Annotated in this window: 43 protein-coding genes and 6 pseudogenes (1 of these 49 running past the window's edge); 23 read left to right on the top strand and 26 right to left on the bottom strand. The window is 68.8% G+C overall.

Features of this window, described 5'->3' with window-relative positions:
• The 9 genes from AADR41_RS10935 to AADR41_RS10895 all read left to right on the top strand — a co-directional run.
• Positions 1 to 749: the 3' portion of an MFS transporter gene (locus AADR41_RS10935; protein WP_342281145.1), read on the top strand. Its footprint begins 508 nt before the window's first position; the window shows 749 of its 1,257 coding nt (coding positions 509-1,257); its start codon lies beyond the left edge, outside the window; the stop codon is at positions 747 to 749.
• A 174-nt stretch (positions 750 to 923) separates the two neighbouring features.
• Positions 924 to 1,715 (top strand): serine hydrolase, encoded by a 792-nt coding sequence (locus AADR41_RS10930; protein ID WP_342281144.1) that lies wholly within the window; start codon positions 924 to 926, stop codon positions 1,713 to 1,715.
• A 159-nt stretch (positions 1,716 to 1,874) separates the two neighbouring features.
• Entirely contained in the window at positions 1,875 to 3,350 is a 1,476-nt protein-coding gene (locus tag AADR41_RS10925) for an amidohydrolase family protein (protein WP_446751009.1), read from the top strand.
• On the top strand, positions 3,347 to 4,540 hold the full coding sequence (locus tag AADR41_RS10920) for a M20 family metallopeptidase (protein WP_342281142.1): 1,194 nt from the start codon (positions 3,347 to 3,349) through the stop codon (positions 4,538 to 4,540). The genes AADR41_RS10925 and AADR41_RS10920 overlap by 4 nt, the downstream gene beginning before the upstream one ends.
• On the top strand, positions 4,537 to 5,421 hold the full coding sequence (locus AADR41_RS10915) for a GNAT family N-acetyltransferase (protein WP_342281141.1): 885 nt from the start codon (positions 4,537 to 4,539) through the stop codon (positions 5,419 to 5,421). Before AADR41_RS10920 ends, AADR41_RS10915 begins: the two co-directional genes overlap by 4 nt.
• A complete protein-coding gene (menC, locus tag AADR41_RS10910; protein ID WP_342281140.1) occupies positions 5,418 to 6,524 on the top strand; it encodes an o-succinylbenzoate synthase in 1,107 nt (368 codons plus the stop codon). The genes AADR41_RS10915 and menC overlap by 4 nt, the downstream gene beginning before the upstream one ends.
• A gap of 77 nt (positions 6,525 to 6,601) precedes the next feature.
• Positions 6,602 to 8,260 (top strand): PucR family transcriptional regulator, encoded by a 1,659-nt coding sequence (locus tag AADR41_RS10905; protein ID WP_342281139.1) that lies wholly within the window; start codon positions 6,602 to 6,604, stop codon positions 8,258 to 8,260.
• A 242-nt stretch (positions 8,261 to 8,502) separates the two neighbouring features.
• Positions 8,503 to 9,894: a serine hydrolase gene (locus AADR41_RS10900; RefSeq protein ID WP_342281138.1), complete on the top strand. Its 1,392-nt coding sequence runs from the start codon at positions 8,503 to 8,505 to the stop codon at positions 9,892 to 9,894.
• Positions 9,891 to 10,793, top strand: coding sequence for a serine hydrolase (locus AADR41_RS10895; RefSeq protein WP_342281137.1), 903 nt, complete (start codon positions 9,891 to 9,893; stop codon positions 10,791 to 10,793). The genes AADR41_RS10900 and AADR41_RS10895 overlap by 4 nt, the downstream gene beginning before the upstream one ends.
• Before the next feature lie 11 nt (positions 10,794 to 10,804).
• Here the strand turns inward: AADR41_RS10895 and AADR41_RS10890 are convergent.
• Positions 10,805 to 11,096: pseudogene (locus AADR41_RS10890) on the bottom strand (IS110 family transposase); the annotation flags it as partial.
• 93 nt (positions 11,097 to 11,189) lie between these two features.
• Positions 11,190 to 11,252 (bottom strand): annotated as a pseudogene (locus tag AADR41_RS10885) (hypothetical protein); the annotation flags it as partial.
• 281 nt (positions 11,253 to 11,533) lie between these two features.
• On the opposite strand from AADR41_RS10885, the gene AADR41_RS10880 reads away from it, so the two are divergent.
• The 6 genes from AADR41_RS10880 (at position 11,534) to AADR41_RS10855 (ending at position 21,612) form a co-directional block, all read left to right on the top strand.
• Positions 11,534 to 13,132 (top strand): ABC transporter substrate-binding protein, encoded by a 1,599-nt coding sequence (locus AADR41_RS10880; RefSeq protein ID WP_342281136.1) that lies wholly within the window; start codon positions 11,534 to 11,536, stop codon positions 13,130 to 13,132.
• Positions 13,132 to 14,112 (top strand): ABC transporter permease, encoded by a 981-nt coding sequence (locus tag AADR41_RS10875; RefSeq protein ID WP_342281135.1) that lies wholly within the window; start codon positions 13,132 to 13,134, stop codon positions 14,110 to 14,112. The genes AADR41_RS10880 and AADR41_RS10875 overlap by 1 nt, the downstream gene beginning before the upstream one ends.
• Position 14,113: 1 nt before the next feature.
• A complete protein-coding gene (locus AADR41_RS10870; RefSeq protein WP_342281134.1) occupies positions 14,114 to 16,027 on the top strand; it encodes a dipeptide/oligopeptide/nickel ABC transporter permease/ATP-binding protein in 1,914 nt (637 codons plus the stop codon).
• A complete protein-coding gene (locus AADR41_RS10865) occupies positions 16,024 to 17,001 on the top strand; it encodes an ABC transporter ATP-binding protein (RefSeq protein ID WP_342281133.1) in 978 nt (325 codons plus the stop codon). The genes AADR41_RS10870 and AADR41_RS10865 overlap by 4 nt, the downstream gene beginning before the upstream one ends.
• Positions 16,998 to 20,321 carry a serine hydrolase gene (locus AADR41_RS10860; RefSeq protein ID WP_342281132.1) on the top strand — a complete coding sequence of 1,108 codons (3,324 nt, stop codon included), beginning with the start codon at positions 16,998 to 17,000 and terminating at the stop codon, positions 20,319 to 20,321. Before AADR41_RS10865 ends, AADR41_RS10860 begins: the two co-directional genes overlap by 4 nt.
• 491 nt (positions 20,322 to 20,812) lie before the next feature.
• A protein-coding gene (locus tag AADR41_RS10855; RefSeq protein ID WP_342281162.1) for an IS5 family transposase occupies positions 20,813 to 21,612 on the top strand; the annotation gives its coding sequence in 2 pieces (ribosomal slippage) (positions 20,813 to 21,152 and positions 21,152 to 21,612; 801 coding nt in all).
• Positions 21,613 to 21,643: 31 nt separating this feature from the next.
• Here AADR41_RS10855 and AADR41_RS10850 read toward each other — a convergent pair.
• The 9 genes from AADR41_RS10850 to AADR41_RS10810 all read right to left on the bottom strand — a co-directional run bounded on the left by AADR41_RS10850 (position 21,644) and on the right by AADR41_RS10810 (position 31,143).
• Complete coding sequence (locus AADR41_RS10850) at positions 21,644 to 21,961, bottom strand: ankyrin repeat domain-containing protein (RefSeq protein ID WP_342281161.1); 318 nt, start codon at positions 21,959 to 21,961, stop codon at positions 21,644 to 21,646.
• Between the two features lie 145 nt (positions 21,962 to 22,106).
• Positions 22,107 to 22,601 (bottom strand): hypothetical protein, encoded by a 495-nt coding sequence (locus tag AADR41_RS10845; protein ID WP_342281131.1) that lies wholly within the window; start codon positions 22,599 to 22,601, stop codon positions 22,107 to 22,109.
• Between the two features lie 279 nt (positions 22,602 to 22,880).
• Positions 22,881 to 24,461: an ABC transporter ATP-binding protein gene (locus AADR41_RS10840; RefSeq protein ID WP_342281130.1), complete on the bottom strand. Its 1,581-nt coding sequence runs from the start codon at positions 24,459 to 24,461 to the stop codon at positions 22,881 to 22,883.
• A complete protein-coding gene (locus tag AADR41_RS10835; protein ID WP_342281129.1) occupies positions 24,458 to 26,083 on the bottom strand; it encodes an ABC transporter ATP-binding protein in 1,626 nt (541 codons plus the stop codon). The genes AADR41_RS10840 and AADR41_RS10835 overlap by 4 nt, the downstream gene beginning before the upstream one ends.
• A complete protein-coding gene (locus AADR41_RS10830; RefSeq protein ID WP_342281128.1) occupies positions 26,073 to 26,927 on the bottom strand; it encodes an ABC transporter ATP-binding protein in 855 nt (284 codons plus the stop codon). The genes AADR41_RS10835 and AADR41_RS10830 overlap by 11 nt, the downstream gene beginning before the upstream one ends.
• Positions 26,924 to 28,003 (bottom strand): FecCD family ABC transporter permease, encoded by a 1,080-nt coding sequence (locus AADR41_RS10825; RefSeq protein ID WP_342281126.1) that lies wholly within the window; start codon positions 28,001 to 28,003, stop codon positions 26,924 to 26,926. The genes AADR41_RS10830 and AADR41_RS10825 overlap by 4 nt, the downstream gene beginning before the upstream one ends.
• Positions 28,000 to 29,052 (bottom strand): FecCD family ABC transporter permease, encoded by a 1,053-nt coding sequence (locus tag AADR41_RS10820; protein WP_342281125.1) that lies wholly within the window; start codon positions 29,050 to 29,052, stop codon positions 28,000 to 28,002. Before AADR41_RS10820 ends, AADR41_RS10825 begins: the two co-directional genes overlap by 4 nt.
• A gap of 63 nt (positions 29,053 to 29,115) precedes the next feature.
• Positions 29,116 to 30,183, bottom strand: coding sequence for an ABC transporter substrate-binding protein (locus AADR41_RS10815; RefSeq protein ID WP_342281124.1), 1,068 nt, complete (start codon positions 30,181 to 30,183; stop codon positions 29,116 to 29,118).
• Positions 30,184 to 30,303: 120 nt separating this feature from the next.
• Positions 30,304 to 31,143 (bottom strand): siderophore-interacting protein, encoded by an 840-nt coding sequence (locus AADR41_RS10810; protein ID WP_342281123.1) that lies wholly within the window; start codon positions 31,141 to 31,143, stop codon positions 30,304 to 30,306.
• 133 nt (positions 31,144 to 31,276) lie between these two features.
• Between AADR41_RS10810 and AADR41_RS10805 the strand changes: the two genes are divergently transcribed.
• Together AADR41_RS10805 and AADR41_RS10800 are read left to right on the top strand one after the other, a co-directional pair.
• Entirely contained in the window at positions 31,277 to 32,893 is a 1,617-nt protein-coding gene (locus AADR41_RS10805; protein ID WP_342281122.1) for an AraC family transcriptional regulator, read from the top strand.
• Between the two features lie 219 nt (positions 32,894 to 33,112).
• Positions 33,113 to 33,310, top strand: coding sequence for a hypothetical protein (locus AADR41_RS10800; protein ID WP_342281121.1), 198 nt, complete (start codon positions 33,113 to 33,115; stop codon positions 33,308 to 33,310).
• Positions 33,311 to 33,320: 10 nt separating this feature from the next.
• On the opposite strand, the gene AADR41_RS10795 is transcribed toward AADR41_RS10800, so the two are convergent.
• Both AADR41_RS10795 and AADR41_RS42835 read right to left on the bottom strand, forming a co-directional pair.
• Positions 33,321 to 33,581, bottom strand: coding sequence for a hypothetical protein (locus AADR41_RS10795; protein WP_342281120.1), 261 nt, complete (start codon positions 33,579 to 33,581; stop codon positions 33,321 to 33,323).
• 40 nt (positions 33,582 to 33,621) lie between these two features.
• A pseudogene (locus AADR41_RS42835) lies at positions 33,622 to 34,023 on the bottom strand (cupin domain-containing protein); the annotation flags it as partial.
• Positions 34,024 to 34,277: 254 nt separating this feature from the next.
• On the opposite strand from AADR41_RS42835, the pseudogene ku reads away from it, so the two are divergent.
• Positions 34,278 to 34,957, top strand: a pseudogene (gene ku / locus AADR41_RS10790) (non-homologous end joining protein Ku); the annotation flags it as partial.
• Positions 34,958 to 35,349: 392 nt separating this feature from the next.
• Here ku and AADR41_RS10785 read toward each other — a convergent pair.
• From AADR41_RS10785 to AADR41_RS10745, 9 genes are all read right to left on the bottom strand, one after another.
• The gene (locus AADR41_RS10785; RefSeq protein WP_342281119.1) at positions 35,350 to 36,972 is read right to left on the bottom strand and encodes a serine/threonine-protein kinase; all 1,623 of its coding nucleotides are present in this window, start codon (positions 36,970 to 36,972) and stop codon (positions 35,350 to 35,352) included.
• Between the two features lie 99 nt (positions 36,973 to 37,071).
• Positions 37,072 to 37,221 carry a hypothetical protein gene (locus tag AADR41_RS10780; RefSeq protein ID WP_342281118.1) on the bottom strand — a complete coding sequence of 50 codons (150 nt, stop codon included), beginning with the start codon at positions 37,219 to 37,221 and terminating at the stop codon, positions 37,072 to 37,074.
• A gap of 112 nt (positions 37,222 to 37,333) precedes the next feature.
• The gene (locus AADR41_RS10775) at positions 37,334 to 38,374 is read right to left on the bottom strand and encodes a C-terminal binding protein (protein WP_342281117.1); all 1,041 of its coding nucleotides are present in this window, start codon (positions 38,372 to 38,374) and stop codon (positions 37,334 to 37,336) included.
• Positions 38,361 to 40,334, bottom strand: coding sequence for an IlvD/Edd family dehydratase (locus AADR41_RS10770; protein ID WP_342281116.1), 1,974 nt, complete (start codon positions 40,332 to 40,334; stop codon positions 38,361 to 38,363). Before AADR41_RS10770 ends, AADR41_RS10775 begins: the two co-directional genes overlap by 14 nt.
• Positions 40,335 to 40,832: 498 nt before the next feature.
• Positions 40,833 to 42,251 carry a glucose-6-phosphate dehydrogenase gene (locus tag AADR41_RS10765; RefSeq protein ID WP_342281115.1) on the bottom strand — a complete coding sequence of 473 codons (1,419 nt, stop codon included), beginning with the start codon at positions 42,249 to 42,251 and terminating at the stop codon, positions 40,833 to 40,835.
• Positions 42,248 to 44,077 (bottom strand): glycoside hydrolase family 15 protein, encoded by a 1,830-nt coding sequence (locus AADR41_RS10760; protein WP_342281114.1) that lies wholly within the window; start codon positions 44,075 to 44,077, stop codon positions 42,248 to 42,250. Before AADR41_RS10760 ends, AADR41_RS10765 begins: the two co-directional genes overlap by 4 nt.
• Positions 44,078 to 44,525: 448 nt before the next feature.
• Positions 44,526 to 44,984 (bottom strand): universal stress protein, encoded by a 459-nt coding sequence (locus AADR41_RS10755; protein WP_342281113.1) that lies wholly within the window; start codon positions 44,982 to 44,984, stop codon positions 44,526 to 44,528.
• Between the two features lie 654 nt (positions 44,985 to 45,638).
• A complete protein-coding gene (locus AADR41_RS10750; protein ID WP_342281112.1) occupies positions 45,639 to 46,652 on the bottom strand; it encodes a BtrH N-terminal domain-containing protein in 1,014 nt (337 codons plus the stop codon).
• A complete protein-coding gene (locus tag AADR41_RS10745; RefSeq protein ID WP_342281111.1) occupies positions 46,649 to 47,455 on the bottom strand; it encodes a MerR family transcriptional regulator in 807 nt (268 codons plus the stop codon). Before AADR41_RS10745 ends, AADR41_RS10750 begins: the two co-directional genes overlap by 4 nt.
• A 225-nt stretch (positions 47,456 to 47,680) precedes the next feature.
• On the opposite strand from AADR41_RS10745, the pseudogene AADR41_RS42830 reads away from it, so the two are divergent.
• Positions 47,681 to 48,746: pseudogene (locus AADR41_RS42830) on the top strand (IS630 family transposase).
• 142 nt (positions 48,747 to 48,888) lie between these two features.
• Here the strand turns inward: AADR41_RS42830 and AADR41_RS10725 are convergent.
• The 4 genes from AADR41_RS10725 to AADR41_RS10710 all read right to left on the bottom strand — a co-directional run bounded on the left by AADR41_RS10725 (position 48,889) and on the right by AADR41_RS10710 (position 52,625).
• Complete coding sequence (locus tag AADR41_RS10725; protein WP_342281108.1) at positions 48,889 to 49,551, bottom strand: response regulator transcription factor; 663 nt, start codon at positions 49,549 to 49,551, stop codon at positions 48,889 to 48,891.
• Entirely contained in the window at positions 49,548 to 50,708 is a 1,161-nt protein-coding gene (locus AADR41_RS10720) for a sensor histidine kinase (RefSeq protein WP_342281107.1), read from the bottom strand. Before AADR41_RS10720 ends, AADR41_RS10725 begins: the two co-directional genes overlap by 4 nt.
• A gap of 172 nt (positions 50,709 to 50,880) precedes the next feature.
• On the bottom strand, positions 50,881 to 51,678 hold the full coding sequence (locus AADR41_RS10715) for an ABC transporter permease (protein WP_342281106.1): 798 nt from the start codon (positions 51,676 to 51,678) through the stop codon (positions 50,881 to 50,883).
• The gene (locus AADR41_RS10710) at positions 51,675 to 52,625 is read right to left on the bottom strand and encodes an ATP-binding cassette domain-containing protein (RefSeq protein ID WP_342281105.1); all 951 of its coding nucleotides are present in this window, start codon (positions 52,623 to 52,625) and stop codon (positions 51,675 to 51,677) included. Before AADR41_RS10710 ends, AADR41_RS10715 begins: the two co-directional genes overlap by 4 nt.
• A gap of 462 nt (positions 52,626 to 53,087) precedes the next feature.
• Here AADR41_RS10710 and AADR41_RS10705 point away from each other — a divergent pair, with 462 nt between their 5' ends.
• The 4 genes and pseudogenes from AADR41_RS10705 to AADR41_RS10690 all read left to right on the top strand — a co-directional run bounded on the left by AADR41_RS10705 (position 53,088) and on the right by AADR41_RS10690 (position 57,647).
• Positions 53,088 to 54,650, top strand: coding sequence for an alpha/beta hydrolase (locus AADR41_RS10705; RefSeq protein ID WP_342281104.1), 1,563 nt, complete (start codon positions 53,088 to 53,090; stop codon positions 54,648 to 54,650).
• A gap of 144 nt (positions 54,651 to 54,794) precedes the next feature.
• Positions 54,795 to 55,445, top strand: a pseudogene (locus tag AADR41_RS10700) (type IV secretory system conjugative DNA transfer family protein); the annotation flags it as partial.
• Between the two features lie 143 nt (positions 55,446 to 55,588).
• The gene (locus AADR41_RS10695; RefSeq protein WP_342281103.1) at positions 55,589 to 56,746 is read left to right on the top strand and encodes an oxidoreductase; all 1,158 of its coding nucleotides are present in this window, start codon (positions 55,589 to 55,591) and stop codon (positions 56,744 to 56,746) included.
• 268 nt (positions 56,747 to 57,014) lie between these two features.
• A complete protein-coding gene (locus tag AADR41_RS10690; protein ID WP_342281102.1) occupies positions 57,015 to 57,647 on the top strand; it encodes a hypothetical protein in 633 nt (210 codons plus the stop codon).
• The last annotated feature ends 24 nt before the right edge of the window (positions 57,648 to 57,671 follow it).

The following is a 57,671-nucleotide window of genomic DNA, read 5'->3' as shown; positions in this document are numbered from 1 at the left end:
CCATCGGCTGGCGGCACACCTTCCTCTGGATGGCGGGTTGTGGCGCGGCCATCGGCATCGGGCTGTGGGCGCTCCTGCCCAAGGCGTTGCCGGACCGGCTCAGCCGGCTGCCGCAGGCGACGGTGACGATGCCCGAAGTCTCGCGTGCCCAAGTGCTGAAGTCCCCGAGCGTGTGGAAGTTCGCGGTGCTGTTCTGCGCGATGAACATGCTCAGCTACGGCCTGGTCACCTGGGTGCCCAGCTATCTGCTCGAGGCCAGACACCTGTCGCTGAACGAGACCGGCGTGCTGTCGGCGATCCCGAGTCTGGTGGGATTCGCGACGACCATCTTCGGCGGCTGGCTGTTCGACCGGTACTTCCATGACAAGGCCAGGTGGTACCTGGTGTCCATCGCGACGGTGACCTCGGTCCTGCTCGTCCTGATGGTGTCGGCGGGCAGCGCGGCGACATTCACGGTCTACGAGACATTGGCCGTCGGAGTGTTCGGGATGGCGACGATGTGCGTCTTCGGCCTTCCGCTGCGGGTGCTTCCCACGGCGGTGGCCGGGCTCGGCTCCGGGATGACGAACTTCGGAGGCCAGGTCGCCGGCGTCATCGCACCGCTGGCGATGGGCTGGCTGGCGGACGCGTTCTCCTACACCGCGGCGTTCGGCTTCCTCATCGGCACCACGCTGCTCACCGCGGTGATCGCCTTCTGGGTCCCACAGCGCGCCGAACAGTTCAACTTTCCGTCGACCGGCACCAAGTAGTCGGCCGGCGCACCAGCAGACAGATCCGGTGCGGACAGAAAGTACACACCGGACAGACAGAAGGGATCACTCCATGGTCACCGAACGGAACTGGTCGCGACAATCACCGCCCGGGCGGCGGAAGTCGGCGTCCAGATCTGGCTGCACTCGGCCGATCTGGACGGCCCGCGACAGGTGGGCATCGACGCCGAGGAGCCGGTGGTCACCGCGTCTGCGTTCAAGGTCCCCGTAGCAGTGGAACCTGCCCGGCAGGCGGCCGACGGTGAATTCGACCTCGCCGAGCGGATCGCGGTGGCACCGGGACATCCGACTGCCGGCCCGTACGGCCTTGCGACGTTCCGCCACGACGTCACGATGTCCTGGTACGACCTGGCCGTCCTGATGATCAGCATCAGCGACAACGTCGCCACAGACCTGATCCTCGGGAAGGTGGGAAAGGCCTCGGTCGCCAGGACGCTGCGGCGGCTCGGCCTCCCGCACACGGCCGTCCCGCACGACTGCGGGGAGCTGTTGCGCACGATCGGCGAGGACCTCGGTATCGACTACCAGGACGACGAACGGATCCTGGCCGCGTTGCCGGCCGAACAACTCGCCAGGCTGCGTGCGTTGACACCCGAAGAGACCTGCCGGACCACCGCCGCGGAAAGCACCCGGTTGCTGGGCCTGATCCGGCGTGACGAGGCAGCGCACGCGGCGGCGTGCGCCGACGTCCGGCGCCGGCTGGAACTGCAGGTGTGGCCGCACCGGCTGCGCTCCGGCTTCGCGGACGACGGCCTCAGGGTCAGCGGCAAGACCGGAACGCTGCCCTCGCTGCGCAACGAGATCGGCGTGGTGGAGTACCCGGGCGGCGGCCGGTACGCAGTCGGTGTCTTCACCAGGGCCGTCGATGCCCGATCGAGAGTTCCCGAGCGTGACGCCTTCATCGGGTTCGCCGCCGCCCAGGCGGTGGACTGGCTTCGGCGGTAACCCGTACCGGAGGCCGGGGCCACCGCAGCCGGCGGGCCGGTCGAGGCGTTCAGATTCGTGTACCCGGATGGATCTGCCTCCCCGGATTCGTCGCGTGAGACGAACGGATCGTCCGGCAAAGCTCCTAGGGTCGCCAGCAGCGAGGCTAGGAGGCGAAGCATGCGGACACTATTGCGGGGCGGTCGCGTCATCGACCCGGCTACGGGCTTTGACGGCACGGCTGACGTGCTGGTCTCCGACGACGAGGTCATCGCCGTCGGACCGGGGCTGCCGACTGCCGACGACCAGGTCGACATTGATGTCGCCGGGTACATCGTCGGACCCGGGTTCATCGATCTGCACAGCCACGTGCACTCCATCGCGGGCCAGCGGCTGCAGGCGATGGACGGCGTCACGACGGCGCTCGACCTGGAAGCCGGGATGATGCCCGTCGAACGGGCCTACGCCGAGGCGGCTGCGGCAGGACGCCCGCTGCACTACGGCTTCTCGGCCTCCTGGAGTTCCGCGCGGGCCAAGGTGCTCGCCCGCATCGAACCGGACGCGAACATCAACACCGGGCTCGCCGTGCTCGGCAATCCGGCCTGGCAGCGGACCTCGTCGAAGGCCGAACTCGCCGCCTGGCTGTCCCTTGTGGAGGGTGAGCTGGCGGCGGGCGCGCTGGGCGTCGGCGTGCTGCTCGGGTACGCCCCGGCCAGCGATCCGGCCGAGTTCCTGGCGTTGGCGAAGCTGGCCAAGCAGGCCGAAGCGCCCACGTACACGCACGTCCGCGAGCTGGTCGAGATGGACCCGGCCACGCCGGTCGACGGGTCGCAGGAGATCGCGATCGTCGCGGCCGAGACCGGTGCCGCGATGCACCACTGTCACGTCAACAGCACGTCCGGACGGCACGTCGACCGAGTGCTCGCCACGCTGGAATCGAGCCGTTCCGCCGGGTCGCGGGTGACGGTCGAGGCCTATCCCTACGGTGCGGGCAGCACCGGCATCGGCGCGGCCTTCCTCTCGCCCGAACGGCTCAAGATGAAGGGCCTCGGCCCGACGCGCGTGCTGATGCTGGAGACCGGCGAGCGGATCGCCGACGAGGCCCGGCTGCTGCAGGTCCGCGCCGAGGACCCGGGTGCACCGTGCATCCTCGAGTTCCTCGACGAGGAGAACCCGAAGGACCGGGCCCTGCTGCACCAGACGCTCGCCTTCCCGGATTCGATCGTCGCGAGCGACGCCATGCCGGTGTACTGGCGAAACGCCGGCAACGAATCCACCCAATGGCCGCTGCCCCCTGGGGGTGCGACGCACCCGCGCACGGCGGGCACGTTCTCCAAGTCGCTGCGGCTGATGGTGCGCGAGGCCGGGGTCTGGACCTGGCCGGAGGCGTTCCGGCGCTGCTCCTACTTGCCCGCGCGGGTGCTCGACGAGGTCGCCCCCGGCGCGCGGACCAAGGGCAGGCTGAACGCCGGCGCGGACGCGGACATCGTCGTCCTCGACCCCGCCACCATCACCGACACAGCCACGTACTTCGATTCGACCCGGCCCTCGGTCGGCGTCCGACACCTGTTCGTCGCGGGAACCCCGGTGGTCCGCGACGGGCAGCTGCTCACCGACGCGTACCCTGGCCGGCCGCTGCGGGGGGAGCCACGATGACGGAATTCAGCTTGGACGCTTTGCTCACCGACATCGAAACGTTGGTGTGCTGCGAATCCCCGTCGTCCGACCTCGACGCGGTGGCGCACAGCGCTGAGGTGCTGGCGGACCTCGGCAAGGCGTTGCTCGGCGTGGAGCCGGAGCGGATCGTCCTCGACGGCCGGACGCATCTGCGCTGGCGGTTCGGCGACGGCCCGGCGCGCGTGCTGCTGCTCGGCCACCACGACACCGTCTGGCCGATGGGTTCCCTGGAAACGCACCCGTTTTCCGTGGCAGACGGGGTCTTGCGGGGGCCGGGCTGCTTCGACATGAAGGCGGGCGTCGTGATGGCGCTGCATGCGGCTGCGGCATTGCCGCACCGGGCCGGATTGTCCATCTTGGTCACTGGCGACGAGGAGCTGGGCTCCCCGTCGTCGCGAGCGCTGATCGAGGAAGAGGCGCGCGGCTGCGAGGCGACGTTCGTGCTGGAGGCTTCGGCGGACGGCGGCGCGATCAAGACCCGGCGCAAAGGCGTTTCCCACTACCGGATCGAGGTGACCGGCCGCGCCGCGCACGCCGGGCTCGAACCGGAGAAGGGGATCAATGCCGGGATCGAGATCGCGCACCAGATGCTCGCGGTCGCCGCGCTCGCCGATCCGGAGTGCGGGACCAGCGTGGTGCCGACCGTGCTTTCGGCTGGCACGACGGTCAATACCGTGCCGGCGGCGGCCGCGGTCGACGTCAATGTGCGGGTGTGGGACGAGGAGGAACAGCTCCGCGTCGACCGGGCGGTGCGAGCGTTGCAGCCCGTGTTGGCGGACGCACAGGTGCGGATCAGCGGCGGGATCAACCGTCCGTCGCTGGACGCCGCCTCTTCGGCCGCGTTGTTCGGGCTGGCGCGGGAATTGTCCGCGGAAATGGGTCTGCGGAAACCGACCGAGGCGGCCGTCGGCGGTGCTTCGGACGGCAACTACACCGCGGGGCTGGGAGTGCCGACTCTCGACGGTCTCGGCGCGGTCGGCGGCGGGGCGCACTCGGATCACGAACATGTCCTGATCGAAGAATTGCCGTGGCGGACCACATTGCTGTTCGCGCTGGTGGAAAACGTGTTGGCGAAGGGAAGTCCGTCGATTCCGGTGAATCCGGCGGAAAATTCTGGTCAATCCCGACAGTGTCTCTCCGGGGCGAGCCGGGAAAGGATCGTCCCGTGACGAATCTTGCGATGAACACGGAATGGCCGGTCCCATCGGAGACCTGCGACGAAGCGGTCGCGGCCGGGCGGGCGGCGGCCGCCGCGTCGGGGGTCGAGGTACGGGAGATCACCGAGATCGCCGAACTGACAGCGGTCGGAGTACTCTTCGAGACGATCTGGCGGTCGGCCCGGCCGGTGACCACGGAGCTGCTGCGCGCACTGTCGGCGGCCGGGAATTACGTGGCCGGCGCGTTTTCCGGCGGCGAGCTGCTCGGCGCGTGCGTCGGATTTTTCGGCACTCCCGGAAAGGGCAGTCTGCACAGTCACATCGCCGGAGTCGCCAAGTCCGGTGCGGGCCGTGGAATCGGGTATGCGCTGAAATTGCACCAGCGTGGCTGGGCATTGACGCAGGGCGTCTCGGCGATCAAGTGGACGTTCGATCCACTGGTGCGCCGCAACGCATATTTCAACCTCGGCAAACTCGGTGCGCTCCCGGTGCTGTACCTGCGCGACTTCTACGGCCCGATGGCGGACGGCGTCAACGGTTCGGGCGACACCGACCGGCTGATGGTGTCCTGGGACCTGGCCGGCACGGCAGTGCGGGCCGCCGCGTTCGGCGAGCCCATCCGGACCGACGCGAAAGCCCTGCTTGAGCGGGGCGCTGCCGTGGCGCTCTCGGTGGACGCCAGCGGCGGCCCGGCGACGGGCTCAGCAGATGCCCCGGTGGTGGTCGTCGCCGTCCCGGCCGACATCGAAGGCCTGCGCGGCACCGACCCGGGCAAAGCAGCCGATTGGCGGGCCGCGCTGCGCGAAACGCTCGGCGGACTGATGTCCGCGGGGGGCCGGGTGACCGGCTTCGACCGGGCCGGCTTTTACGTGATCTCCAAGGAGGAGCAGTGAAAATCAGCGGTGTGGAACTGCGCCGGGTGCAGATGCCGCTCGTCGCCCCGTTCCGGACTTCGTTCGGCACCCAGTCCGTGCGCGAACTCCTGCTGCTGCGGGCGGTGACGCCGGCGGGCGAGGGCTGGGGCGAGTGCGTGACGATGGCCGGCCCGCTGTACTCGTCGGAGTACAACGACGGCGCCGAGCACGTGCTGCGCCACTACCTCGTCCCGGCGCTGCTGGCCGCGAAGGACGTGACCGCGGCGAAGGTGACGCCGTTGCTGGCCCAGTTCAAGGGCCACCGAATGGCGAAGGGCGCCCTGGAGATGGCGGTGCTCGACGCCGAACTCCGCGCGAGCGAGCGATCCTTCGCGGCCGAGCTGGGGTCGGTCCGGGACACCGTGCCGTGCGGTGTTTCGGTCGGGATCATGGACACGATCCCGCAGTTGCTCGACGTCGTGGACGGGTACCTGGACGACGGCTACGTGCGGATCAAGCTGAAGATCGAACCGGGCTGGGACGTCGAGCCGGTGCGCGCGGTCCGCGAACGCTTCGGCGAGGACGTGTTGCTGCAGGTGGACGCCAACACCGCCTACACCCTGGGCGATGCGCCACAGCTGGCCCGCCTCGATCCGTTCGGCCTGTTGCTGATCGAGCAGCCACTGGAAGAGGAGGACGTCCTCGGCCACGCCGAACTGGCGCGCCGGATCAAGACGCCGATCTGCCTGGACGAATCGATCGTGTCGGCGCGCGCGGCGGCGGACGCGATCAAGCTGGGCGCAGTCCAGATCGTGAACATCAAGCCGGGTCGGGTCGGCGGTTACCTCGAAGCGCGGCGGGTGCACGACGTGTGCGCGGCGCACGCGGTTCCGGTGTGGTGCGGCGGGATGATCGAGACCGGCCTCGGCCGGGCGGCGAACGTCGCGCTGGCCTCGCTGCCGGGCTTCACGCTTCCCGGGGACACCTCCGCGTCCGACCGGTTCTACCAGACCGACATCACCGAGCCGTTCGTGCTGTCCGACGGTCACCTGCCGGTGCCGACCGGTCCGGGCCTCGGCGTGGCGCCGATTCCGGAGCTGCTCGACGAGGTGACCACCGCGAAGGTGTGGATCGGTTCGTAGCCTGGCACGAATTCCGGGGATAGATTCGGCCGAATCGAACCACCCGGTTCGACCCAGGCCGGATCTACCTTCGGGGAGTGCTGACACCCGTGCCGAGCAAGCCGAACACGAGTCTGGGGCGCGTCCTCGAAGCCCTCGGGGACGTGCTCCTCGAACCGGTCGCCATCGGGCCGGACGCCCGGCGGCAACTCGGCGGCGTGGTGATCCACGATCCGCACGACGACGCCGAGTTCCCCGCCAAGGCGGTCGTCCTCGGGGTCGGCGTGCGCGAACCCGACGAGATCGCGAAGCTGCTGCGCACCGTCGGCGAACGAGGGGCCGCCGCGCTGGTCGTGCGGTCGCCGGTCTCCGCGTCGACAGAACTGGAGCGGGCGGCCGACTCCACCGGGGTCGCGCTGCTCGGGCTGGCCAGCGGTGCGTCGTGGGCGCAGCTCGCCGCGATGCTCCGCACATTGCTCGCCGAGGGCGACGTCGGCGATGTTTCCCCGCAGACGCTCGGCGGGATGCCGTCCGGCGATCTGTTCGCGCTCGCCAACGCGATCGCCGCGCTGCTGAACGCGCCGATCACCATCGAGGACCGCAACTCGCGCGTGCTCGCGTTCTCCGGCCGCCAGGACGAGGCCGATCCTTCCCGCGTCGAAACGATTCTCGGCCGTCAGGTGCCCGAACGGTTCACCCGCGAACTGGAGAAGGAAGGCGTTTTCGAACGCCTTTACCGGGATCACGGGCCGGTTTACGTCTACCCGGACGGCTACGACGAGAACATCGCCATGCCTCGGGTCGCGGTCGCGGTCCGAGCCGGCGACGAGGTCCTCGGCTCGATCTGGGCCGCAGTCGACAACGAGCTCAGCGAAGAACGTACCGCGGCGATGGTCGACACCTCGAAGATCGTTGCACTGCATATGCTTCGGCTGCGCGCGGGTGCCGATGTCGAGCGCCGGTTGCGGGCCGATCTGGTGAGCACCGCGCTCGAAGGCGGCTCCGGCGCGCCGGAAGCCATCGCGCGTCTCGGGTTGCTGGGGCAGCCCACCATCGTGCTCGCCATGGGACTCCTTGAGGTCCCCGATGACGACCTCCGGCTCGTCGCGGAACGCCAGCGAGTCGCCGACGCGTTCGCCATGCACCTCAGCGCCGTCCAGCCCCGGTCGGCGGTAGCGCTTGTCGGTGATGTCGCGTACGGCATCGTCCCGATGCCCGGGAACCACGGCGATTGCCGCGAACGCTCGGTGCGCGTCGCGTCGACCTTCCTGGAACGCACCGGCCGCCGGGGCGCCGCCGTAATCGGCGTCGGACCGCTCGCGCTCGACGGCTCGGGCCTGCGTGCCTCCCGCGACGGTGCCGACCGCGCGTTGCGCGTGTTGCTCACCAACGGCGGCACAAAGCGAGTGATCACCGCCGAGGACGCGCACATCGAAGCGTTGATGCTCGAATTGGCGGACCTTTGCGCGGCACGCGGCGATGGCGCGACCGGGCCGATCGCGCGGCTGCTGGCCTACGACACGAAACACCAATCGCAGCTCGTGCACACGCTGCGGTGCTGGCTCGACTCTTTCGGCGACATCGGCGCCGCGTCGGCCGCCGCGTACGTGCATCCGAGCACATTCCGGTACCGGTTGCGCCGGCTCGCCGAGGTCGGCGGAATCGATCTCGACGACCCGGGAGACCGGTTCGCGGCGATGGTGCAGCTGCAGTTGCTGCCGCGGGAGGGGAAAGCCGTTCCGGCTGAAGAGGCCTGACCGCCGTTCGGGTTGAAGTGGTTGACCGCCGTCCCGGCTGCTCCCCGGACGCGTTCCCGGGTCCCCGGGCGCAACGCATTCATCGGTTTCGCCGCGGCGATGGCAGTGGAGTCGCTGCGCACGGCCTGATTCGTCCGGGCGGAGGAACTTTCCCCGCGCTCTCCTCGGTCCGGACGAACAAGTGACGCAGGCCACGCACCTAGCATTCCGGAAACGCCATCCCCACCCGGCAGAAGGTGCACATGTCGAAAATTTCTGAAATCGAGACTTGGCTCCAGGAGAACTTCGCCTCCCTGCTGGCCGAGCATCAGGTTCCCGGCGCCGCGATCGCGGTGCTCGCCGACGGCGAGGTGATCGACCACGCGGCGGGCGTCCTGAACAAGGCCACCGGGGTGCAGTCCACTGTGGACTCGCTGTTCCAGATCGGGTCGATCACCAAGGTGTGGACGACCACCCTGATCATGCAGCTGGTCGACGAGGGCCGCCTCGACCTCGACCGGCCGGTGCGCGACTACCTGCCGGAGTTCGCGCTCGGCGACGACAAGGTCGCGGCCGCGATCACCGTCCGGCAGCTGACCTGCCACACCGCCGGCTTCGAGGGCGACATCTTCACCGACACCGGGCCTGGCGACGACGCGGTGGAGAAGCTCATCGCGACACTGTCCGACGCACCGCAGCTCTTCCCGCCGGGCGAGCGGTTCTCCTACAACAACGCCGGCTACTGCGTACTCGGCCGCATCATCGAGGTGCTGCGCGGCAAGTGCTGGGACGACTGCGTGCGCGACCATCTCTTCGTGCCGCTCGGCCTGACCCACGCCGCATCTGGTCCCTACGACGCGATCCGCTACCGCGTCGCGATCGGCCACATCGCCCCGAAGCCGGGCGAGGAACCGGTGCCCGCGCCGATCTGGGCGCTCACCCGCTCGAACTCCCCGGCCGGTTCGACGCTCGCGATGCGCCCGCGGGACCTGCTGACCTTCGTCCGAATGCACCTGAACGACGGCAAGGCCGACGACGGCACCCGGCTGCTGTCGCCGGAGTCGCTGGCCGCGATGCGCGAGCCGCAGGTGGAGGTGCCCGCGCTCGGCATCATGGCCGCCCACTGGGGTCTCGGTTGGATGCTCTTCGGCTGGGAGGGCGACGAGGTGATCGGCCACGACGGCGGCACCATCGGCCAGTCGGCTTTCCTGCGCGTGGTGCCGGAGCGCAACGTCGCGGTCGCGTTGCTGACCAACGGCGGGCAGCCGCTGCACGTCTACCAACAGGTCCTCGGCAAGCTGCTTGACGAACTCGCCGGCGTCAAGCTCCCGGCACTGCCGGAGCCGAACCCCGCGGCCGCCCCGGCCGACCTGTCCCGGTACGTGGGCGAATACTCGTCGATGGTCGCCGATACCGTCGTTACCGCGGAAGACGGCAAGCTGTGGATAGAGCGCACTACGAAGGGGATCTTCGCCGAGCTCGGCGGCGCGCCCCCGGCAAAGGAGGAACTGCTGCCCTACCTCGGCGACACGTTCGTCGCCAACGTCCCGCAGGTCCCGGGTGTCTACATGGCACACGCGTTCGTCGGCGACGACGGCACGGGCCGCGCTCAGTTCCTCCACACCGGACGCGCCGACCGGCGGAGGTCCCAGTGAGCGACATCCGCGAACAGATCGAAGCCGTCTTCGCCGAAGCCGGCGCGGAAGGGTTCCTGCACGCTCGCGAAGTCGGCGTGCCGGACGGACCCGACGTGTCGGCGGGCGGCGACGACCCGGTGGTGCTGGCATCGGTGTTCAAGATTCCGCTGGCCGTCGCCTACGCCCGCGAAGTCGTGGCGGGACGGCTCGACGAGACCGAGCGGACGTTGGTGACCGCGCGGTACCGGATCGGCGGCATCGGCACTGCGGGCTGCGCCGACGACGTCGAGATGAGTTGGCGCGACCTCGCGCACTTCATGCTCACGATGAGCGACAACGCCGCGACCGACCTGGTGTTCCACCGCGTGGGCCAGGAAGCTGTGGACAGGGTGCTGGCCGACCTCGGGCTGGTCCGCACCCGGCTGATCGGTTGCTGCGAGGACCTGTTCGCATCCGTCGTGGCGGACCTCGGCGGGAACTCGGACTCCGACCTCGAAGCGCTGCTGGGCGAGGCCACGCCGGAGCAGATGCTGAAGCTCTCGGTGCGCGACCCGGAACGTACGACGTCGTCGACGGCGCGCGAGATGACGGCGCTGCTCGACGCGATCTGGACCGATCGGGCAGGTGAACCCGAAGCCTGCGAACGGGTCCGCAAGATCATGGCCCAGCAGGTCTGGCCGCACCGGCTGTCGTCCGGATTCCCGTCCGGAGTGCGGATCGCGGCGAAGACCGGGACGCTGCCCGGCGTCCGCAACGAAGCGGGAGTGGTGACCTTGGGGGACGGTCGCCAGTTCGCGGTCGCGGTCTTCACCCGCGCCCACTCCCTCGAAGACCGCCTTCCCGCGGTCGACGCGTCCATCGGCGCCGCCGCCCGGCTGGCTGTCGACCACCTCCACGCGCAGAGCGCGACCCGCTAGGAGTGATCGCGTCAAGCCGTCTGCGTGACCGGCGGGGCGGAGGTGAATGTCACGCAGCATCGCCCACAGCACGTCGACCCGGCGGTGGGCGAGCGCGAGCAACGCCTGGGCGTGGATCGGACACTCGGTGTGTTTCTTGAGGCAGTAGTCCCTCGACGGGCCCGGTCGCATCATTGCGGACTGCGCGGACTTGTGGAACGGCCGGCGCAGGCGCCGGTTGTCACGCTTGGGCCGCTGGTAGTTGCCGGTTCGGCGTCCGCAGTCGCGGGGCACCGGCGCCGGGCCCGCGTGGGGGGCCTGGCGCCGGCGTCGCGGTAGCCGGACAGGGCACCGACGATGTCTGTCCACCGCCCACCGCACCTCGTCGGCCTTCTGCCCGGCGGTGTCGGTCGGCGTCAGGACCCGGGCCCCGTCGTTGATCACCTTCGTCGAGAACAGCGTCTCGCCGTCGGCGTTCACCGCCACCGCCCAGTGGTGGCCCTTGCCGGCGTCGCTGCCGACCCGTATCCGGGTGTGACGCCGGGTCAACCGTGTTGCTCCGTTCCTCTGTGACCAGCACTTCCGCGGCCCGGGGAACTCTGTGCCGACAGGTCCTTGACCGGCGATGCCCGCAGTTCTCCATCAGCAGTCGGAGCGCCCCGGAGGACCGGGCGGCCATTCTCCTGGAGCCATCAACGGCAAACACCCCCATCAGCCGCACCCGGTCCTCCCGGACCGCCCAACGTTCTCAAGGAGACCCCATGAAAACTGCTCGGCTCACCGCCGCGATGGCGTGTGTGGTGGCCTTGACCGTGAGCGCGTGCGGGGGATCAGCGCAATCCGGACAGGACCTGACCGCGCATCAGAAACTGACCGACGGCAAGACCTTCACCTATGCCATCTCCTCGGATCCGGGAACGCTCGACCCGGCGATCACCGTGCTTTCGATCGCCCGCGGCGTCGACCAGTTCCTCTATGACGGCCTGATCAACCTCGACACGAAGGGGCAGCCGCAGGCGGCGATCGCGGAGAAGTGGGAAGCCTCCACGACCACCGCGTCCTTCACCCTGCGCAAGGGCATCACCTGCGCCGACGGCAGCCCGCTGACCGCGAAGGACGTGGCCGGGAGCATCAACTTCGTCGGCGACCCGGCGAGCAAGTCGCCGATCGCGGGCGTCACGGTGAAGGCGGGCACGAAGGCGGTCGCCGACGAGGCCGCGGGCACGGTCAAGGTCATAAGCGGGGCGCCGGACGCGTTCCTGCTCCGCAATCTCGTCAACGTGCCGATCGTCTGCGTGAAGGGGCTGGCCGACCGCAAGACGCTGGCCAAGGGCGAGAACGGCACCGGCATGTTCACTGTGTCCGAGATCGTCCCGAACGACCACTACACGCTGACCCGGCGCAAGGACTACACCTGGGGTCCCGGCCAGTTCGACTCGAAGCAGCCGGGCCTGCCGGACAAGGTGGTCATCCGGGTCATCCCGAACATGACGACGACGTCGAACCTGCTGCTGTCCGGCGAGGTCAACGCCGCCTCGGTCACCGGGCAGGACCAGCAGCGGCTGCGGGCGCAGCGGCTGTTCCACAGTGACCTCACCGTTCCGTTCGGGGAACTCTTCTTCAATCAGGCGCCCGGCCGGTTCGGTGCCGACCGGGCGATGCGCCGCGCGCTGGTCCAGGCGCTCGACCTCGCCCAGGTCGGGAAGGTGCTGACCCGGGGCGGCAGCGCCCCGGTGAAGGGCATGGTCACCGGCAATCCCCCGCCGTGCGACGGCGATTCGGTCACCGGGAAGGTCCCCGGCTTCGACGTCGCCGCGGCCAGGGCCGCGCTCGACGCGGCAGGCTGGAAGCCGGGTCCGGACGGCATCCGGGTGAAGGACGGGAAGCGCCTCGCCCTCACCGCCGTCTACGGCGCGCAGTTGGGCCCGACCATGGCCCCTGGCTCCGAGCTGATGCAGCAGGGCTGGAAGAACGCCGGCATCGACGTCACGCTCAAGGGGGTCGACAGTCCGGGCCTCAGCCAGGCACTGTTCGCCACCGGAGAGTGGGACATCTCGATGGCGCCGCTCGGCCTGACCCTGCCGAGCCAGCTGATCCCGTTCGCTTCCGGCGCAGAGCCCCCGCAGGGCACGAACTTCGCGCACATCAAGAACGCCACGTACGACTCGCTGGTCGCCAAGGCGGCTTCGCAGCCCGGGACAGCGGGCTGCAGGGACTGGCTGTCCGCCGAATCGGCGCTGTTCGAGAGGCAGGACGTCGTGCAGTTCGCGAACTCGGTGATTCCGACCTTCGGGAACAAAGCCCGGTTCGAGATCGCGAACGGCTTCCTGAAGCCGTCCTCCATCCGGATGTACTCCTGATGACCGGCGCGATCGCCGTCGCGGGACCGAAGGTCAACCCCTGGCTGACCTTCGGCGCCCGCCGCCTCGGGCGGTTCGTCGTGTCGGTGTGGGCGCTGGTGACGATGGCGTTCCTGATGATCCATCTCATCCCGGGCGATCCGGTGCGCGCGGCGCTCGGCCTGACCGCGCCGATCGACCTGGTGAACGCCCGCCGCGCAGCGCTCGGGCTGGACCATCCGCTGTGGCAGCAGTACCTGGACTACGTCGGCGGGCTGTTCCACGGCGACTTCGGCACGTCAATGCTGAGCGGGCAACCGGTCGGCGACATCATCGCCACCCGGCTGCCCGCGACCTTGCAGCTGGCGTTGCCCGCCTTCGTGGTGGTCGTCGCGCTCGCGATCCCGCTCGGCCTGGCCTTCGCCGTCCTGACCCGCGGCGGCCGCCGCCGCGGCAGCGAGCTGGCCTTCACCTCGACGACCGTGCTGCTCGCCGCGATCCCGGAGTTCCTGGTCGCGGTGGCGCTGGTGGCGTCTTTCGCAGTGCAGCTCGGCTGGTTCCCCGTGGCCGGGCACGACGGCGCGGGCTCGCTGGTTCTCCCGATCGTCGCGCTGGCGCTCGGCCCGACGTCGACGCTGTCCCGGATTGTCCGAGTGGAGACGCTTTCCGTACTGGGCAACGATTTCATCCGCACCGCGCGAGCGAAGCGGCTGCCTGCCCGGCTGGTCTACCTGCGGCACGCGCTGCCGAGCGCGCTCACCGCGACGCTGACGCTCGGCGGGCTCATGCTCACCACCATGGTCGCGGGCACCGTGCTGGTGGAGAACGTCTTCGCCTGGCCGGGCCTCGGCTCGACGATCTCGCAGTCCATCCTGCAGAAGGACTACCCGCTGGTACAGGGGATCGTGCTCGTGTACGGCATCGGCGTGCTGCTGGTGAACCTCGTGGTGGACCTGCTGCTGACCGTCCTCGATCCGCGTTCGACGATCCGGGAGAACTGAGATGGCGAAACGGCGCGGAACGCAGTGGCTCGCGGCCCTGCGCACTCCCTTGGGCGGGTTCGCGGCCGCCCTGCTCCTGCTGGTGTTCACGGTCGCGGTGCTGGGCCCGATCCTGTGGCAGGACGCGGCTTCGGCGGTCGACACGAACGCGATCGGCCAGGGGCCGTCTGCGCGACATTGGGTCGGCACCGACGAACTGGGTCGCGACATTTTCTACCGGGTGCTGGTGGCGACCCGGCTTTCGGTGCTGCTGGCGCTGGTCGCCATGATGATCGGCGTAGCGACGGGACTCGTGCTGGGCATGCTGCCGACGGTGCTGCCGCGCCCGCTCGGCAGGCTGCTGGCGTCGGCGGTGAACATCGCGGTCGCGTTCCCCGGGCTGCTGCTGGTGCTGTTCTTCGCAGTGATCTTCGGCGTGGGCACGCGAGGCTCGGTCATGGCGATCGGATTCGCGCTGGCTCCGCAGTTCGCGCGGCTGACGCAGACCTTGTCCGCGTCGGTTGCCGGCCGGGACTTCGTGCTGGCGGCGCAGGTCGCGGGGGTGGGCCGGATCCGGTTGCTGTTCCGGCACGTCCTGCCGAACATCGGCGAGCCACTGGCGATCAACGCCACTATCGGCGCGGGCGGTGCCCTGCTGGCCTTTTCCGGGCTGTCCTTCCTCGGCATCGGCGTGCAGGCCCCCGACTACGACTGGGGACGGCTGCTCAACGAGGGCCTCAACGGCATTTACGTCAACCCGGCGGCGGCGCTCGCACCCGGCGTCGCGGTGGTCGTCGCGGGGCTCGCGTTCAACCTGTTCGGTGAGACGGTCGCCGGGGTGATCGGCGTCCGGACCCGGCTGCCGCGGCCGGCCCCTCGGCCGGTCCGAAAGTCCGCAGTGGAGCCGGCAGTGGCGAAGGACGACACCGTGCTGGTGGTCGAGAACCTGGAAGTCGCCTTCCCGCAGCCGTCCGGCTGGACGGTGCCGGTGCGCGGCGTGAGCTTCACCGTGCGGGCGGGTGAGGCGATCGGTGTCGTCGGCGAATCGGGTTCGGGCAAGAGCTTGACCGGACTCGCGGTTTCGAGGCTGATCGAAGCGCCTGGCTCAGTGACCGCCGACCGGCTGGAATTCGCCGGTACGCCGGTGCTCACCACGCCGGAACGCGAACTGCGGCCGCTGCTCGGCACGTCGCTGGCGATGGTGTTCCAGGACCCGATGACGTCGTTCAACCCGGCCCGCCGGATCGGCAAGCAGCTCGCGGAGGTTTCCGAACAGCACCAAGGGCTTTCGCGGACCCAGGCGCTCGCGCGGGCGGTCAACCGGCTGCGCGCCGTGCGCATCCCGGCGGCGCAGCGGCGCGCGCAGCAGTACCCGCACGAGTTCTCCGGCGGCATGCGCCAGCGCGCGATGATCGGCATGGGCCTGATGGGCGACCCTAGGCTGATCATCGCGGACGAGCCGACGACGGCACTGGACGTGACCGTGCAGCGGCAGCTGCTCCGGTTGCTGGCGCATACGCGCGCCGAACGGGACACCGCGATCATCCTGATCAGCCACGACATCGCGGTCGTTTCCCAGACGTGCGAGCGGATCCTTGTGATGTACGCCGGGCGGATAGTGGAGGACCTGCCTGCCGCCGGTCCGCAGATCCGGCCGCAGCACCCGTACACGCGGGCGCTGCTGGCCACGACGCTCGACCTGGACGCCGACCCGGACGCGCCGCTCGCGGTGATCCCGGGCCGTCCTCCGGAACCGCACCGGATGCCGGCCGGCTGCGCGTTCGCGAACCGCTGCCCGGTGGCGACGGACCAGTGCCGCACGGAGGACCCGGAACTGACCGTGTTCGCGCCGGAGCATCGGGTGGCGTGCTGGCATCCGGATGGGGCGATACCGGAAGCAGTGAGTGCCGTCGTCGTGGCGGGAGGCGCGGAATGAGCGAGCTGATTTTCGACTCCGTCAGCGTGCGGTACGGCGGACGGCGCGGACTGACCGCGGTGGACGGGGTTTCCCTCACCGTTCCCACGGGCAAGGTCGTCGGCCTGGTCGGCGAGTCCGGTTCGGGCAAATCGACGCTCGCTCGGGCAGCGGTCGGGTTGTCGCCGGTGAGCGCGGGCCGGGTGCTGCTCGGTGGAGTGGATGTGCGGAAGCTGCCGCGCCGCCGCCCGCTGCAGATGGTGTTCCAGGATCCGTATTCGTCGCTCAACCCGAGAATGACCATCGGCGAGTCGATCACCGAAGCGATGCCGCGGGACAGCAAGGCGGCTCGGCGGGCGGAAGTGGCGCGGCTGCTGGAACTGGTGAATCTTGATCCGGACCGCGCCGGGCAGCTGCCCGGGGAGATGTCCGGCGGGCAGCGGCAGCGCGTGGCGCTCGCCCGCGCGCTCGCCGGGCGGCCGCAGGCGCTGATCGCCGACGAGATCACCTCCGCGCTGGACGTTTCGGTGCAGGGCGCGGTGCTCAATCTGGTGCGGTCGGTGCAGCGGCAGCTCGACCTGTCGATGCTGTTCATCTCGCACAACCTCGCCGTCGTGCGCCATCTCAGCGACATCGTCGCGGTGATGTACCTCGGCCGGATCGTCGAGGCCGGCCCGGCGGAGCAGGTGCTCACCGATCCGCAGCATCCCTACACCCGAGACCTGCTCGACGCCGCCCCGTCGGCGCACAAGTCGCTGTTCGACCTTGAGCCGAGCGCGACCGTGGACGCCGATCCGCCGGACCCGCACTACCCGCCCGCCGGATGCCGGTACCACCCGCGCTGCCCGGTCGGCCCGCTCGTGCGCACCGACCGCGACATCTGTCTTCGCGCCGATCCGGCCAAGGACGCCGCATCCCGACGACACGCCGCGGCCTGCCACTTCAGCGAATCCGAGGGCCACGAGCCCGTGATCTCCAGAGGAGCCAGCGTATGACCCGCCGTCTCGGCATCGAAGACCTGTACAGCCTCGCCGTGCCCAGCCAGCCCGCGCTTTCGCCGGACGGCAGCCGGATCGCCTACGTGCTCAGGACCGCGGACCGGGAGGAGGACCGCAACCTCGACGCGCTCTGGATGGTGGCCACGAAGTCGGGCGAGGCCCGGCAGCTCACCCGTGGAAACGCTGACGCAGCACCGAAGTGGGCTCCGGACGGCGCCCGGCTCGCGTTCCTGCGCGCCCAGGACGGTCCGCCGCAGGTGTGGTTCCTCCCGGCGGCCGGCGGTGAAGCCGAGCAGGTCACCACGCTCCCGCTCGGCGCGGGCGCACCGGTGTGGAGCCCGGACGGCAGCAAGATCGCCTTCTGCGCGGCGACCGATCTCGCCGCGACCGTCGAGGCCCCCGCGGCGAACGCGCCGATCGTGGCCGAGCGGTTGAACTACAAGTCCGACGGTCCCGGCCTGCTGAAGACTCTTCGCAGCCACCTGCACGTCCTCGACGTCGCCACTGGCGAAGTCCGGCAGCTCACCTTCGGCGACTGGCACGCGGGCGAACCCGCGTGGTCGCCCGACGGCACGCACGTGGCGTTCACCGCGGCACAGGACGACGATGCCGACCTCACCTTCCGGTCCGCCTCTTACATCCTCGACGTCACCGAGCGAAGCTCCGAACCAAGGCTGGTCGGTTCCGCCGAGGGCATGGCGGGCACCGTCGGCTGGACGGCCGACGGCACGGCGCTGCTGGTGGTCGGCCGCACCGACACGGCCACCGGACACCTCGGCCTGATGCGCGTCCCGCTGGACTGCGGCGATCCGGTCAACCTGGCCGCTTCACTCGACCGCAACGTGGTGCCCGGCGGCCCCGGTTATCCGGGCGTGCTGCCGCAGCTCACCGCGGCGGGCGATGTCGTGTTGTTCGCGATCCGCGACCGCGGGTGCAGCCATCTGTACGAAGCGGACTTGGCCGGTGGGGAGCCGCGCCCGGTGCTGACCGGCACCGACAACGTGGTGTCCGGAATGAGCCTGGTCGGCGACCAGGCGGCCATCGTGCTGGCCACGGCCGATTCGTTTGGCGAGATCGCGGTGCTCGACCGCGCCACGGGTTCGCTCGACGTGCGCACACAGCACGGTGCGGCAGTGTCCGAAGCGGAACTGTTCTCCGGTGAGGCGCGGGAGTTCACCATCAGCGACGGCACGGTCGTGCAAGGCTGGCTCATCCGCGACCCCGAGCGCACTGGCGCGCAACCGCTGCTGATCGACATCCACGGCGGTCCGCACAACGCCTGGAACGGTGCCGCGGACTCCATTCACCTCTACCACCAGGCGCTTGCCGAGCGCGGCTGGGCGGTGCTGCTGCTCAACCCGCGTGCCAGCGACGGCTACGGCGAAGCGTTCTACACCGCCACGGTCGGCGCGTGGGGCCACGCGGACGCCGCGGATTTCCTGGAGCCGATCGACCAGCTCGTCGCCGAGGGCCTCGCCGACCCGGACCGGCTCGCCGTCACCGGGTACAGCTACGGCGGCTTCATGACCTGCTACCTGACGAGCCGGGACGACCGCTTCGCCGCCGCCGTCGCCGGTGGTGTGGTCAGCGATCTGACCAGCTTGGCCGGGACCTCCGACGGCGGACATGTCCTGGCGGTCAACGAGCTCTCCGGCGTCTCGACGAGCAACTACGAGAAGTCGTCCCCGCACTCTCAGGTCGATCAGGTCCGCACGCCGACGCTGATTCTGCAGGGCGCCGAGGACATCCGGTGCCCGATCGGGCAGGCGGAGCAGTGGTTCACCGCGCTGCGCGAACGCGATGTGCCGTCGCGGCTGGTGCTGTACCCCGGCGGCGCGCATCTGTTCCTTTTGAACGGTCCGCCATCGCACCGCGTCGACTACAACCGGCGCGTCGTCGAGTGGGTCGAGCAGTACGCGGGTGCGGTCGGCGGGGTTTCGCGGGTGCCGATCGATGCCGCGCACTGGAGCCGTCGGCTGGCGGAGCTGGCGCGCAAGCATCGCGTTCCCGGTGCGTCGCTGGGGATTCTGCGCGTCGAGACCGGCGAGGAGGTGCTCGCGACCCACGGCGTGCTGAGCACGACCACCGGAGTCGAAGTCACCGAGGACTCACTGTTCCAGATCGGCTCGATTTCCAAGGTATGGACGTCCACGGTGGTGATGCAGCTGGTCGACGAGGATCTGCTCGACCTCGACGCGCCGATCACCGACGTGCTGCCCGAACTGCGGCTGGCCAGTCCCGAGGTGGCCAAGCGGGTCACCATGCGGCACCTGCTGACCCACACCAGCGGCATCGACGGCGACATCTTCACCGACACCGGCCGAGGCGACGACTGTGTCGAGAAGTATGTGGACCTGCTGGAGGGCGCCGCGCAGAATCACCCGCTCGGCGTCACGTTCTCGTACTGCAACTCGGGTTTCGTCCTCATGGGACGGGTGATCGAGAAACTCACCGGGAAGACCTGGGACGCCGCCATGCGGGACAATCTGTTCGCTCCGCTCGGGCTCACGCACACAGTCACGCTGCCGGAAGAGGCGTTGCTGTTCCGCGCCGCGGTCGGCCACATCGCCCTGGACGACGCCGATCCGGAGCCGGCGTCGACCTGGCAGTTGCCGCGCTCTGCCGGTCCGGCCGGCCTGATCACTGCCCGGAGCGCGGACGTGCTCGCGTTCGCCCGACTGCACCTCACCGGCGGTCTGACCGCGGACGGCTCGCGGATCCTGTCGCAAGAATCGGCCGCGGCGATGGCGGAGAAGCAGGCTGAGGTGCCGAACCCGCACGCCCTCGGCGATTCGTGGGGCCTCGGTTGGATCCGCGACGACTGGAACCGCCGCCGCGTGATCGGCCACGACGGCAACACGATCGGCCAGTCCGCGTTCCTGCGGCTGCTGCCGGACCAGGGCCTCGCGGTCACGCTGCTGACGAATGGCGGGCACGCGCGCGACCTGTATGTGGAGCTGTACCAGGAAATCTTCGCCGAACTCGCCGACGTGGCCATGCCGCGCCCGCTCGAACCGCCGGCGACCCCGGTCACGGTGGACGCGAGCCGGCACCTCGGCGTTTACGAACGGGCCGGCGTCCATGCCGAGGTGTCGGAGGGCCCGAACGGGTTGCGCCTGGTGCACACCACCACCGGCGCACTGGCGGAACTCATGCCGAAGAAAACACAGGAGTTCGACCTGGTGCCGATCTCGGACACGCTGTTCCTGTACCGCGAACCGGGCGGGAAGTTCTGGACGCCGGTGATGTTCTACACACTGCCGACGGGAGAGCCGTACGTGCACTACGGGGTGCGAGCCACTCCGAAGGTGTCCTGAACCTGAATAGAGGGGCGGCTGCGGATGCGGTCGCCCCTCTATTCGAGTTCAGGACGCCTTGTCAATCAACGCGAAAACGTTTTCGCTGCACGGTCCGTGACTCAGCGTCAGGCCTGAGTTCCGCAGAAGTCTCTGCGGTCTAGGTCACGAATCTGTGGGTTGACCTGCGAAAACGTATGCGAGAGCGCCGCCGGGGCGTGTGCCTAGGCGGTCGTGTTGTGCCTGGTCATGCGGGTGGGGCGGCTTCGAGGACCCGGGGTGACGGGGAGACCCCGAGCGCAGTCAGGATCCTCTGTTGAGGCTTGGTGATCTCGGTGCACTGGCGGAATGTGCCGGCTGGTCCGGTGCACGTGCAGGCGCTCAAGCTGGAGGCGAAGGTTGGACCAGGTGTCGTTGCAGGTGGTCTCGATGATGCGGTCAGCAGCAGGGCCAGCCAGCACAGCAGTAAGAATTCATCTCATTTGGTTGGGTAGGCTTCGGTTGTGGTCTGGATTGTTGAGCGGCTGGTGCCGGACGAGTTGTGGGAGTTGTTCCAGCGCGTGGTGCCGGAGGCGCCGTCGCGGCCTCAGGGTGGTGGTCGGCGTCGGCATGGTGATCGTGAGGTGCTGGCTGCGATTGTGTTCGTTGCGACGTCGGGCTGCACGTGGCAGCGGCTGCCCGCGGCGTCGTTCGGGCCGTCTGGTGCGACGGCCCACCGCAGGTTCGCCGAGTGGACGAAGGCCCGGGTGTGGGCCAGGCTGCACCGCCTGGTCCTCGATGAACTGGGCTCCCGCGGCGACCTGGACTGGTCGAGATGTGCGATCGACTCGGTGAACATGCGGGCCCTGAAAAGGGGGACCTGACGGGTCCGAATCCTGTCGACCGGGGCAAGCACGGGTCAAAGATCCATCTGATCACCGAGCGGGCCGGTCTGCCTCTATCGGTCGGAATCTCCGGTGCCAACGTCCACGACAGCCAGGCCCTGGTCCCGCTCGTGAAGGGCATACCACCCATCAGATCCCGGCGGGGCCCACGTCGGCGCAGGCCCGGCAAGCTCCACGCCGACAAGGGCTACGACTACCGCCACCTGCGGCAATGGCCGGCACAGCGAGGCATCCGGCCCCGCATCGCCCGCAAGGGAGTCGAGTCCTCGCAGTGGCTCGGGCGACACCGCTGGACCATGGAACGGACCATGGCCTGGCTCGCCGGCTGCCGCCGACTCCACCGCCGCTACGAACACAAGGCCGATCACTTCCTCGCCTGCACCAGCATCGCCTGCACCCTCATCTGCTACCGCAGACTCGCCAAATGAGATGACTTCTTAAGCAACCAGAGACCGTCTTTCAAAGACCGATCTTGATGTCCCCACGGGTGAGCCAGGCTTCGAAGAGAGCGTCAGCAAGCCAGTGCCTGTTGACGAAGGCCAGATGGTGGGCTGACACTCCGGTCCCGCCGTGTGAACGACGTGTGGGATCTGCACCTTGAGACAGCAGGAAGCACGTGGCATCCACATGGAGGGGCTCCCCGGTCTGGACGTGTCCGTCGATCTCTCCTTCGACGGCCCGGTGCATGTACTCCTCGTGGATGTCAGCTCCTGCCGCCAAGAGGTCGCGCAGTTCCTCCAGCCGGTCCTGTTCGACAGCCAGGTGCGTCGGTGGCATCTCCACTACTGCACCTCCCCGTCAGCGGAGATCATCTCAGGTCATGGCCTTGGAACGAGATGAGAGTAACCCGGCCACTTCCGCGGACCTGCCGCGCTCTCAGGCCGAGGAACCTGGGGAATTACGTGAACTTACCCCTGGGGAATTACGCGATCGTCCACACCGGGCAATCAGAATGCGGCGGCATCATCCTGTCACCCTTTCGTGGCTCGCAGGACGGTGCCGTGCAGGGCACGGCGGTCGCCGGACATCGCGTAGCGGCGGGCGGCGAGGTCGTCGACGACAGCGCGGCGACGGTCGGGTCCGCCAGCGGATCGGCGGGGGCGGGGCGGATGTCGCGGATGGCCTGACGGACCACCGCGCGCACGGTGGGCTCGTCGAGGGCCTTCAAGCCGCTTCGGGCGAGCGCGGTGAGGCGGCGGGTGATCAGCTCCGCGACGTCGCCGGAACGGGCGGAGACGGCGATCAGAGCGCGCTGGGAGAGGCCGTAGTCGAGCGCGGTCGCGGCGGCCGGGCCGGTGTCTCGCGTGCGAGACAGCTCTGTGCAGGAAGCCGGGCCGGTCGCCGGGCCGGTCGCCGGGCCGGTCGCCGGGCCGGTCGCCGGGCCGGTCGCTCGCGGCCCGATACTCTCGGGCGTCATGGCCTCCGCCGGAAAGTCTCTGCCCTTCCCGGAAGTCTCTGCCCTGGGGCCCGTCTTCAAAGGTCGGGTCCAGTGGGGTGTCGGGCCCCGGTGCGGGTTGGGGTGTGGGTTGGGGTGTGGAAACAGGGCTGGTCAGGGGTGTTTCGCCTGGTCGGCATGGGTGGGGGCGGTGGCTTCGTGTGGTGCGGTGGCGGGGTTCGGTGAGGTGGTCCGGGCGGTCGGCCGGGGCCGGACCGGGTGAGTTTCGGTGCGCTGGCCGGCGTACCGGTTCTCGTCGCGTCATGCACGGGGCGTACGCCCATGAAGGGTGATGACGTCCGTGGCGTCCCAGACTTCGGTATTGCGGTGGGTGACCGCGATGATCGTGCTGGGCAGCTGCCGCAGCGTATGCACGATGCGTTGTTCTGTCGCCGTGTCGAGTGCCGCTGTTGCTTCATCGAGGATGAGGATCGGTGCGTTCTTCAGGAGTGCGCGGGCGAGGGCGACGCGTTGGCGTTCCCCGCCGGAGAGTGCGTTTCCGCGGTGTCCGACATGCTGGTGGATGCCGTGCGGAGACCGGGTGACGACGGTGTCCAACTGTGCCTTCCGGGCGGCTTCGACGAGATCGTCGTCGGTGGCCGCGGGGTTGCCGAGCCGGATGTTCTCCGCGAGAGTGCCGTCGAACACGATCGGCTCTTGAGGCACGTAGGCGATGTGTGCGGCGAGGTCTTCGTGGCGCAGCTCCGTCAGGGCGACTCCGCCCAGTGTCACGCGCCCCATTTCGGGGTCGTCGAAGCGCATGAGCACGTTGAGCAGGGTGCTCTTGCCGCTTCCTGTCGGACCGGTGATGAGCACTCGTGCCCCTTCGGGGACGACGGCGGAGATGTCGCGGAGCACGGGCGGGTGCGAGATGTTCACGAGTTCCAGTTCGTGGCCGTTCCGCGGGGCGCTCCGCGATGGTTCCGCCAGAGCGGGCGGGGTGGCCACGCTGCGGTACTGCTGGAGCGTGGTGCGCAGGTCGTTCACTGTGAGGCCGGCGAGAGCGAGTGCGTCCAGCGGTGCCGCGGCCCGTCCGGTCAGGATGACGAGTGCGAGCGCCGATGCGGGATCGTCGATTCCCGTGGCCGCGAGGAGTACGACGAGGCCGGCGAGCGGAAGGACGCCGGCGAGGCCGGAGACGAAGGTCGCCGGTGCGGAGGCGTTGTTCGTGCGCGCGAGTGCGGCTTCCTGGGCCTGCCAGGTTGCCGTGAGGCGTGCGACGGCTTGTTCGGGGCCTGCGGTCGTCCGCAGCAGTTCGAGATGATCGATGAACTCCAGCGACGCCGCGGCGGCAGCGTGCTCGGCGTCGCCCCGGCCGGCGTCCGCGCGGGCCAGGGCCCGTTGGGCGATGCTCTGCGCGACGAAGGCGAGTGCCAGGAGCGCACCCACGAGCAGCGTCGCGGACGGCCCGCCGACGATTCCGATGCCGACGAGCAGCAGCAGGGGAATCAGTGGCGAAAGGATGAACGTCTGGAGCTGATGAGCGGGCACGCTCATCAGCGTCGGGATCGCGCGTCCGGCGACGGTCCCGATCAGTGCACGGTTGGTCTCCGTGAACCAGGAGAGTTTGGCCCGCGCGAACGCGGTACCGAGCGCGTCGTAGAGGTCGCCCGCGAGCCGAGCCCCGGTGAGATATCCGCTGCGTGAGACCAGCACCGTGATCGCGACGGCTGCCCCCGCTGCGCCGAGCACCGGTCCGGGCGGTTGTCTGTTCGCGATCGCCCATGCGAGTGCCGTGTACGCGGCCGCTTCTGCGACAGCGACGAGCACCCATCCCAGTGAGATCAGGAGCAGTCGGCGCTTCGCCGTGGCAGGAAGTGCCTGGGGGGCGGGCGTGGTCATCGTATGGCTCCGGTCGTCGTGAGGTGCCCGTCGGCGAGCGTGAGCTGTTCGTCCGCGGTCGCGGCGAGCTGAAGGTCGTGCGTGACGATGATCAGCGTCTTTCCCCCGTCGGCGAGAAGGCGCAGTTCTGCCATGAACCGGGCGGCCGTTCGCTCGTCGAGTGCGCTGGTCGGTTCGTCCAGGAGGATGACGGGCGCGTCGGTGAGGAAGGCCCGCGCCAGTCCGACGCGTTGTCTTTCGCCGCCGGAGAGGTTCGTCGTCTCCGCCTCGGGCGGGATGCCGAGCTGGGCCCGCCGGAGCCCCTCGGCCAGGTCCCGGTCGGCAGTGTTCGGGGCGGAGAGGCGGAGGGTGTCGCGGACCGTCCCGGGCAGCACGTCGCCGCCTTGCGGGACGAGGAGAACCGGTCCGGATGACGAGTGGGCATGTGACCGCGCGGCCGGAGCGGCCGGGAAGACGATGCTCCCTGCCGTGGCTGGCTCAAGTCCGGCGATGACGCGAAGGAGCGTCGTCTTGCCGCTTCCGCTGGGTCCGGTGACGGTGGTGATCGTCGACGGCTCAAACGCATGGGTCACGTCGTGGACGAGGACGCGTTCCGCGTTTTTGACCGTGAGGCCGGCCAGGGTCGTTCCCGTGGTGTTCTCCCCTTCGTCGGCTCGGCGCGAGGAGGGCGTGACGGCGGGTTCCCGGAGTACCTCGGCGATGCGGTCCGCGGCGGCGCGGCCCGCGCGGACATAGTCGAGCCCGTGGCCGAGGCGCAGCGCCGGGGTGACGACGGCCAGACCGAACAGCAGCATCGTGGCGAGCGTTCCAGTGTCCTGGGCGTGGCCGACGGCGTAGGCGATCGCATAGGTCGCGGCGGCTTGGAGCAACGCTCCTGCGACGGCGGCGAGTGTTGCGACCCGTCCCACCCAGCGGACCATTCCCGTGGTGAAGCGGTGGGTTGCCGCCGCGTAGCCGGCCGCGGCCCCGCCCTGGGCTCCGTAGGTGCGGCAGACGTGGATTCCGCGGGCGTAGTCGTCGACCGCAGTGACGATGTCGTTCATCACCCGGGCGCTCTCGGCTCCGTGGCGTGCGGAGGTTCGTGGGACGACAAGCAGGTAGTAGCAGGCGGCGAGCAGCCCTGGGACGAGGGCGAGCAGCGCGGCGGGGCCCGCGACGGCGAGGAGGACGATCACACTCGCCACGGGCACGATCGCGAGTGTCGTGCTCTCGGCCGGCAGGTGAGCGACCGCGTGGTGCAGTGCCGCGATGTCGTCGGAGACGAGGCGGCGCAGTGCGTCGCCGCCGCGTCTGGCCAGAGCACTCATCGGCATCCGGGCCAGGTGTTCCGCCACTTCGCGTCGCAGGCGCTCCGCGAAGCGCGCTTCGCCGCGGTGAGCCGTCCACGAGGACATGGCCGAGAGCAGGCCGCTGGTGATCCATGCCGCACAGGCCCACATCGCATACGTGGGTGTCGGGTCGGTGAGGAGCCGTGTCGTGGACCAGAGCGCGCCGAGGCCGCAGAGCCCGGCCGTCGCTGCGGTGAACGAGGCGACGCCGAGCAACGGGAGGCTGGGGAGCAGCGCACGCGCGAGGGGCGAGCGGCCGGCCGGCGGCGAGTGGGGTGCGTGTTCAGGCGTCATCGATGTTCTCCTGGCGGGTGGTGCGGTCGCGGCCGATCGGAACGACCTGGGGTGTGCCGGCGACGGGATCGGCGACGACGAGGCATCGGAGCCCGAAGACGTCCTCGACCAGGTCCGTGGTGACGATCCGGGAGGGCGGTCCCTCGGCGACGACGGCGCCGTCCTTCATCGCGATCATGTGTGTCGCGTACCGCGCCGCCTGGTTGAGGTCGTGGAGTACCGCGACGAGGGTTCGGCCGGCCAGGTGCAGGTCGGTGAACAGTTCGAGCAGTTCGATCTGATGGGTCAGGTCGAGGAAGGTCGTCGGTTCGTCGAGGAGGAGGATGTCCGTCTGCTGGGCGAGCGCCATCGCCACCCAGACCCGCTGGCGTTGTCCGCCCGAGAGCTCGTCGACCGGACGCGCGGACAGTTCCGTGACGCCGGTCGCGGCCATCGCTTCCGCGACGATTTGTTCGTCGGTGCCGGTCCATTGGCGGATGAGCTTCTGGTACGGGTGGCGTCCGCGGGCGACGAGGTCGGCGACGCGGATGCCGTCGGGGGCGAGCGAGGACTGTGGGAGGAGCCCGAGGTGTCGCGCGACCTCCTTGGCCTTGTAGGTGTGGATGTCCTGGCCGTCGAGAACGATCTGCCCGTTCGCGGGCCGCAGGAGCCGGGAGAGTCCGCGCAGCAGTGTGGACTTCCCGCACGCGTTCGGGCCGACGACGACAGTGAACGAGCCGTCGGGAATCGCCACGGACAGCTGCGTGTTGACGGGGCGTTTGTCGTATCCGATCGTCGCGTTCTCGGCGCGGAGCCGGGAACGGGTCGATGTGTTCGCGTACATCTCGGTGTCGGAACGGGTCATGTGTTTCGTCTCGTTTCGCGGATCAGCAGCCAGATCAGGTGAAGCCCGCCCAGGCAGACGGTGATCAGGCCGACGGGCACGGGCCGGTACGCCTGCGCGATCGCCAGCGACGACGCGTGTGCGAGGGTGAGGAGGGCGGCCCCCGTGAAGGCGGCGGAGGCGATCGTCACCCCCGGGGTGCGGGTCAGGCGCCGTGCGAGCTGCGGTGCACAGAGGGCGACGAATCCGATCGGTCCGGCCGCGGCGGTCACCAATGCGGTCGTGGCGACGCCCGTGATCAAGAGCACCGGGCGGGCGCGGGGGACGCTGACTCCTTGTGCGAGGGCTGCGTCGTCGCCCAGCTCCAACTGCCGCAGCGCCGGGGCGAGGGCGGTGACGCATCCGAGGATGAGCGTCCCGCCGATCAGGGAGGGGACGAGCGCGGCCCATCCCACGCGGCTCAGTGAGCCCGCTCCCCAGAAGCCGACGCTCATGGCGTCGTTGATGTCGGCGCGGGTGATGAGGTACGAGTTGATCGATCCGAGCATGGCCGAGAGGGCGATGCCGACGATGATCAGTCGGAACCCCTGCACACCTTGCCGGTAGGCGAGCAGGTAGACCACGCCCGCGGTGAGAAGACCGCCGGCGATCGCTGCCGCGGCCACCGGCCAGTGGTGGTGTGAGCCGAGAAGCAGGATCGTGATGACGACACCCGTATAGGAGCCGGCGTCGAAGCCGATCACGTCCGGTGACCCGAGGGGGTTGCGGGTCAGGGACTGGAAGATCGCCCCGCCGATGCCCAGCAGCGCGCCGAACAGGACGGCGCCGATCGCCATTGGCAGACGCCATTCGGTCACGATCAGCCGGTGGAAATCGTCGCCCTGTCCGGTGAGCGCCCGCACGACCTGGAGGGGGGTGAGCGGATAGTCGCCGAAGCCGAGGGACAGCACCGCGATGCCGATGGCGACTGCCGCCAGGACCGCGTTGACCGCAAGGGTTCGGATGCCGAAGCGTGCCGCGACGAGGCCGCCGATGCGGAGGTTGACATGCCGGTAGCCGAAATCGACTGTTCCGGGCTGAAGTGTGGAGCGGTTCACAGTCCGGTCGCCTTCCTGCGGCGCACGAGCGCGATGAGTACGGGGGCGCCGATCAGGGCCGTCAGCACGCCCGCTTCGATCTCCCCGGGGCGGGCGACGAGGCGCCCGATCACATCGGCGGCGAGGACGAGGGTCGGCGAGGCCAGGGCGGTGCAGGCGATGATCCACCGCTGATCCGGTCCGGTGAACCAGCGCACGACGTGCGGAACCATCAGCCCGATGAACGCGATTCCTCCGGTGATCGCCGTGGCCCCACCCGCGAGCAGCGTGACCGCGGCGATCCCGGCGACGCGCGTGCGGGTGACGCTCGCGCCCAGCGATGCGGCCTGATCGTCGCCCAGGGCGACGGCGTTCAACGCTCCGCCCAGGCAGAACGCGATCACCAGCCCGACGGCGATGAACGGGAGCACGGAGAGCACGTCGGAAATCGAGGTGCGGGCGATCGATCCGAGGCCCCACTTCTTGAAGGCCCGGAAGGTCTCTTCGTCCATGAGCATCAGGAATGTCGAGAACGCTGTGAGCACCGCGGTCAGGGCCACACCGGCGAGCACGAGCGTGACCGGTGAGGCGGAGCCCCGCCCGGAGGAGCCGATGGCGTACACGACCGCTGTTGCGGCGACCGCGCCGAGGAAGGAGAACCACACGTACCCGGTGATGCCCGACACCCCGAACAGGCCCACGCCGATCGTGATCGCGAACCCCGCACCCGCGTTCACGCCCAGGATTCCCGGGTCGGCGAGCGGGTTCCGGGTGATCGCCTGGATCAGTGCTCCCGCAACTCCGAAAGCGAGGCCCGAGACGATGCCGACGAGGGTGCGGGGCACCCGCAGCGTCCATACGATCGAGGCCGCCTCGGACCCGTCGGGATGGAACACGTTCTGCCATACGTCCCGGAGCGGGACCGGATTCGCTCCGAAGCTCACGCTCAGTGCCGTCACGCAGACAAGCACGAACGTCAGCGTCACCAGTCCGAGCATCCTCCGAGCTTGCGGGAGTTGCTCCGTGCGTCTCTCCTCCAGCAGACGAGGTTGCGACGCGTCCGTGGTCATGGCTCTCCTCGGTCAGGCGTGTGCGGGGCGCGGCAATCCGCACGCCCCGTACATGTGGGGGTGTCAGAGGGCGTCGGCGATGAGCGGAACGAGGTGTTCGGCCGCCCACTTGTTCCCGATCGGTCCGCCGCTGGTGATCGCCCACAGCAGATCTCCGCCGTCATCGGTCTTCGGGGGCAGCTGCACGAAGTGTCCGGAGGACACGGCGCCGAGGTTCTTGAACAGGCTGCGGCCGGTCAGCTTTCGCATCTCCGCCTCGCTCGCGGCCGCGCTCCGACCGAGCAGCAGCACGTCGGCGTCGGTCTTCGAGAGCAGTTCGTCGCTCACCGTGGCGTCCCGCGCGAACTCCTGCGCGTTCGGGTTCTTCGCGAAGCCCAGCTCGCCCAGGAACGTCTCCGGTGCGGAATCGGGCCGCGACAGGTACTGGAGCCCGTTGGCCGCACCGTAGTAGATCGCCCATGTCGCCGTGATTCCTTCGAATTCCGGGTGCCTCTTGCGCACCGTCGCGAAGTACGTCTTGTTGCCGTCGATGACGCTCTTCGCGGTGTCGGCGAGGTCGAGTGCCTCTCCGAGCACACGAATCGAGTCCTGCCACGGGAGGAGCAGCTGCGACGAGGTGTCCGGGCTGGTCACGACCGGGGCGATGGTCGCCAGCCGGTCGTAGTGGTCGGCGAGTTTCACTCCGCCGAGGCCGTTCGTCCACCCGACGGCGACAATGAGGTCCGGGCGGCTTGCGGCGACCGCTTCCACCGGCACCTCTTCGCCCATCGCGAACTCGAATGTCTCGATGTCGTCCGCGCCGTGCTCGCCGAGGTACCCGCCCTCGTTGACGAGACTGGAGCTGAGCACGGGCTTCACGCCGAGCGACAGAAGCAGTTCCGTGTCGATCGCGTTCGGTACGACCGCCGCGATCCGTTCAGGACGCTTCTTCAGAACGGTCTTACCGAAGGGCGATTCCAGGGTCAGCGGGTAGGAGGTGTGCCCCTCGGCGGCCGGCATCAGGCTCGCCCCGTCGCCGGTCGTCGACGTCTCCCGGGGCGATGCCGTGGACGAGCATCCTGTCAGTGCGAGAGCAGCGGCCAGTGCTGTGCCGATCAAGCCTGTGATGCCGCGGCGTCGTGTGAGGTTCATGAGTGCCGTTCTTGTGTTTCTCGGGGTGGGTGAACAGGACTGCCCGGACAGCCGGCGAGGGCATGCCGGGGTGTGCGGTGGCAGGAAAGGCGGCCGCCGGTGTCAGGACGTCAGAGTTGGTCAGAGCCGGTGGGAGCGGACGCCGTCCGCGGGCTCGCGTTTCCAGTAGCCCGTGAAGTCGATCGCGGACTTGGGCATGCGGCGTTCGCGGACGAGATGCCGGCGGATCTCCTGGACCGCCGACTGCTCGCCGGCCAGCCACGCGAACCATTCCCCTTCCTCCCAGGCCATTTCGCGAATGGCCTCCAGCAGCCCATCGGGATGCGACGGAGCGAACGGGTCCCGGGGGAGCCAGGTGACGTCGATCCCTGCGGGACCGTGCAGTTCCTGGGCGTGCGAGGCGTGCTCGACGTCGATGAGCACGCGCCCGCGGGTGTCGTCGGGAAGTTCTTCCATCAGACGCGCGATCGCGGGAATCGCCGTGTCGTCGCCCGCGATCAGCAGCCGGTCCGCGCCGATCGGGATTCCTCGTGTCCTGGCAGGACCGGCGATATGCATCCGGTCCCCCGGAGCCACTGCACGAGCCCAGTTCGATGCGACCCCGTCACCGTGGAGAACGATGTCGACATCCAGTTCACGTCGGCGCGGGTCATGGCGGCGCACCGTGTAGGCCCGGGCGATCGGCCGGCGCCCCTCCGCGAACGTCACCCGTCCATCCTCGACGAGAGGGAGGACGGGCTCGTTCTCACCCGGGTACGGGAACAACAGCCGGATGTCGTCGTCGAAACCCGGCGACGTGAACGTCGGCCACTCGGTCCGGTCCGCAGAGGTGAACGCCCCCAGCTGGTCGCCGGTCAAGGTCACGCGCCGCATTCCTGCCGTGGCGTCGACGATCCGGGCGACGACCAGTTCTCGCAGGGCCACAGGGAGCACGGTCAGCGGGCGCGCGGGTACAGACACGGAAGAACTCCTCGAAGCGGGACGTGGCCTGGAGAGCGGGCGTCAGATCGCCACAGCGACCACGCAGGTAAGGCTAGCCTTACTATTTGGCCGATTGTTATCCTGACGTGCATGATTCATGGACTGACGGAACATGGTTGACGTGGTCGCGCACCATCAGTTCCTGATCGATCCGGCCTCGGGGATTCCGGCCGCACGGGCGACCTCGCCCGGAAACGCACGCGAGCCGTCCCTGCTCTGGATGTACGCGGGCGCCGCCCGCGTACAGACGGCAACGGAACAGCATCGCCTCACGACGGGCCAGGGCATCTGGATACCCGCCGGCGTCCCCTACGAGGTCGACGTCGAGGCCGGTTCCCTCGCGGTCCCGGTCTTCCCGGCCGCGCGTTCCCGGTCGACCGTGATCGACCGCCCTCTCCGCGTCGATTTCCCGGGCAGCTGGTCGGACTGGCTCATGTATCAGTTCGCCCGAAGCCTCGGCTACCTGCGCGGAGCTGCGGACGACAGCGGATTGCTCGACCTCGTCGCCAACGCGCACCCGGCAGACCCGGCGCACGGCGACCGCGGTCCGCTGCCTGCCCCACCGCTGCCCACATCGCCCGAAGCCCTCACCGTCGCGCGGACACTGCTCCAGAATCCGAGCCATGGCGCGGGAATCGACGAACTGGCGCAGTCGGTCGGCGTCAGCGTCCGAACACTGCAGCAGCAGTTCCGGAACGAGACGGGACTGCCCTTCGCGCGGTGGCGCACCACCGCGCGGGTCGCCGCCGCGGCGAGCTACCTCGACCTCGGCCACGACATCGGCTGGACCGGCAGGCAGGTCGGGTTCTCGACTCCTGCCGGATTCACGAAGGCATTCCACGCGTACGCCGGAGTCGCACCCGGCGAGTACAGGAGACAGCGTCGCGGCGGACCGACCGGGACCCGGCCGTTCCCGAGCCCTCTCGAAACGCGGATCGACGTCCACACGAACGGAGCGGCGGACGGAGCGGCGGACGCGAAGCCGCCGTCGATACCGGCGTCGCGGACCTGGAACCGGATCAACGATTTCCATGTGCTCGTCTGGGCCTACCGTGGCACTGCGCAGCTCGTCGTCGGGGGCCGGAGACACCGGCTGCGGCGAGGCGATGCCATCTGGCTCCCGGCAGGAGTGCCCAACAGCATGACGCTCCCGCGCGGTGCGCTCCTGCTGCCACTCGGCTCCCGTCCGGGGCCATCGCCGGCCCTGCCGGCAGACGTCCTCGTCCAGAGCCTTCCCCCGCAGGCCGAGGGCCGTCTCCTGCACACGGTCGTCGCCAACTACAGCTTCATCCGCCCCGAGGGGCACGACCCCAACGACATCACGCGGCGCTTTCTCGAACTCTTCTCCGCACCGCGTCTTCCCACAGCCGACGGAGGGTCAGTCGCTGCCGCCGTCGGCCGGATCATCGAGGAGATCCGGCGCGAACCGGCGAGCCGACGCACGCTCGTCCAGTGGGGCGCGGAACTCGGCGTGGACGCCAGGACGCTCGGTCACGACTTCATCGACGCGACCGGTCGGACCTATGTGCAGTGGCGAGCACAGCTCCGCATGACCCTCGCCCGCCAATACCTCGAAGAACGCATGACGGTCGGCCAAGCCGCACGGAAGCTCGGCTACACGGACGCTTCCGCCCTCACGCGAGTGTTCACACGCGCCCACGGGATGTCACCACGCGAGTACCAACGGAACGGCTGGCAGCACACCGAAGAAGAACTCATCCTCCGTTAGACGCATACCTGCCTGCGGCAGCGGCCTCGCGCAGTACGCGCCGCGTCGGGACCAGCCGCAGCGGTTCGGCATCGGGCGGCCGTACTTCCTCCAGGGCCGCTCCCGGTGCACGGCGAAGTCCGCGCGCCCGCCGTACCGCCCCCGTTCCTCTGCCGCCGAGTTGCTCCAGCAGCTCGAACCGCCCGGTGATGCCGAACAGGATCGGGGGGTGACCAGCCAGTGACCGTGTTCTGCTGCGGCTTGCTTGGTGACTTGTTCAAGAACTGCTGCCGCGGCGCGTTCTGCGCCGACCCGGGCGGATCGTCCGGTGTACCAACCGCTGATGACGGCTCCGCCGAAGGCGGCCACGCCGGCTATCAGTGCTGCCAGTCCCTGATCCACCTGATCCATTCGGGCATCATGCCGCTCCCCCACTGACACAGCGGCGTCACGTCCAAGACCGCTGAGAACTGGAACGGGAAGGGTATCCGGGGGCCTGGGAGGTGACTTTCAGTGAAAGCGAGGCGAGGCCGGCCAGCTCCTCCACCGTCCAGGACTGCTCGGGGTGGCGGTGGATGGCCCGCAGGGCGGGCCCGAGGGCCCGGTCGAGCGCGGCGGTCAGCCGCCCCGGGCTGCCGCCGGCCCCGTCGGCGTCGGACCAGGCCCGCAGCGCCTTGATGAACAGCAGGTCCAGAAGCCTGGACGCCACGGCTCGCGACCCGGCGCTCGGGTCGGCGCTTGGCCGCCAGCAGCCCGGCGCTGAGCGGCAGCCACTCCAGACCGGGTTCGGCGCCGCGCAGCACGATCACCTCGGGCAGCGACGCGAGGAGCGGGGAGGCCGCGCTCTCCTCAATCAGGAACCGGCCGCTCATCCAGAAGGCGTCCCCCTCCACCGCCCTCAGCCGGTGCGCGGCGCCGGTCGCCGGCAACGCCATGTCCCCCTGCCCGAGCGGCAGTCGGGTTCCGTCGTCGACGACGAGCTCGACCGGTCCTTCTTGGACGAGATGCAGTGCCCGCTCTCCCGCCGTGTGCCGGGCGTAAGTCCCGCCGCTCGCCCGGACCGAGGTCAGCGCCTCGCCGCGCAGGTGAATCATGTCGAGTACGTCGGACAGCGCGTCGACGGATGCGTCGAGCGGGGCGGCCTGCGGCACGACCGGATCACTCGTGCTCTCGTGGCCTCACCTGTCGTGTCGTGCTCTGGCCTCTTCTGCCAGCGATTCAGGTGCGTGGCCATGGGGTGGTCGGCGGCGTCGCCGGGCACGCCTGGTGAGCTGGGCGACGGTGATGCTGTCCGGAGCGTCTCAGCCAACTGGCCAAACAGTGGCCATCTGCTCTGAAGATTTGGCCACGAAGCCTGAGACTCTACCCCGGCCCACGCTCTCTAGTAGGGGGCCTGAAGGTATGTATGCCGCGGCCCTTGTGGGCCGGAGCCATTTCCTTTGGCCTGGTCAGCATCCCGATCAAGGGCGTCAGTGCGACCGAGGACCATGCGATCCGCTTCCACCAGGTCCACCTGGAGGACATGGGCCGGGTCCGCACCCGTAAGATCTACTCGGTCGACGACGAAGTCGTGCCGCAGGAGGAGATCGGCAAGGGCTACGAGCTCGCCAAGGACGACGTCGTCGCGGTCACCGACGAAGAGCTCGACGAGATGCCGCTGCCCACCGCGAAGGCCATCAAGATCGTCGCGTTCGTCGACGCCGACAGCATCGACCCGATCCGGATCAGCGACAGCTACTACCTCACAATCGACGGACAGATCGCGGCCCAGCCCTACACCCTGCTCCGCAAGGCACTGGAGCGCTCCGACAAGGTCGTCATCGCCAAATTCGCATGGCACAACCGCGAAAGCGCGAAAGACTGGGGGTGCTCCGGGTACGCGACGACGCGATCGTGCTGCACGCGATGCGGTGGCCCGACGAGATTCGCAGCCCCGAGACCCTCAGACCGAAGGACATCGACCTCGACGAAGAAGAGATCGAACGGGCCGTCCAGCTCACCGACACCATGGCCATCGACGACATCACTGGATTCCGCGACGAGTATCGCGACGCCCTGGAGGAGCTGATCGAGGCGAAGTGCGACATGTCGGCGGTGGTGGCCGTCCGGGGCGCGCCTCTTCGTGGCTCACAGGACGAGTACCAGGGTGACGGCTCCTCGCAGCAGGAGTGCTTCGCCGCCGGAGGTGGTCAGCCGGGCTGTCCAGGGCCGGTCGGCGTCCTCGGAAGCGAGGCCGCTCGCTTTCATCCCAGCCGATCCCGCGAGACCAGCGGCAGGAGAGTCTCCATCGCCTTCTCAGGATCGGCGACAGAGATCGCCAGCCGGCTGAACGGCGCGCCGACGCGGGCGAAGACGATCCTCCAAGCACTCGAAACACCCGCTGATCACTCATCGTGACCGATTCACGGAAGTCGTGCCAGGACCACCTGACATCGACGAAGCCACCAACCGGATCGTGAGGCGTGCGCAAGCTCCACTCAGCGATCGAAAAACGACCGGGCGTTCAGGGTGTCGGGGTGATCGGGTCCCAGGACACGTGCCAAGTCGGCGGCCAGCTCTGCGAACAGCCGAACCGACTCCGCATGCTCCCCCTTCCGCCCCAGCACATAGGCATGGAGATGGCGGGTGAGCAGTGTGTCGCGGTGGTCAGGCCCCAGGACACGCGCCCGGTCGGCCGCGACGTCGGCGAACAGCCAAGCCGCCTCTGCGTCCTTCCCCGTGTCCCCCATCTGCCAGGCGTGGTTGTAGCGGGCGTTCAGGGTGTCGGGGTGGTCAGGCCCCAGGGCACGCGCCGAGTCGGCGGCCAGCTCGGAGTACAAGCGTGCCGACTCCGCATGCTCCCCCGCCTGCCCGAGCTCCCAGGCATGGTGATGGCGGGTGAGCAGTGTGTCGTAGTGGTCGGGTCCTAGGACACGTACCCGGTCGGCGGCCAGCTCGGCGTGGAAACAAGCCGACTCCGCATGTTCCCCAGCACCTCCGAGGTTGGAGGCGTGGCGGCTGCGGGCGTTCAGGGTGTCGGGGTGATCAGCCCCCAGGACACGTGCCAAGTCGGCGGCCAGCTCGGAGTACAAGCGTGCCGACTCCGCATGCTCCCCCGCCTGCCCGAGCTCCTCGGCGTGAGTGCGGCGGCGGTCCAGGTCTTCTTGTTCTGTTGCGGCTGTCGTGGACGCAGTGCGCGGCGGGGGTGGGGTGGTGGCGTGTTCGGTGTACGGCGCGGTTGCACGTGTGGCGTGTGCGTCGATGAGGGTGGTCATGGCGTGGGGCCATGGTGGGGTGTCGGGGAAGTCGGGGGGCTGGGTCCAGTGGGCGGTGATCTGTTCGAGGAGTTGGGTGGTGGTGGGCCTGTCTGCGGGGTTTTTCGCCAGGCACGCGGTGACCAGGGCACGTAGCGGGCCTGTCAGCCCGTCCAGCTGTGGCTCGTCGGTGACTACGCGGAGCAGGACCGCCAGCTGCTCGCCTTGGCCGAAGGGTCTGACGCCGGTGGCGGCGAAGGCGAGCACGGCTCCGAGGGCGAAGACGTCACTGGGCTGCTCGACCTGGCCGCCTTGGGCTTGTTCCGGGGACATGAAGCCGGGTGTGCCGATCGTTTTTCCGGGTTCGGTCAGCACGGTGGTGTCCATCGCGCGGGCGATCCCGAAGTCGATCACGCGTGGGCCGTCCGTGGCCAGCAACACGTTCGACGGCTTGAGGTCGCGGTGGAGCAGGCCCTGGGCGTGGATGGCCTGTAATGCCTCGACCAGCCCGGCCGCCAGCGTCCACACCGAGTCCTCCGGCAACCCGCCGGTCTGGGCCACGGCCTCAGCCAGGGACGGCCCAGGGATATAGACCGTCGCGATCCACGGCGGGTCGTCCTCCGGACCGGCGGCCACCACCGGCGCCGTGAACGCGCCCCCGACCGCCCGAGCCGCGGCCACCTCCCGCCGGAAACGATGCCGAAACTCCGCCTGCCGCGCCAGATGCGGATGCACCACCTTCACCGCCACCGCCTTGCCACCCGGCGACCGGCCCAGAAACACCTCCCCCATCCCGCCCGCGCCCAGCCGACCACGCAACACGAAACCCCCCACACGCACCGGATCCCCAGCCGCCAGCGGCTCCATGGCGCCCCCTCCCTACCAGATCACGCACCAACAACCAGCTCGACGAGACCTACCCAACCATCAAAACCCCGCCGCCCAGTGCGAAAACAGGCACTCACCTCACCCTCCACCCGTCGCGCCCCAGCCGTCCAGGAAAGTGGCGAGGGCGCGGCGTTGTGCTTCCTCGTGGGTGATCTGCTGGGCGAGGACGCCGTTGTCGATGTACGGGGCGAGGGCCGCACTCGCTTCGTTCCAGCCCTCATCAGGCACTCCAACTCCAAGCCTCACTCCGGCCGAGCCCGGCTGCCGGCCGAACCGGGGCAGGCCGTGGCGGCCGCTTTGCCGCCGCTCGCACGGCTGGTCACACGCCTGCGGCTGACGGTCAGGACCCGGGAGAGGGAAGGTCGTCCCGGTGCGGGCGAGAGCCGGCCGGCAGTTCGTTGACCGGGAACCGTGCCGGTTGCCCGGTCAGCACTCGTACGGCTTCTTCAGCGGCGATGGTCCGTACCATCCTGATGGCTTCCTCGGAGTAGTAGGCGGCGTGGGGTGTGACGATCACGTTGGGCAGCTTGAGGAGGGGGTTCGTCGGGAGCCATCCACGCTGTTTCGCGGGTTCCTCCTCGATGTCGTCCAGCGCCGCGCCGGCGATCCACCCTTCGGTGAGTGCTTGGTGGAGCGCCGCGTCTTCCACGATGGGCCCGCGTGCCGTGTTGACGAGGACGGCGGTCGGCTTCATCCGTCGGAGCGTCGCACGGTCGAAGGTGTGGCGTGTCTGCGGGGTGAGCGGGGTTTGGACCACCACGTGGTCGGCACCTTCGACCAAGTCGTCGAAGGACACCGGTCGGACCTGGGAATCCCGGATCACGGACTGGTCGATGAAAGGGTCATGTGCCCAGACCTCTACGCCGAATGCCTTCGCGCGTTCGGCGATGAGCCGTGCGATGGCCCCGAACGACAGCAGGCCCAGCACCTGTCCCCGCAGTCTGTGGATCGGCATCCCGGTCTTCCAGTGCCACTCGCCCTGCCGGGTCGCCCGGTCGTACTGGCAGATCTTGCGGGCAGCCGCGAGCCAGAGCGCGACGGCATGATCGGCGACCTCTTCGGCACACCATTCGTTCGGCGCGTTCGTGACCTGGATGCCGCGCCGAGTGGCGGCATCGATGTCGACGATGTCGACGCCGGTGCCGTAGCGGGCGATCACCTGGCAGCGGGGCAACGCGTCGATGGCGCGGGAACCGACCCGCGCGTACTGAGTCAGGACTCCGTCGGCCTCGCGTCCCGCCTCGATCACCTCGTCCTCGCTCTTGCACTGCGCGGCAAGGAGCTGAAGTCCGGCACCTTCGACGATGGCGCGTTCGATGTCCACGTCGCCGAAGTCGGAGTCGGCGATCAGGATCGTTCCGCAGGAGTCAGTGCGAGTCACGAGGAATCCCCTTGGTGTGGACGAGGTCTTGGTACGACACGGCGAGCTCCAGGCAGGCCCCGCTGTCCAATTGGCCGACCGTGGCACGGTAGATCTCCTGCCACGGTGTCTGGTGCTCCAGTGCCGGAGGGGTGTAGTCGGCCCGCCGCGCGGCGATGTCCTCGTCCGGCAGGAGGACGTCGACGCGCGCGTGGTCCAAGTCGATACGGATCCGGTCACCGGTGCGCAGGATGGCGAGGTTGCCGCCGACCGCGGCCTCGGGGCTGGCGTTGAGGATGGACGGTGCGTCCGATGTACCGCTCTGCCGGCCGTCTCCGAGCGCGGGCAGCGCGGTGATGCCTCGCTGGACCAGCCCCGCGGGAAGCTCCATGTTCACGACCTCGGCCGAGCCCGGGTATCCGACGGGCCCGGTGTAGCGGATGACGAGGAGGCAGTCCTGGTCGATGCCCAGCTCCGGGTCTTCGATGCGCGCGTGGTAATCCTCGGGCCCGTCGAAGACAATGGCGCGAAACTCGAAAACCGACGGATCGCCGGAGTGCGACAGGCCACGGGACCGGAAGTTGTCACTGATGACCGACGTTTTCATGATCGCGGAGTCGAACAGGTTCCCGGTCATGACGAGCAGTCCGCCACTCGCGGTGACGGGATCGTGGAAGGGGCGGATGACTGCCGGGTCGGCGGGCGGGACGTCCTGCAGGTTCTCGGCCACGGAACGGCCCGAGACAGTTACGGCATCACCGTGCAGGTGCCCCGCTTCCAGCAGCGACCGCATGACTGCCGGGACACCGCCGGCGCGGTGGAAGTCCTCGCCGAGGAACTCTCCTGCGGGAGCGAGGTTCACCAGCACCGGAATGTTGCGTCCGACACGGTGCCAGTCCTGGTTGGACAGGTCCACCCCGACGTGACGTGCGATGGCGTTGATGTGGATGGGCGCGTTGGTCGAAGTCGCGATGGCCGATGCGACGACGATCGAGTTCTCGAAGGCGTGCCGGGTCATGATCTTGCGGGGGGTCAGGTCCTCTCGCACCAGGGCAACCGCCCGCAGGCCTGTGTCGTAGGCCATTTGCGCCCGCTCGTTGTAGGGGGCCGGAATCGCTGCGCAGCCGGGCAGGGACATGCCCAGGGCCTCTGCCAGACTGTTCATCGACAGCGCGGTGCCCATCGTGTTGCAGTGCCCGATGCTGGGCGCGGAGGCGGTCACCCGTGCCATGTATTCGTCGTAGTCGATCTGCCCGCTGGCCAGGAGCCGCTTCGACTGCCAGATCACCAGCCCCGAGCCCGTCCGCATGCCGTTGTGATAGCCGTTGAGCATCGGTCCCCCGGACAGGACGATCGCCGGGATGTTCACCGTCGCCGCTGCGGTCAGGCAGGCAGGCGTCGTCTTGTCGCAGCCTGTCGTCAGAACCACTCCGTCGAGGGGGTATCCGTAGAGCACCTCGACCAGTCCGAGATAGGCGAGGTTCCGGTCCAGCGCCGCGGTGGGGCGCTTTCCGGTCTCCTGCAACGGATGAACGGGGAACTCCAGCGGAATGCCGCCACCGTCGCGGACCCCGTCCTTGACCCGGTCGGCGAGGGCGAGATGGTGCCGATTGCAGGGGACCAGGTCGTTACCGGTCTGGGCGATCCCGATGATCGGTCGCCCCGACTGAAGTTCTGCCCGCGTGAAGCCGTAATTCAGGAAACGCTCGATGTACAGAGCTGTCATCTCCGGGTTTTCCGCATTGTCCCACCACGCCTGGCTGCGCAGTTTCCCCGCGCCGTGCTGCGTCGGTGACATGATCAGCTCCTCGCCGACTGGTACGGAATTTCCCCTCGACACCGGGAACCATTGTGACTCGGACGAAAGGCCCCGGAAATTCACCCACGACCTTCGTGAAGGAAAATTGAACGTACGGAATAAAAAGTACGGAAAGTTCCAAACAAGAGGAAACTTGATAAGTCGTGAAGCACCCGGGGCCACCGCGCCGGCGATGGCCCGCCACCGGTGCTCAACGGCCGCCGTCGCGCACCACGACCACCGGACAGACTGCCCGTTGGACGCAGTGCCGGGGCCACCGAGCCCAGGAACAGCCCTAAAAAGCCCCGAGACCCCGGCTGCCGACGACGGGCGGGGACGCTCCGTGTGCCGCGTGCGCAGGAACGTCGACTGCCGTGCCGCAGCGCACCTCGGCACGTACTTCCACTGGTGGCGGCTCTCCCACGGTTTCCGAAGAGTCCGATCCGTCCACTCCGACCGCGATGCGTTCTGTGCTCTCCTTCCGGTCAGCCATGGACCCTCCTCGGTTCGCCGGTGGCGAACGACTGGCTCAGTCGGCCGAGTGCGGGTGTCAGTCCCAGCTTCATGGCAAGGTGCCGCACGCGCAGCTTGGGAGGCGCAGACGGGCCACCATGGACCTACCGGTGCCGGAGACCCCCATGACGGCGACGCACGGGGAACGATGCCCGGTACCGAAGGACATCATGTGGCCGCTTGCTCGGCGGGCCCGTCCCCGCGCTGTCGCCCCTCCCCGAACCGTCGGCGCGGGGACGGCCCCGAGGAGCCGGCCGGGTATTCCTCCAGCGGAACAAGGCCCTTCTCCCAGGCGGAGAGTACGGGTTCGACAACCCGCCACGCCTCCTCGGCCTCGTCGCCGCGGATGGACAGGGCGGGATCCCCCGTCAGGACATCCAGCAGCAGCCGGCCGTAGGCGGGCAGGCCCTGCGGTTCCATCCGCGCGCTCAGCGAGAGCGGAACGAGCTCGTTGGCGTGGGCTCCGAGGGCCGTCAGGTCCAGGGCCAGCCCTTCCGGTTCGAGTGCGAACCGGAGAACGTTGGGCAGGGCCTCCCCGCTGTGGCCGAACGGCAGGTGGGGCACAGGACGGAAGCGCACCGCGACCTCCTTGCGGTCCGCCTTGAGCGCCTTTCCGCTGCGGAGGCGGAATGTCGTTCCGGCCCAGCGCCAGCTGTCCAGTTCCAGTTCGATCTCGGCGAAGGTCTCGGTACGGCGCCGCGGGTCCACGCCTTCCTCGTCGGCGTACGCGGGAACATCGCGGTCGCCGATCCGGCCGGGCAGATAGCGCGCGCGACGCGTACGGTGCACGACGTCGTCCTCGGTCAGGACCCGCACGGACCGCAGTACGTCGACCTTCCGGTCGCGCAGGTCCCGCTCCCCCAGAGTGATCGGCGGCTCCATCGCCACCAGACAGAGCAGCTGCAGGAGGTGGTTCTGGAGCATGTCCTTGAGCGCCCCGACATGGTCGTAATAGCCGGCCCTGCCTTCCAGCGCGAGAGTCTCGTCCCAGACGATGTCCACCTCGGCGATGTGGGTGCTGTTCCAGATGGGCTCCAGTACACGATTGGCCAGACGGCTGCCGAGCACGTTCTGCACCGTCGTCATGGCCAGGAAGTGATCGACCCGGAACACCGCCTGCTCCGGCACGAGTTCGGCGAGCAGCCGGTTCAGTTCCTGCGCGCCGGCCAGGTCCTCGCCGAACGGCTTCTCCAGCACGATCCGGCTTCCCGTCGGCAGGCCCACCTCGTGGAGCGTGGTGACCACGCGGGGGAAGATCGCCGGAGGGAGGGCGAGGTAGACGGCGACGGGTCCGTCGCCCGCGACGGCCGCGGCGACATCGGCCGGGTCGGTGACATCGGCGCGCCGGTAGCGGGCCGAGGCCGCGATCGCCTCCTTGGCCTCGGACGGGCAGGACCCGCCATGCCGGTCGAGCTGGGTGGCGATCCACTCCCGGTACTGCTCGGTGTCCCAGTCCTCCCTGCTGGCGCCGGTCAGTTCCAGCTGGTCACCGAGATGGCCCGCGGCCCGGAGGGCAGCCAGCGCCGGCAGCAGATAGCGTGCGGTGAGGTCTCCTGTCGCGCCGAAGACGGCGAGCCGGTCGATCATCCTTGTACGCCTGCCTTCGCTCGGGCGAGATTCACACCGCTGGCGATGATCCCGATGTGGCTGAACGCCTGAGGGAAGTTGCCCATGAACTCTCCTGTGGACGGGTTGATCTGCTCCGACATCAGCCCCAGCGGGCTCGCCCGGGCACACAACGAGGCGTACAGTTCTTCGGCTTCCTCGATCCGGCCTTGTCCGATGAGGTTGTCGACCAGCCAGAAGCTGCACAGCACGAAGGCGCCCTCGTCGCCGGGCAGGCCGTCGGAGGTCTCCTCGTGCGAGTAGCGGTAGAGCAGCCCGTCACCTGCTGACAGGCGCTTGGCGATGGCTTCGGCGGTCGCCACCATCCGTGGGTGATCGACCGGCACCACTTGGCGCAGCGGGAGCGCGAGCAGGCTCGCGTCCAGAGTGCCCCCGCCGTCCAGATGAGCGCTGAGAGTCTGCGCTCTTTCGTCCCAGGACTGCTCCAGGACGAGACGGCTCAACCGGTCGGCCGAGGCCCGCCAGCGGGCGACTCCCGCGGGCAGGCCGAGCCGCTCCCCGATCCGCGCGGCCCGGTCCAGCGCCACTTGGCACAGCCCGGCCGAGTACGTGAACACCCGGGCCTCGCTGCGTACTTCCCAGATTCCCTGGTCCGGCTGGAGCCAGGCCTCTGCCGCGGCGTCTGCCAGGCCGGCCAGGCTGGCCCACAGCGCGGGCTGGATCTCGCCGCCGGAGAGCAGCCACTGGTCGGCGCAGTCCAGGATCTCGCCGTAGACGTCGTGCTGGCGCTGGTCGGCGGCGCCGTTGCCCCAGCGCACCGGGGCGGAGCGCCGGTATCCCTCCAGCTCGCCGTCCTCGGTCTCGTCCGGCACCGGACTGCCGTGGAGGTCGTACATGATCAGGGGCCGTCGGCTGTACTCGAAGGCGTCGAGGACCCAGCCGAGGAAGGCGTCGGCCTCGCCTCGGAAGCCGATGCGGCGCAGAGCGAACACGGCGAAGGCCGCGTCGCGGATCCAGGCGTAGCGGTAGTCCCAGTTGCGGATCCCGCCGATCGGCGCGGGCAGGGAGGAGGTGGGGGCCGCCACCAGTGAGCCATTGGCCCAGTCGTCGCACAGTTTCAGTGTGATCGCGGACCGCCTGACCAGGGATTCCTCGGGACCGCTGTAGTGGAAGTGCTTCATCCAGCGGCGCCACGCGTCGGCGGTTCCTCGCAGCATGGCGTCGGTGTCGAACCGGTGGTGGCGGTGGAAGCGGCCCCAGGACAGCACCAGATCGAGGCGGTCGCCCTGCCGCAGGTCGTAGGTGTTGTGCAGGCCCGTCAAGGGGTGATTGGAGCGCAGGTGCAGCCGCAGGTCCGGTTGCCGGGACGGTCGCACCTCCAGTCCGCTGAACAGCGCCTGCGTCTGTGCGCCGCCGCGGGGCTCCAGGTCCGCTCGCAGGCGGACGTTCCCCTCCAGCACGACCGCCGACCGTACGAGTTCGGACCGGTCCGCCGGTGCGTTGTCGGTGAGGTCGGCACCGGAGCGCAGGGCCAGCGCGTCGGTGACGCGTACCAGGCCGGTGGGGCAACGCAGTTCGGTGATCAGCACGCCGGTGCCGGGTTCGTAGTGCTGGCGGGCCTCCACCAGGTCCTCCGGCGCGAGGGTGAAGTGCCCGCCGCGGGCGTGATCGAGCAGGCCGCAGAACAGGGGTTCCGCGTCGAACCGGGGCAGGCACATCCATCCGATGGAGCCGTCCAGGCCGACCAGCGCGGCAGTTGTGCCGTCTCCGATGAGGCCGAGATCCTCCAGCGGCAGGTAGCCCTCACGCTTGCGGATCGGCCGGAACGGTTGGTCGGATTCGCGCATCTCTCCTTGCTTCCTCAGCGTCGAGGACGACGGTGCGACCGTGCGGCGCGCCCCTGGAAGGAGGTCGTCCAGAAGGAGGCCGTCCCGGGGACGTCGTCCGGAGGGTGTTCGACTGAAACGTGGTCGACCGGAAGGTGATCAACACCTTCACGATGTCTTCGAGCTTCTTGTCCGGGACCTCGAAGGCCCGTGCCATTCGTCGAAGCGGAACTCGTGGATCGTCATGTGCGACGGTTCGATGCGTTGTGTTTCCAGCACGCGCGGAAGTGGCCGGCCGTGCCGCTCTCGCTCTCACATTCCCAGCCATCGTGCCGGACCGCGATCCAGCCACTCCGGCAATGGTGCATTCCAGTGAGGAAAAGACTCGGTTCCGCCGAAGAGCCGGAAACAGGGGCGGTTCGACGCGGCCGTGAATGTCATCCGCCCGTCCCGGCCCGTCGTCGTGTGTTCACTGCTCGCCATCACGGACCACGACGACCGGGCAGGAGGCATGCTGTGTGCAGTGCTGGGCCACTGATCCCAGCAGCAGCCCCGAGAAGCCCCCGAGACCGCGGCTCCCGACCACCAGCATGGACGCGCCGCGGGACGCTTCGAGCAGCACGGCGGCGGCGGTTCCGTAGCGGGCCTCCGTACGCACCTCCACCGGAGGCTGCGATCCCACGGTCTCCTGGATGGCCTCCGCGAGATCCCTGCGCGCCCGGCCCTCCAGAGCCGCCTCGTCGCTGCTCGACGGTGGAAGCCAGCCCAGCGCGCCGTGGAACTGCGGAAAGTCCCAGGCGGTCACCGCCTCCACCACACCACCGGTCAACTCTGCCTGACGTACGGCCCAGCGAAGGGCCTGCTTCGACGACTCCGATCCGTCCACACCGACCACGATGCGGCCGGTCTCCTCGTGCTGGTCAGCCATGGGTACTCCTCTGCTCGATGGCGGAGGGCGACCGTGCGGGCCCGCGGTCCGCCACCGCCAGGCCCCGGCCTCAGGCCGACCGAGCCGTGCGCGCAGTCCGGAAGGTCCAGACGGGGGCCGGACCGCCGGTCGCGGAGCTCGCCCGATGCTCCGTGCCACGCTGCGATGTCGCGCACAGCCTGAAGACGACCGAGGCCAACCGCCCGCGCCTTCGGTTTGCGTGAGCCGATGCGGCCTCCCAGCCGCGTGGCCAATCAAACAGCCAGTCCCAGTGATCACCCCGTCCGCGACGCCTACCGCACGTGCCTGAACACCTCGTCAACCGAGCCATGCACCCGGCGGCAGGGGCGGGAGGCTGTCCCCGCCGCCGGACACCGCCGCTGCTTCAGCCCTCCCCGGAGGCCATCGCCGAGCTCACCAGCCTCCTCGCCCCTGGCGATAAACCGACGGCGGGCAGTGACAGCGCCAACGAGCACGGACACTGTATGTCTGGGAACACTCAACCAGTCGGCCAAAGAGGCCCAGTAGCGGTCATCGCAGACGAGGTCCTCACCGGCCCCTGCGGGCGGGCAATGGTCGCACGGCAGGGGCCTGCCGGCTCCTGACGCTCCCCCAGGGCGATCTTCAGAATTCGATGGGCACCCGTGAAGGCTGTCAGGGATGGATCATTCTCGGGGTCTCACTCCCCAGGCAGCTCAGCGCCTGCATAGCTTCTCGCTCCATACGTGAAAGATCGCCGAGGACCGAGCCGGCCTGGACGAGGCACCTTGCATTGCCCGACTCCCCAGCCTTCTTGATCAGTGCTGCCGTTTCCGACCACAGGCCGGCTGCCTCGGCGTACAGCGTGTAGCCGGTGCGCAGATGGCTGCTGTCGAGCAGATTGGTGCATTCGGCGAGGAAGTCGCGGTAGAGGTTACGGAACAGGGCGCCGCCGGTGCCGGCCTTCTCCATCATGAGGGCGGCCTGTGGCAGGTCCCGCTGCGGGGCATCGGTGCGTTGGAGCCATCCGCGGACCGCCTTGCCCGCCTTCTCAATGCCTCGGTGGCCGAGGTTGGCAATGGGCGGGTTGAGGAAGGCGTCGGCGCAGGCGGTGATGGCGGGGATGATCTGGCTGTGTGGGGAGGGCGGGTTCCTCGACACGGTGAGGGTGAAGGAGCGGTGCTTGGCGGTCATCGGGCCGCGCGCGGCCCTGGCCTGGGCGAGACTGGTCAGGGTGGTGGATACCGCTCCGCCTTGCTGGTCGGTGTCCACCAGGTAGGCGTTGTGGTCGTCGTAGCCGTACATGGCCAGGACGTGGCCACCGAAATGGACCTCCGAGCCGAAGTAGTCCAGGTAGTAGCTGTCGAGCTGCAGTCCGACCGGATGGCCGGCGTCGATGGAGGCCACCACGGTGTCCCATGCCTTGCGCGGGGAGGTGGTCTCCTGGACCAGGAGCTCCAGCCCGAGTCGGGTGGCCAGTTTTCTGGTGAGATCGAAAGGCTTGACCCGTCCCCCGAGGAAGGGGAAGTCCATGTTCCTGCGGTCCCAGTAGATGAAGGACAGACCAGAGCCGAGGCCGAACAGCATGGGCTCGGACAGATCGAGTCCTTGGTGCCGCAGCAGCACCCCCAGGGCTGTCGTCTCGCAGTGCTGCGTACCGCGGGCATCGATGTCTATTACCGCAGTCATGCCATGCTCTCCTGGACGGGAATGATCAGTCGGGTCATCAGTTCTTCTTGCGGTGCCTCTGCCGGTCCGACGAGATACGCCTCGCGTACGGGGCCTTGCGGGCGCAGCCCTCGCTCGTGGATGGCAGCGAAGAGCGCATGGTAGGCCAAAGGCAGTCGCGCGTAGGGCCCCATGTGCATGGTCTCGACGACGAGCCCGCCGGGCAGCAACTCACCTTCCAGGCCGGGCATGCCTTCTCCCCGCGAGGTCTGCGCTCCGACGGCGATCTCCAACCGCTCTTCCAGATCCAGTGGGTACAGCCCCCACAACGGCGGCTCCCACGCGATTCCCGTCCTACCGAGCACAGGCAGCAGTCGGCCTACGCACTCCTCGAACTTGCCTCCGATCTCCGCAGAGGAACAAACCGCTCGCACCACTGCCAGCCGTCGCTCCGGCTCTCTGCTCATCGTCACCTCATAGCCGGGCAGACCGCCCTCCGCCAGCCCCGCCAGCATCTCCAGCCGGGCCTGGTCCCTGCTGATCCGCGCGGCCAGCCGGTCCCGCTCAGCGCGCAGGAGCTGTGCCCTGCGCTCAGGCTCGGCGGCCAGCGCCTGGGCGATCACAGCCAAGGGAAGGTCCATCTCGCGGAGCAGAGCGATGGTCAGGGCATCACGTGCCTGTTCGCGTGCGTAATAGCGATAGCCCGAGCCGATGTCTACGCGGACCGGGGCCAGCAGTCCTATTTCGTCGTAGTGCCGTAGCTGCTTGATGCTGAGGCGGCACAGGCGGGCGAAGCGCCCGATGGTGAGAAGTTCGTCTTGCACACCATCATCGTGGCCCCTCCCACAATGGGAGAGTCCAGGGCTGTCTCGACGGGCTCAAGGATGTCCCATTCGCTACCGTCGTGTCGGGCGTACGGGTCCTGCAGGACCTCGCAGCCAACGGCCTGCGTGATCGACGCCCATGGCTGCAGGCATCGTCTACGCAGCCCGGAAACCATGGGAGGACAACCCCAGGCGGTATCCGGAACCGGGGCGGGTACGGGCCAACTGGCTGTGCGGCGAACACCCGCCGGGTGGCAGCGTCGGGAGGCCGTACGGCGGCAGGCGGCCGAGTTGTTCGCGTAGAAGATCAAGCCGCCGGAGATCGCCCGGCGTCTCCCGGGGAGCCGGAAGTCGGCCTACCGGTGGCAACAGTTGTGGCGGGAGAGCGGGATCGAGGCCCTGGACTCGCGCGGGCCGAGCGGATCACGGTGCCGTCTGTCGCCGCGCTGCCTGGAGAAGCTCGCCGCGTATCTGGAGGAGGGGCCGAATGCGCACCGCTGGGTGGAGGACCAGGTGTGGACCGCTGCGCGGGTGGCCACGCTGATCGGCCGGAAGTTCCACGTTTCCTACAGCGTCTCGGGCGCCACCCGGCTGATGCACCGGCTCGGGTTCTGCTCACAGGTCCCCGGGCGGCGGTTCGCCGAGCGCGACGAGGAGGTGGTGCAGGGGTGGAAGGAGGCGACCTGGGCGGAGGCAAAAGGGCCCGGGCGGCCTGCGGGGGCTACATCTACTTCGAGGACGAAGCAGACTTCACCCGCCGACCGCCCCGGGGCCGGACCTGGGGCCGACGCGGACACACCCCGGTCGTGACGGTGAGCGGACACCGCTCGGGGCGGCTGTCGTGGCCGGGTTGATTGCGATGCGGCCCGGCTCACGGACCCGGCCGTGCCATCGGCTGATCGCCGACCCGGCGGGCAAGGGCAAGCGCCGCAGCATTAGCGAGCGCGGCTTCATCGCTCTGCTCGACGGCACCCACCAGCTCATCAAGGCACCGATCGTGTTGGTCTGGGACCGGTTCAAGCCCATGTTTCCCGCGCGATGCGAGAGTTGATCGACGCACGGGAAATTCTGACGGTGTTCCTGCTGCCCGCCTACTCGCCCGACCCGAACCCGGTCGAGGGGGGTGTGGCCCCATGTCAAGCGCAGCCTGGCCAACCTCGGTGTCGTCGCCCTGGACCGTTTGGAGGTCCTCGTCCGCAACCGGCTCAAACAACTCCAGTACCGGCCCAAAACCCTCGTCGGCTTCATGGCCGGTACCGGCCTCACACTTGGCAACCCGACCTCACTCTGACGGGCCGAAGTCAGTAAGGGCGCCCGATTCGTCAGGTACTTCGAGCGGTTCAGCAGGTGGTCGGGTTTGAGGCTCCGACGGTGAGTGCGATCTGGTTGCCTTGAGGAGGGTGGGCACAGCGGTGACGAGAGGCCGAAGACCCTCACGTCGGGCGGACGAGGCGGGTCTCGTAGGCGAAGACGACAGCCTGGACACGATCGCGTAGTTCCAGCTTGATCAGGATCCGGCTCAGGTGCGTCTTCACGGTGGCTTCCGCAAGGTACAGACAGGCGGCGATCTCGGTGTTCGACAGGCCGCGGGCGACCTGGATGAGCACTTCACGCTCGCGGGCGGTGAGCCGCCTCACTCGCTCGTCCGCCTCGGTGCCGCCGTCGGCGGGGAGCTGGTCGGCGAAGTTCTCCAACAGGCGGCGGGTGACCCGTGGGGAGACCACCGCGTCGCCCGCGGCGACGCTGCGGATCGCGGTGAGCAGTTCGTCGGGCCGGGCGTTTTTGAGGAGGAAACCGGATGCTCCGGCCTTGAGACCGGCGAAGGCGTATTCATCGAGGTCGAAGGTGGTGAGGATGAGCACCCGGGTCAGCGGGGAGTCCTTGATGATCCGGCGGGTCGCTTCGATGCCGTCGGTTCGGGGCATGCGTACGTCCATCAAAACGACATCGGGGCGCAGTTTCCTTGCGAGCCGGATGGCTTCGGTGCCGTCGCCGGCCTCGCCGACGGGTTCCATGTCCGGTTGGGCCTCCAGGATCATGGTGAACGCCATACGAAGCAGCGATTCGTCGTCGACGAGCATCACACGGATCGTCATGAGGCATCGTCCTCGGCATCGGCGAGGGTGATGTGGGCTGAAACTCGCCAGCCACCGTCCGGAAGAGGGCCGGCCTGGAGGGTCCCGCCGTAGGCGGCCGCGCGCTCGCGCATGCCAGGGATCCCGTGCCCGGTCGTCGGACCGGGGGCTTGCGTGGTGCGGCCGTCGTCGGTGATCTCGATGGTGACGGTCTTGGCGGAGAAGCGCACCCGCACGTCGGCGCGGGTGCCAGGTGGTGTGTGCTTGAGCGCGTTGGTCAAAGCTTCCTGTACCAGCCGGTAGACGGAGAGCTGTGCAGTGGTAGGCACCGGGGCGAGGTCGCCTTCCAGGGCGAGGCTGGTCGGCAGCCCGGCTGCGCGCATCTGGTCGACGAGGGACTGCAGCTGTGCGATGCCGGGCAGAGGGTGGCGCTGCGCGAACGGTTCGTCGGCGCGCAGGACGCCGAGGGAGCGCCGCATGTCGGTGAGGGCCTGCCGTCCGGTGTCGGAGATCTGCTGCATGGCGCCGGTCGCTCTGCCGGGTGAGCGGAACTGTGCGTAGACCGCGGCGTCGGCGAGCGCGACCATGACGGACAGGTTGTGGGTGACGATGTCGTGCATCTCGCGGGCGATACGGGCCCGCTCTTCCGCCACGGCGAGCTGGGCTTGCTGGTCGCGTTCACGCTCCAGGCGCACCGCTCGATCCTCCACGGATGTCAGGTAGGCACGTCTGGTCTTCAGGTGCATACCGGTGATGGCGACGGCGGTGGCAAGAGCGGTCAGGAAGAGGACGGGGACGAGGAAGCGGCCCTCTGGTCCCCACCGAATGGAGGCCAGCAGGATGCCGCCTTCCAGGACGGCTGCGGCCAGGAGCGTGTGAGGCCAGGGGGAGCGCTTGGCCACCGTGTACAGGGCCACCAGCAGAGCCACGTCGGCGGGCAGAGGCTGGACACCGATGAGCCACTGGGCGGAGGCAGCGGTGGCCACCGCGCCGAACACCACGAGAGGTGCACGGCGCCGCCACACCAAGGGCAACAGCAGGGCCACCTGAAGGACCAGCAGCCCCGGGGGCTGAAGCTCCGGCCAAGGGCCGACGCTCGCGACGAAGATCACGGCTGTCAGCAACGCGTCGAATGCGACGGGCGGGATCTGGGCCCGCTTCCGCAGCAGTACACACACCGGCCGTGCTGACCGCGCGATAGTGAAAGTGGCGTACCTCACGAAGCGCCCGGCTCTTGTGGACCAGCGAGCCGGGGCACGGCACCATACCGCTGGAGGGCGCCTTGGAATGGCGGCCCGTATTCGGAACGGGACTCTGCCGCCGGTACCGCCATCACCGCCACCCCTTTCACTACACGTCCCGTCGCTTCAGTGCCACCGCGGCCCCGGTGAGGACCATGACCACATAGAGACAGAAGACAGTGAACCCGGTCCAGGGCGCCAACATAGCCGAGTCCTGTTGGAGGAGGGTGAGCGCCCGCCCGGCGTTGCTCGGCAGGTAGGGGAAGACCTTGTCCGCCATTGCGGAAGGAAGCGTCTGCGTGAGAATCGGCAGGACCAGCACCAGACCGAGGACGGTGGAGATGCCGGCCGCCGTATTGCGCAGCAGCGCGCCGATCCCCACGCTCAGTACCGCGAGAACTGTCAGGTACAAGGCGGTGCCGAGGATCACGCGGGTGACCCCAGGGGCACTCAGAGAGGTGCTCTGCACACCCCTGGAGGACAGGATCGCCTGGCTGAGCAGGAAGGCGGTCAGGGACGCGGCGGTCATCAGGCCCCAGATCATCGCCGCGTACGCGGCGGCCTTGGCCCACAGCACCGGCAGCCGGGAGGGCACCGCTGTGAGCGTCGGCCGGATCATGCCGGTCGCGTACTCCCCGGTGACGACGAGGACCCCGAGAACACCGACCGCGAACTGCGCGAAGAGGTAGCCTCCCAGGCTCCATTCGGCCGGTTGGAAACCGTGGCCCCGCCCATCGGTGAAGAACGAGAGCAGAGGGCCGAACAGAAGCATTGCTCCCACCGCGAACGCCAACGTGAAGAATGTCGAACGCAGCGTGCGGATTTTGATCCACTCGGAGTGCAGCACACGGGCCTGGGTGACCTGGCCACGCGCGGCCCGAGGAGGGCGGACGGATTCCGTACTCATGCCGCACCTCCTTCGGCGCGGGCGCGGGTGTCGGCCTTCGGCGGATGCGGGGTCGAATACTCGACGGCTTCGCGGGTGAGTTCCATGAACGCTTCTTCCAGGGACGCCTGGCGTGGCGTCAGTTCACTGAGGGCGATCTGGTTGTCGGCGGCGATGCGACCGATCTGCTCGCCGCTGAGGCCGGTGACCCCCAGCGCGCCGTACTCGTCCGACGAAACGTCCCCACCCCACCCGGCCAGCAGCGGACCCAGCCGCCAAGGCTCGTCGGTTCGTACCGACACCGAATTGCGCGACGCTCTGCGCGTGAACTCCTCGACAGAGGTGTCCGCGATCAACCGACCGCGCCCGATCACGATGAGGTGTTCAGCGGTCAGTGCCATCTCGCTCATCAGATGGGAAGAGACCAGAACCGTACGGCCTTCAGCAGCAAGTGCCTTGAGCAGGTTGCGGATCCACAGGATGCCCTCAGGATCGAGGCCGTTTACCGGCTCATCCAGGATGACCGTGGCTGGGTCGCCGAGCAGCGCAGCGGCGATGCCGAGCCGCTGGCCCATGCCGAGGGAAAAGCCGCCGGCCCGCTTCCTGGCCACCTGGCGCAGCCCGACGAGGTCGATGACCTCATCGACGCGGCTGCGAGGGAGACCCGCGGTGGCAGCCAACGCCAGCAGGTGGTTGAGCGCGGACCGGCCGGTGTGCACGGAACGGGCCTCCAGCATGGCCCCGACCTCACGCAGCGGAGCGCGGTGTGCGGCGTAGGGCTTCCCGTTGACAGTGACCTGGCCGGAAGTGGGATCGTCCAGGCCCACGATCATCCGCATCGTGGTGGACTTGCCAGCGCCGTTCGGCCCGAGGAATCCGGTGACGAGGCCGGGCCGGACGGTGAAACTGAGATCCGCCACAGCGGTCTTCTCCCCGTAAAGCTTGGTGAGTGCTCGGGCCTTGATCATCGGTCATCCTCGTCGCAGTGGCCGGTCGATTCGCCACCACGCTAGGTCTGCGGGCCCGGCAAGGGCTTGAGTCCATGAGCTGACATCACCGCGGAGGAACTACATCCCCAGGTGGAACGCTCTCCACCCACAGGCGTAGCGAGGGCTGCCACGTCGGCCCGACCGCTTCACCCCGCAGTCGTAGACGGGCTGCCCGCCCGCCGTTTGCCCGGAGCGGCCAAGCCCGGGAGAAACCACTGGTCAGCCGGCTTGCCGAACGGTTGACCGCCCCTTGGGGCGCACGGAGACAACACAGGGCAGGAGGCATCCGACCAAGAACTGACGCGCCGGGCCGACCGTGCGGCCTAGCGTCGAGATGGCGCGGTGAGACCTGCGATCGCAACGGGCCCTGCGCCTCACCTGAACGTCACCCCAGCGCGGCTCGGTCGTGCCCAGCACAGCGCAAGACAAGAGGAGAATGCGATGCGTCGACGAAGGATGGCCGCAGCCGTGGCCCTGGCAGGGACCGCTTTGATCGGTCTGCCGTCGTGCGCCCCCGCTGCGGACCGGTCAGACACGGGCGGCCCCGACCCACTCGCCCGGTTCCAGCAACAGAAGGTCACCTGGCACGGCTGCAAGACCGGCCCGGACGACGCGATCGGCAAGGAACTGGACGATGCGAAGGCCCAGTGCGCCGAGGTCACGGTGCCGTTGGACTACAGCCATCCGGACGGACGGACCATCAAGGTCGCGATGTCCCGGCTGAAGGCCACTGACCCCAACCGCCGGAGAGGGATCCTCCTGTACAACCCCGGCGGTCCAGGCGTGCCCGCGATCTACCTCGCACTGATGGTCAAGAAGGCCGAGCCCACCGTCGCGGCCCGCTACGACCTGATCGGGATGGATCCCCGGTTCGTCGAGCGCAGCACCCCCTTGAACTGCAAGTGGCCCGCCACCAGCATTGGTTCCGCCGGGCCGGACCGGAGCACTTTCGACCGAAGCGTGGCGCTGGCCAAGGACCTGGCGTCCCGCTGCGCCGGCCACCGGGATGTGCTGCCCCATGCGTCCACCCGTAACACCGCCCGGGACATGGACGTGATCCGGGCAGCCCTCGGCGAGTCGAAACTGTCCTACCTCGGCTCGTCGTACGGCACCTACCTGGGCGAGGTCTATCTGCAGCTGTTCCCACACCGCGCCGACCGGGTCGTTCTCGACAGCGCACTGAACCCCGATCTCTACGGCCCCGACCTGACAAGCACCTCGGGGCCTGCCGTGGCCGCGGTCCTGGAGAACTGGGCAGCGTGGGCGGCGCGCCACCACAACGACTATCACCTGGGCGCCACTGCCGCCGAGGTCCTGGCCACGGTGGACCGGATTGATCAGACCGTCAATCGGGGACCGCTGCGAGTGGGCAGCCACCGCATCGACAGCCACGTGCTTCCCCAGCTCCTGTGGAACGTCACCGCCGGGGACAGCGACGAGCTGTATGCCGCCTACGCGGCCGACGTCCGGGACCTCAGCGACGCCGCCCGCGGCATCAAGGTCACGCCCAATCAGCGCCTGGAGGGTGTCCTGACCGGTCTGTCCGCTGCGGATACGGACGGAACGTCCAGCGTCCAGACGGCGATCCAGTGCGCGGACAGGGCAGCGTCCCGCGACCCCGAGACCTACTACCGGGACATCCAGGCCCATCGCGCAGATGAGCCGCTGTTCGGACCACTGACCCGCAACATCACCCCCTGTTCGTTCTGGCCGACCGCGCCCGCAGAACCTGCCACGAAGGTCCACAACCAGGTCCCGGTCCTGATGGTGGGTGCTGCCGGCGACCCGGCGGCCGTCTATTCGGGCCAGCAGGTGGCACACGGGGTCTTGGCCGGCTCCCGCCTAGTCACCCTGCGCGGCGCCTTCCGCCACACCGTGTACGCAGGACTCTTCGCCCCGCAGAACCAGTGCATCGACGACACCGTCAACCGCTACCTGATCGACGGCAAACTGCCCAGCGCCAACGCCACCTGTCCCATCACGCCATCGCCCAGCGAGGGCTGAGGTTGCGACGGCGCTGAGGACGAGCCACTCCGACCGTAGATGGGGCGCCGTCAAGAACGCGGTCACCAGCCGCAAACGGCGGTGGTCAGTCCTCTGACCTGGAGGGCCGGGGCAGTTCTGCCGTCTTGGTCGCCTCAGCGGGCGCGAGGGATGCGGACCAAGAAGATCGTGGCCGCCCAGCCCAACATCTCCGCCACGGTGTTCGGGGGCCCGGCTCGTCGAAGACGACCGGGCTGGTGCTGCCGAATGCCGCCGAGTGGCAGGGCCCCCTGGTCGTGACGACCACCAAGGCCGCCGACCTGGACTTCATTTACGCTCGGCGCCAGCATTTCGGTCCGGTGCGGGTGATCGCCCCCGCCGGCATTCCCGGCCGCATCACCCAGAAGTGGTCCCCGGTGGACTACTGCATCGACGCCAAGGCCGCCGACCGCATGGCTGCATGGCTGGCAGAAGCCTCCTCCTCCGGCGACGACAAGCGCGCCGCCCCTGGATCGACCAGGCCAAGCGCGTCCTCAAGGGGGTCCCGCTCGCCGCGAACCTCTCCGGCGGCAGCGTGAGCGCGATGCGCCGCTGGCTCGGCCTGGGCAAGGACGCCGTCGACCACATACGCGCCGTCCTGCTGCACCACGGCTGCGACGAAGCGGCCGACGACTACGCCTCCCCTGGCTGCGCCTCCACGAGGACGGCATCGGCTCCATCCAGTTCAGCCTCAACGTGTTGGCCCGCGTCCACGCCGACGAAGAAGTCCGCGAAACGTGCGCGGGCACCGACTTCACCGTCGAGGAACTCCTGGAACTGACCCGATGGGCCAACCGACGAGACGTCCTGCCCCCGACCTGGCAAATATCCGCTGGCCTCGTCTCTGACCGCACCGCGACACCCTGAGCAAGGGCCTTCCAGCAGGCCACTGCATCTTCAGCCGCTAGCCGAGTGCCCGAGTGCCCGGCGTGATGGCAGGGGCCGCACGCATCGAGGGACGCCTTGAGTTGCAACGGTCCGTGCTGGACGGGGGCACTTTCTCGCATGTCCATGGCCACGTAACCGCTTTGCAGCTCATCCACGCCCGCGTGGCCGGCGAGGTGTTCCTGAACGGGGCCGAGATCAACGCACCCAGAGGGTGGGCCGTGTCCGCTGGCGGCCTCGTCACGGAAGGCGGTGTCTTCTGCAGAAACGGGTTCACCGCACGAGGTGAGATCCGGCTGATGGGGGCACAACTGCCGGGTGGCTTGTTCATGCAGGGGGCTCGGCTGGAGAACCCAGGCGGTGTCGTACTGTCTGCCGACAATATGGCAACCTCGACTCTCGACTGCTCCCAGGGATTCACTGCGCAGGGAACCGTGACACTTCGCAGCGTCCGGATATCCGGCCTACTGACGTTCGAAGGAGCCACCCTAAGCGGTGGTGGAAGCGCCCTGACCTGCACACTGATGCAGGCAGAGGACTTCAACTTCACCCCTGTCACACCGCCGTTGGGAGCAGTTGACCTACGTGGCGCTCAGGTCACTTTGCTCTGTGACACAGATCAGAGCTGGCCGGAGAGGGTGCATCTGGAAGGCTTTGTCTACGGCTCCATCCGTTCCGAGCAGACGTCGCGGAAGAACGATGTCAATCGCCGCCTGGAATGGATCCGTCGCAATCCGGGCTACGTCCCCCAAGCGTACAAACAACTCGCCGACTGGTACCGACAAATCGGCCAAGATGACGACGCCCGCCGCGTACTCCTGGCGAAGCAGCGCCAACGCCGCCGCACGCTGCGTCCGGCCGGACGCGTGTGGGGGCGGCTGCTTGATGCCACTGTTGGCTACGGCTACCGCCCGTGGTTGGCCGGCATTTGGCTTGTTGTGCTGACCCTGCTTGGCACGCTGGTTTTCGGGGCACACGCTCCGACCGCTGTAAAGCCGGGGGAAAGCGCCCCCTTCCAGCCCTTCGTTTACACCCTTGACCTGCTGGTTCCCATCGGCAATCTGGGCCAGCGCAGTGCCTGGTACTGGGCGGACAGCCCTAGTCAGTGGCTGGCCTACACGCTGATCGCCGCCGGCTGGGTGCTCACCACAGCGGTCGTGGCGGGCGTGAGCCGAACTCTGAGCAAAGACTGACAGGGGGCCCGAGCTTGCCCTCAGGGTGGCTATATTCACGAGTAGTGGATTCGGGCACAGATCTTGGGGAGCCATCGCGGAGGGTGATGGCACTGTTCGATTGAGAGCGTCCAAACCCTGGTTGCTCGACCCCTGGGACCTCTCACCGGGGCGGCGGTCGCCCGGTCCGGACACAGCTCATAAAACCTGGACTCCCGGCCGGAAACCATGAGTCCATGGGAGCGGCGCGGGCCGAATCGGTGTGTCGAGGGGGTAGAGGAGGTCTCCCATGCCCAGGCGTGGAGTACGGGTTCCGAGTGGCCGGCTGTGTGCGGGCATCGTGGTCGGGATCGCTGTCGGGCTGCTGACGCTGTGGCTGCTCATGCTCCTCGGGCATGTCCTCTACACCGGGACCGGCGTGTGGGGGTTCTTCCTGGTTGTGGGAGCCGGCGTCGTCGTGGGCTGTGGCGTCGCTTTCGCGCGCCGGGGCGCCGGGATCGGAGCTTCGTGGGGGTTGCTGGCCGCGATCGCGGCCATGTTCTTCTGCGCGGTGCACATGGAATACCTCACCTCCAACGTCCTGCATGACCGGGGCCGGGAGGTCTACGGCCTCATACAGGAGGAGACCGGTTCCACCCTCCCCAACCCGAGAGACGGCACCCCCGGCACGTACACCTATGCCGTCTCCCTCCCGGGAAGCTCACGCCAGCTTGAACTGTCCACGGTGGGGCAGGAGTTGGATACCGGGAAGCAGTACCTGATGACCATCGACCCACAGCGCGATGTCCGCCCCGCCCTCGGCCCGAGGCCCGGCACGGACGTCTTCCACCTCGTCTGGCAGATCATCTGCGCGGTCTTCATCATGCTCTTCTGGCTCGCTGCCGTCGTCGTGGGCTTCGAACCGGACGAAATCGGTTGGTGACCTGCACGGGCGGCGGGCGGAGGG

It is taken from the genome of Streptomyces sp. CLV115 (genome assembly GCF_038448545.1).
In the GTDB taxonomy this organism is placed as follows: Bacteria; Actinomycetota; Actinomycetes; order Streptomycetales; family Streptomycetaceae; genus Streptomyces; species Streptomyces sanglieri.
This window is presented reverse-complemented; position numbering and strand designations above follow the sequence as displayed.

What these genes read in the sequence shown, in the direction of transcription:
- AADR41_RS10785 (WP_342281119.1), bottom strand. Translation starts at nt 36,972, where the DNA reads ATGGAGCCGCTGGCGGCTGGGGATCCGGTGCGTGTGGGGGGTTTCGTG.
- AADR41_RS10715 (WP_342281106.1), bottom strand. Translation starts at nt 51,678, where the DNA reads ATGAGTACGGAATCCGTCCGCCCTCCTCGGGCCGCGCGTGGCCAGGTC.
- AADR41_RS10850 (WP_342281161.1), bottom strand. Translation starts at nt 21,961, where the DNA reads ATGCCACCGACGCACCTGGCTGTCGAACAGGACCGGCTGGAGGAACTG.
- AADR41_RS10815 (WP_342281124.1), bottom strand. Translation starts at nt 30,183, where the DNA reads ATGAACCTCACACGACGCCGCGGCATCACAGGCTTGATCGGCACAGCA.
- AADR41_RS10900 (WP_342281138.1), top strand. Translation starts at nt 8,503, where the DNA reads ATGTCGAAAATTTCTGAAATCGAGACTTGGCTCCAGGAGAACTTCGCC.
- AADR41_RS10860 (WP_342281132.1), top strand. Translation starts at nt 16,998, where the DNA reads ATGACCCGCCGTCTCGGCATCGAAGACCTGTACAGCCTCGCCGTGCCC.
- AADR41_RS10875 (WP_342281135.1), top strand. Translation starts at nt 13,132, where the DNA reads ATGACCGGCGCGATCGCCGTCGCGGGACCGAAGGTCAACCCCTGGCTG.
- AADR41_RS10805 (WP_342281122.1), top strand. Translation starts at nt 31,277, where the DNA reads ATGGTTGACGTGGTCGCGCACCATCAGTTCCTGATCGATCCGGCCTCG.
- AADR41_RS10750 (WP_342281112.1), bottom strand. Translation starts at nt 46,652, where the DNA reads ATGACTGCGGTAATAGACATCGATGCCCGCGGTACGCAGCACTGCGAG.
- AADR41_RS10845 (WP_342281131.1), bottom strand. Translation starts at nt 22,601, where the DNA reads ATGACGCCCGAGAGTATCGGGCCGCGAGCGACCGGCCCGGCGACCGGC.
- AADR41_RS10820 (WP_342281125.1), bottom strand. Translation starts at nt 29,052, where the DNA reads ATGACCACGGACGCGTCGCAACCTCGTCTGCTGGAGGAGAGACGCACG.
- AADR41_RS10830 (WP_342281128.1), bottom strand. Translation starts at nt 26,927, where the DNA reads ATGACCCGTTCCGACACCGAGATGTACGCGAACACATCGACCCGTTCC.
- AADR41_RS10870 (WP_342281134.1), top strand. Translation starts at nt 14,114, where the DNA reads ATGGCGAAACGGCGCGGAACGCAGTGGCTCGCGGCCCTGCGCACTCCC.
- AADR41_RS10925 (WP_446751009.1), top strand. Translation starts at nt 1,875, where the DNA reads ATGCGGACACTATTGCGGGGCGGTCGCGTCATCGACCCGGCTACGGGC.
- AADR41_RS10765 (WP_342281115.1), bottom strand. Translation starts at nt 42,251, where the DNA reads ATGATCGACCGGCTCGCCGTCTTCGGCGCGACAGGAGACCTCACCGCA.
- AADR41_RS10920 (WP_342281142.1), top strand. Translation starts at nt 3,347, where the DNA reads ATGACGGAATTCAGCTTGGACGCTTTGCTCACCGACATCGAAACGTTG.
- AADR41_RS10760 (WP_342281114.1), bottom strand. Translation starts at nt 44,077, where the DNA reads ATGCGCGAATCCGACCAACCGTTCCGGCCGATCCGCAAGCGTGAGGGC.
- AADR41_RS10710 (WP_342281105.1), bottom strand. Translation starts at nt 52,625, where the DNA reads ATGATCAAGGCCCGAGCACTCACCAAGCTTTACGGGGAGAAGACCGCT.
- AADR41_RS10865 (WP_342281133.1), top strand. Translation starts at nt 16,024, where the DNA reads ATGAGCGAGCTGATTTTCGACTCCGTCAGCGTGCGGTACGGCGGACGG.
- AADR41_RS10835 (WP_342281129.1), bottom strand. Translation starts at nt 26,083, where the DNA reads ATGACGCCTGAACACGCACCCCACTCGCCGCCGGCCGGCCGCTCGCCC.
- AADR41_RS10880 (WP_342281136.1), top strand. Translation starts at nt 11,534, where the DNA reads ATGAAAACTGCTCGGCTCACCGCCGCGATGGCGTGTGTGGTGGCCTTG.
- AADR41_RS10690 (WP_342281102.1), top strand. Translation starts at nt 57,015, where the DNA reads ATGCCCAGGCGTGGAGTACGGGTTCCGAGTGGCCGGCTGTGTGCGGGC.
- AADR41_RS10840 (WP_342281130.1), bottom strand. Translation starts at nt 24,461, where the DNA reads ATGACCACGCCCGCCCCCCAGGCACTTCCTGCCACGGCGAAGCGCCGA.
- AADR41_RS10755 (WP_342281113.1), bottom strand. Translation starts at nt 44,984, where the DNA reads ATGGCTGACCAGCACGAGGAGACCGGCCGCATCGTGGTCGGTGTGGAC.
- AADR41_RS10725 (WP_342281108.1), bottom strand. Translation starts at nt 49,551, where the DNA reads ATGACGATCCGTGTGATGCTCGTCGACGACGAATCGCTGCTTCGTATG.
- AADR41_RS10705 (WP_342281104.1), top strand. Translation starts at nt 53,088, where the DNA reads ATGCGTCGACGAAGGATGGCCGCAGCCGTGGCCCTGGCAGGGACCGCT.